A 57671-nucleotide genomic window follows, 5' to 3' on the forward strand; every position below is an offset into this window, starting at 1 on the left:
GCCCCGAACCACCACCCAGGAGATCACTCGGATCAAGTCTCAGGCGCATACTAAGAAGCGAAAGATCAGCTAGGAGTGTCAAGCATCATCCGATGCCAAAGCGTCAAGCATCAAGTGAGACCAGACATCGTCGATCATGCCTTGTCCTGTTCCGGTTGACGCTTGACACCTGAGCTTCGGTTGATGCTTTACACCCCTTCGGCTGACCTGCGTTTCTGGGTGATCGGTGGCGATCATCTGGGAGGTCGGGTTGGCGCTGGTGGAGTTGAGCGTCATGGAGCATCGGTATCGCGCTGTGCTGGAAGTAGAGGCGGGCTGTCCGGTGGTCGAGGTCGCCGAACGGCATGGAGTGTCGTGGCAGTCGGTGCATGCGTGGCTGCGCCGGTATCGGGACGGTGGGCTGGCTGATCGGTCGCATCGGCCGGTGTCGTGTCCGCATCGGACGGCGGCTTCGGTGGAGGCGCTGGTGTGCGAGCTGCGCCGGTCGCATCCGCGGTGGGGGCCGCAGCGGCTGGCTTACGAGCTGGAGCGGCGGGATGTGGTGCCGGTGCCGTCGCTGGTGACCCTGTATCGGATTCTGGTGCGGAACGGGCTGGTCGTGCCCGGGGCGCGACGGCGGCCTCGGTCGTCGTATGTGCGTTGGCAGCGTGAGCGGCCGATGGAGTTATGGCAGCTGGACATCATGGGCGGGGTGATGCTGATCGATGGCCGGGAGCTGAAGCTGATCTCCGGCATCGACGATCATTCCCGGTTCGTGGTGATCGCGCAGTTGGTGACGCGGGCCTCGGCGCGGGCGGTGTGCCGGGCTTTCGCGCAGGCGCTGCGGACGTTCGGGGTGCCGGAGGAGGTGCTCACGGACAACGGCAAGCAGTTCACCGGCAGGTTCACTCAGCCGCGGCCGAGTGAGGTGCTGTTCGAGCGGATCTGCCGGGAGAACGGGATCACCGCGCGCACGACCAAGCCACGCTCACCGACCACGACGGGCAAGGTCGAGCGTTGGCATCGGACCGTGCGGGAGGAGTTCCTGGCCGCCCATGGACCGTTCGACAGTTTGGAGCAGGCGCAGTTGGCGCTGGATGCCTGGGTGGCCGATTACAACACGGTGCGGCCGCATCAGGCGCTGGACATGGCAGTCCCGGCCGGTCTGTTCACCGGCCCGGTGCAGGGCAAGGGCTCCACCGGCGTGGAGCCGCCGTTGCACCTGCCGCCCGGTCTGGAGGCGTTGCCGGCTGCGGGATCGGCAGCCGGTCGCGTCGGCACGGCAGGCGAGGCGGCAGGGCGCGGCGGGCTGGTCGTTGGGGCGGTGCCGGTGGCGGTGGAGTTCGAGCGGAGGGTGCCGCCGAGCGGGAATCTGGGCGCGTGTGGGCGTCAGATCTGGCTGGGTCGGGCGCGGGCGGGGCAGCAGGTGTCCATCTGGGCCAGCAGCACCACCATGCACGTCTTCTGCGGCGAGGAGCTGCTCAAGACCTACCCGGTCACGCTTACCAGCGGCGACCTGGGCCGGTTGATGGCCGGTGGTGGCCGGGCGGGTCGTGCGTTGCCGGCCAACGCGCTGCCTGCGGGCCGTTGCCGGCTGATGCGGTGGTCGAGGTCGACCGGCAGGTGAACAACGCCGGTTGCGTCGGCCTGGCGGGCAAGCTGCTCAGTGTCGGTCTGCCGCTGGCCGGCCGACCTTGCGGATCGACGCGCAGACCGTCCAGGTGATCGCCGATGGGGTGCTGGTGCGCACCAAACCGTCACCGCTGGCCCCGGCGCAGCGCGGACGCCTGCATGGCGTTCGGTTGGCCGGCGCGTCGCCGGTCGCGCCGGATGGGTTCCCGCGGGCGGAGCGGGTGGTGGCCAGCAACGGCAGCTTGAAGGTGGCCGGCTGCAAGGTGCAGGTCGGACAGGTGCACCGGGGCAAGGTCGTCACCGTGGTCCTGGAGGAGACGCAGTTGCGGGTGCTGCTCGAGGGCGAGCTGCTGTCGGTCCACCCGCGCACCATCGTCAAGGAGGTCAACCGGCTGCGAGCCAGCGGCCATATCGACTACGAGATCTAGGCACGGTGTGAAGCATCAACCGATGCCAAACCGTCAAGCATCAACTGAAGGTTGACACTGGCGATCATGCTTGTGACTCGCGACTCTGCCGCGGCACCCTTCGCGATCGACGCCCGTGCCGCTCGTCTCGGCTCTCATCCGATGTACGGGCCGGCTGCCTCGAGGTAGTGGTTGATGCGCATGCGCATTGACCGATCCATCTGGTAGCTCTCGATGTCCTCGCGTGCTACCCATTGGACCTCGCGGGACTCTGAGCTCGGGGTCGGTTCACCGCTGATGGGGCGTGCTGTGAGCACGATGGAGAACTCTTGCCGCGCTTCCCCGTTGCTGGTGTAGAAGATGACGTGCTTGGGGTCGCTGTACGTGCCGACGATCCCGGTGATCTCGCAGGTGATCCCCGTTTCTTCCAGAGTCTCCCGGATGGCCGCAGCGGGGATGGACTCGCCGAGGTCGATGGCGCCGCCGGGCAAGGCCCAGTTGTCGTTGTCGCTGCGGCGGATCAACAGGAGGGCGCCGGCCTCGTTGGTGACGGCCACGTTGACCGAGGGGACGAGGCTGTTCGGCGGCGGCGCGTCTGGGTCGTTGTAGTAGTCGATGCGGCGGCTCACGTGTCGGGAGAGTACTCCGACATGGCCGTGATGCTCAGCTCTTCGCGGGATCACCTTCGCCGGGTGGACTGACAAAGCTGCCCAGGTTCGGCACGGTGTAGATCAGGCCCTCTTCGCGCAGTTGGCGGATCGCCTTGCGGATGGTGTCGCGGGCTACGCCGAACTCCTGGACGAGCCGGACTTCCGAGACGAGGTACTTTGGCGGGTATTCGCCGTTGCTGATGCGCCCGCGGAGGACTTCGGCGACCTGCTGCCAGCGGGGACGGTCCGGCTCGAATTCGATCACAAGCCCAAGGGTAGAAAAGGGACAATCGTAGAACCTCACGCCGCCTGAATCGCGTCAAGACCGTTGACTCCTCTTGAGGAGAGCAGGATGTGATCAGCATGGACGTACGCTCGGTGTTATGACGCGCCATGTCGAAGTTCACGTGACCACTGACAGTCGTGAAGAGGCCGAGCACATCGTCGACGTGGCGGTTGCGAGCCGTGTGGCGGCTGGCGCTCAGATCAGTGGTCCGATCGTCTCTACCTACTGGTGGCAGGGCGAGATCCAGCGGAACAACGAGTACTTGATCCTCATGAAGACCACTACGGACCGACTTGATGACCTCGTCGTGGTTGTGAGGGAAGCCCACTCCTACGAGACGCCGGAGATCGTAGCCGTCCCAATCGAGGGCGGCCTCGCTGACTACCTCAACTGGATCACAGAGGAGACGACTGTGTCCCGGAAGGGCGAGTAGCGGCGTACTCGGTGCGGAACTCCCTCGCGACCTGAGTCCGTGAGGGCTTGAGTTCCGTGGCGACGTTGTCGAGACGTTCCCAACCGAGCGGGAAGCCCATCGCAGTTGTGGCGTCGAGGGCGGAGCGTGCGCAGATGACAGCCTCGGTGACGTCTCCGAGGCGGTACTGCGCGAGTGCCATCTCGGCCTTGACGACGCACAACTTCTTGATCTCGGTCGTCGGTCCGAGATGGAGGGCGATCTCTTCCATGGCGGCGATGGAGTCGTCCTGACGCCTGAGGCGCGAGTAGACGGTTAGGGCCATGGAGGCGAAGCGTCCCGGGTCAAGGAAGCATGTCCATGGACGCGCGTTGAAGTCGGCACCCGCATAGACATCCGCCGCTTCTCGGATCGAGGACAGCGCGGTGCAATGGTCCCCCAGGAGCGCTGTCTCCTCGGCTAGGCGAGCCAGTAGCCATGCCCGCGTTGCGGGATCACCGTCGCCGAGCCTGTCGAGACCTGATCGAATGAGCTGAGTACTCCGAGCTCTGTTCCCGGTCACCATGTAGGAGCGGTATCCGTCCATGCACGCGGCGATGGCGTGATCGCTTGCCTGCTTCGCGGCGAGGTTGGCGAGCTGGGTGTACGAGGCCGTCATTCGCGCGTCTCCCTGTTCCCAGGCGAACCACGCGGCCAGGATGGCGCCTTCGCCGGCCACCACCATCAACCGGTGTCGGCGATCGTCCGCTAGATGGCTTTCCAGCAGGGTGCTGACTTCGTTCAAATGGGTGACCAGCGCTGGGTAGAGGGACTTGCCGGGGATATGCTCTTCGAGCCGGTGGAAGCCCCTGGTCCGGTCTTCGACGTGAGTAATTGTCGGATCGTCTGGCCGGTGGTCTCCGGTGATGGCTCGCATAAGGCGTTGGGCGGGATCGAGCGCCGCACCCGCTGTGGCGGTCGCGGCCAGGCTCAGGACGGTTCGTCGGTCCACGCGGTGGTTGAGCCTCCCTACTGTCCAGGCCAGAGCCAGGTGGTCGGTGGACGGCTCCGCTTGCGCTTCGGCCGTCGGTTCCGGATTCCGTGCCCATACACGTCGGTAGAGCTCGGCGTACAGCGTGCCCGGCTGATGTGTTCCGGCTTCATGAAAGCGGATCTCCCGGATGATCGAGCTTCTACTCGGCAACGTGTGGCGTGTTTCGGGGCCAGCCGCAAGTTCAAGTTGTCGTGCCAATTCGTTTTGTGTCCAGGCTCGGCGGACTCGCTTCGTTCGGATGTCCCGCGCCCCGTCGAGCCTGACATCATTTTCGCTCATTTGAACTCACTTATGCGCCGGTACTGCCGGGGGACCTCCTGAAACCTCCTCCAGTCTCTTCCTGACAAGCCCTGTCACGCAGGTGTTCGCTGTCAGTAGCCAGTTCGCTACTCGAATCGAAGCCGAGGGCGCACTCGTGGAGCCCATCGAGTGGGTGACTTGACCACTGATGTGGAGTCGAGCCCCTATGGGGCCGATCGCGTCTACCTGGATGCGATGTCACCGACGACAGGAGAAACAACCCGAATGATCGAAAAAATGCACCCGCCGAAACGGTGGGAATGGATGCGCGGGACCGATCGGATGGTGTGGCAGTGCGTGTTCCCCGGTGAACATGATCAGGTGGGTCAGGTCCGGCGCATGGTAGAGGCGCTGTTCGCCGGAACAGGGCGCGAGGACGATGCCGGGCTCATCGTGTCCGAACTCGCGACGAACGCTCTGCTACACACCCGGTCCGGCCACGTCGGAGGCTGGTTCGGGGTGGAGGTGTACCTTCCGGAAAACGGCCCCATGGCCTACCTCGGGGTCTGTGACCTCGGCGGAGCAGGACGACCCCGGGTTGATCGTCAACTGGCTAATGGGGAGCTGACCATAGGCGGCTTCGGGCTCGCGATCGTCAGGGATCTCGTCGTGAAGCTCTCTCAGATCGGGAGCCCGGCGACCGGGCACACGGTCTGGGTGCACCTTGACCTCAAGACCAGGGACGCCGAGTGCGCGGAAGCCGCAGCGGGATGAGTGGTCGGCCTGCTGCTATCAGGCCGACCTCCAACGTACGGAGAAGTCTCCACACGAAGAGAGGTGACATGGATTTCGAGACCGTCCTCAAAGAGCTCTACCCGTGGTACGAGGATGACGTGCGGGCGAAACTGTTCGCGCTGATGTGCGACGTGGCCTTCGTCTACGCAAGTACCGACGAGAACGGCGACTTCGACCTCAGCCTCGACTGTGCTCTCGACGCCGTCGCCGAAAACGTCCAGGAAATGCGGGCTGAGTACCGCCTCAACCCGTTGTCTCTTCTCCTGCCCGCCGTCGGTGGACCGGAGGGCGATGCCAACACCGACAGTGCGATGGTGACATCTGAACTCTCAGCGGTGTGATCGGCGGTGCCCATCCGGCCTGCGGATGGGCACCGCTGTGCTGTCATCCCACGCGCAGCGGTTCGGGGTTGTCAACGTCGGCGGCAATCAGGTGAGCGTGGAGGAAGGCGCTGATGGCCTCGTACGCCTTGAGTTCGTTGGCGCGGTTGGTGAAGCCGTGACCCTCGTCGGGATAGATGTCGTAGCGGACTTCGACACCGCGTTCGCGTAGGCGGGTGACGATCTGGTCGGATTCATCCTGTGGGACGCGTGGGTCGTGGGCACCCTGGATGACGAACAGGGGAGCGGTGATGCCGTCGGCGTGGGTGACCGGGCTGCGCTCCAGAAGCTGTTCGGCGCACGTCTCGGGGTCGCCGAGGACGGTGGCGACGAACGTCTTCCAGGTGGGCGGTGACGCCTTCGCCAAGGTGACGAGGTTACTGGGGCCGCAGATGGAGACACCGGCGGCCCATGAGTAGGGAAGACGGGCCAGGCAGGAGAGGGCAGCGAAGCCGCCGTACGAAGCGCCCATCGCGGCGAGGCGGTTGGTGTCGGGCCAACCGAGGGTCTGAAGGAAGAGGATGCCTTGGTTCAGGTCATCGAGATCGATGCCGCCCCAGTCGCGGTAGATGAGCTTTTGATGGGCGGTGCCATAGCCGGTGGATCCGGCGAAGTTGGGAGCCAGGATGGCGATTCCCTGGTGGAGGAGATGCTGGTAGAGGCCGGAGCGGGCGTAGATCGGGCGTTCCTGGGCCTCGGGACCGCCGTGGATGGACAGCAGGACTGGGTGAGGCCCCGGGCCGTCCGGACGGTAGAGCAGGGCGTGGACATCGCGCCCATCGCCGGCTGGGTAAGTGATCAGTTCGGGAACGATGGGGTCGATCACGCGTAGGGCCGCGGGGCGGGTGTCAGTGAGGTAGCGGAAGTCGTGGCGGACCAGGTCCAGGACCGCTAGCTCCGCCGGCCTCGCAGCGGAGTCGATCAGGACGACCGCGAGAGAGGCGTCCGGTGCCAGCGACAGTGCGGAGATGACGCCGGGCGGGATCTCTGGGAGAGGCAGAGGAGAGCCATTGCGCTCGGCGTGCAGCCGGGAGCGGCCGGCCTCGTTGACGGACCAGATACGAACTCCTGCGGCGACGTCGAGCGCTTCCACGTCCCAGCTTGGGTCGGCGATCGCGTGAAGAGACTTGGCCTCAAGGTCGTAGAAGGCGGCGGCGGTGAACTCACTCCAGTGATCGGTGAGCAGATGGAAGCCGCTGGAATCCGCCGCCCAGGCACCGGGTTCGAAGACGCCCTCGCCGAGGGCGGATGTTACGCAGCCCGGCTCGGCGTTCAAATCGTTCAGGTCGGTGAGGTAGACCGCGATGTCGGTGTTGGAACGGAAACCGGTCGACAGGAGCCAGCGGCCGTCGGGGGAGAGGCTGACGGCTTCGAACGCGACGCCTTCGGGGGGCGTGAAGCGGCGGAGCTTGCCGGCCACCAGATCGTGGACGATGAGGTCTTGGTCTGCCGGGTTGCGATCGTTGGCGGTGTAGGCCAGGAAGCGGCCGGTCGGGTCGAATGGCGATTCGGCCAAGATGCGTTGGCAGTCCGGCCCGGAGCTGATCTCGGTCGGTTCTCCACCCTCTAGGGGGACGAGGTAGAGGCGGAACTGCTCGTCCCCGTTCTCATCAGCGCTGAAGACCAACTTGTCACCCGAGGGCGTCCAGGCGAACTGCCGTACCGTTCGGCCGTCGAAGCCTGCCACGCGGCGCGGTTCGCCACCCGTGACGGGCGTCACCCACAGGTCGTAGTGCCCAGAGGCGTGGCTGGAGTAGGCAACCAGCTGGCCGTCAGGGGACAGCGCAAGAGTGCGTTGGAATCGCTGCTGGGGGACGAAGTCCAGGTATCCGGGCAATGTGACAGGCCTCTCGAGTCAGTCGATCCATCCGCGGCGTGCTGCCGCGGCTCCTGCGGCGAAGCGGGTCTCCACACCCAGCTCATCGCGAATGGCGGTCCAGTGTCTGCGCATGGTGTTGACGCTGATGTCCATCCGCCGGGCGATCGCCTCGTCGGACAGTCCTTGGGTGAGCAGTTGCAGCACCTGCGCCTGTGCCGGCGTGAGTGGCCTAGGGGCCTTCGTGCTGCCGAACGGGATCGCCTTCTCCCAGAGCAGTTCGAAATACTCCCGGAGGGCCGCGACGATGACCGGGGAGCGAACGAGCAATGCCCCGCCCATCCCCGTGGGTGTGAGCGGAAGGAGTGCGACCGCTTCGTCCGCGAGCTTCATCTTCATGCCGATGCGAGGCAGCAGCCGCGCTTGCTCACCGGCGGCCACTGCGGCCTCGATCGTCTTCGCGCCGATCGGATGCTCCGCACAGCGGGTCTCGTAGATGGCACGGCACTGCACCTGGCCCTCGAACACGGGTAGCGGCGCATAGCCGGTGGTGTCCTCGACGGGCGCCTCCAGAACGTAATTGTCCAGAGTGAGCCAGTCGTGCCGAGCCGCGTTGATGAGCGCGTACGACAGGCGGCTGATCTCGTCCCGATCGGTGACGATCTGTACGAGCCTGTCCATGCCAGAGCTCGAAGAGGACGCGGCGGCCGTCTGATGGAACTCGCCCAGTCGCTTGTGCCCGGCCAGAAGCCGTTCCTGATCACTGACGAGCCGGCGTGAGAGTTCCGACAGAACGCCCTGCAGTGCGAGTTCGGGCGGCGCGGGCACGAGACGCGGTGGCAGCAGTGGACCGTCCGGCCGCAGATGTGCCATCCCGCGGGCGGTCAGCTCCGCCACCTGCTCATTGCTCCCAAGCAAGGACGCAGCGTCGCTCTCCCGGCAGCCGTCCTCCGCGAGCAGCTTGGAGTACGACGCGAAGATCTCGTCCGGAACGACACCCGCCAGTAGGCGCTGTGCGTTGATCTGATTCTGCCCGTCCACTGACACCCCCAGACAGAGGGTAGTGGGTTCGCTGCTTAACGTGATGACGCTTCGAGGGCCGTGTCGAGGGTGAGTGGTTCCACGCGATGGTGGGTTTTCATCGCCGCGTTCAGTGGCCCCAGAGCCCCGCTGCGCAAGGCGTTCCTGTGACTCTGGACGACCTGCCCCTGGTCAATAGACGCCGTGAGAAGTTTCAGGGTCTCTGCTCCGATGTTGCGCACGATCTGATCAGTGCGAATGCTCAAGAGCGGCAAGGGAGGCAGCATGCGGCGGCAGTTCGTTAGAGAGGCGGCGAAGGCACTGGTCGGGCGATCGAGGGCGATACGTAGCCTGGCCGGGCTCCTGGTGACGTTCAGCCCATTCGGCTCGCGCAACCGAACAGCGCGCCAACCGGCCGGCGTCCGCCTTGATGCAAGGGCGGTTTCCATCCCTGCGGGACCTACCGGCGGCATGAGCCCGGGCCAGGGCGCCCAGTCGATTCCGCCCGCTACGACTCCCGTGGTGGAACAGGCCGCCATGACCAGGTCAACGGCCGTTCTGCACAATGCGACAGTTGACCGGCGGGGTCTGATCCGCCTTGTAGGCCAGTGCGTCATCGAAGGGGGTAACCGTACGGCGGGAGGTTGGGGCGCCGACACCTGGGCCCTCCTCGGTCTGCTCGCTGAGCACCGCTCCTCTCTGCTCACCAAGGCCGCTGCCGGTAACAAGCTCTGGCCCGAAGCAGAGTCCCCGAATGACCGGTTCGCCGGCCTTCTCAAGGCGACGCGCGCCAAGATGTGCGAGGCGCTCGGCATGCCCGGCAACTACGGGCGGATCGTCATCCAGTTCATCGGTGGCACCGGATATCGGATCAACCCGGACCTCTACACCTGCGACGTCTGGCAGATCCGTGACCTTCTCGCCGCCGAGGCTCGGGCTAAGGGTTCGGAGAAGACCGCCGCGCTGATCGCCGCCACCGACCTCTACACCGGCCGGTACCTCCCTGACGTGCCGCATGGTTGGGCGCGGAACGCGGCGGACGCTCTGAGCCGTGCCGTTGTCCAAGCTCTCGCCCAACTCGCCGACTTGGAGGAGCAGCCCGAAGTCGAGATTGGTTATCTCGAACGCGCCACTGAACTCGACGGCACTGCCGAACATCTGTACCGCAGGCGAATGGAGGTCTACGCCCGCGTCGGCAGGCCCCAAGCCATTCATTACTGCTATGACGAGCTGCGCGAGCAGCTGCGCGCCCGAGGCAGAAAGCCGTCCTCTCAAACAGAGCAGCTCTACAGCAGGGTTACTGACTTCACTTGAGAAATCGAACCGCTGCAGGGCTTCTGGTCCACGACTTGACGACGGTCGCTGAGGTGATTCCTTATATAGGCCGTGCGTAGACGCGCACGGCCTACTCTCTGCAGAGTCGAAAGGGGTGCGCTCATCATGCGTTTATTACGGGTTGAGTCGGCGGGATCGCGGAGGTAAGTAACCCAGCCGGCTCTGGCGCCCTCGCTGCACAGCGTCATTGATGGACGCAGGCATCGGAGGGAGGACTCGCGGCCGCGTACTTGCCGCAGTACGCGGCTGCGAGGCCGTTTCCCGGAGTGGCTGCGGTGCACTTCGGCTGAGCCAAGTGGCGTCGACCTCCGCGAAGAGTGGGACCAACCGGCTGCTATCCGGCTGGTCCCACGCCCTCAGACTACGGGCAAGCCCACCATGAGAAGGCTAGCTTCCGGAGGAGGGGGGCCGTCGTTGCGCGAACTTTGCGCTCAGTCGCTCGGGCCCGCTGGTCGGTGTGCCGATCGCCCTACCGTTCGGCCTGCCGCCTTGACCGGCACCCCTGCCTTGGTGCGTGGACGCAGGCGAATGGGGCCGCACGGGCTACCGATGGCTCGCCCGACTCGCCTTACGAGTAGAGAACTCGCCATGGAGCGAACTCGGTGGATCTGATGCTACTTATTCAATCCGGATAATCTCCTGCCGCTCCAATCGCAACATCTGGTCTGGGTGATTCATGTCCGGCCTTGCGGGCTGCCCATTGTGCTGTGTGGTTGAGCTGCAGGAATCGTTAGCGGCCCGTCGCCTAATTGGGTGAACGTGAGTGCACTGTTTTTACTGACGCGCCGCCGATTCGGCTTGCCTTGCGTTCTGGGTCGAGAAATAGTCGTCATGTACGAACGAATTTGACCCCAGGAAATTACGGGGTCACAGTCCAGAGCGAGGGAGAAATAAATGGCGACGAACCCAGGGATCGAGGCGACCGGCACCTCGGCCGAATTTCGTCCTGAAGGCACGGCGGCCAAGGTATGGGCGGCCCTGACCGCCACCCCCACCGCATCCGTCATGATGATCGCCGATGCTGCCGGCGTCTCGCGACCGACCGCGACCAAAGCCCTCTCGGCGTTCGCCGAGGCTGGCCGCGCAATTCGCACCCCAGGTGGGCGTTCCGAGGAAGGCCGTGCCCTACCGGACACATGGGCTCCAGTCATCACCGACGACGTGCGTGATCAGGATGGCATCACCCATCCGATACCCGACATGGCTGCCGACGCCGAGGCCCCGGCAGGTCCAGGTACCACCGACGCAGCCACTCAAGACTCTTCGACCACCGCCATTTCCCTCCCGGATGCCATGCGCATCCTTGAACAGGAGGCCGATCGGCGCGCGGCTGCTGAGGCCGAGTTGGCACGCGCTCAGGCCGAAGAGGAAGCCCGTCGGCAGCAGGCTGCCGAGACCTTGGCCAAGGCCCGCCTGATTGAAGATAGGCGCCGCGCCCTGACCGACCTCCTCAATGCCGTCACCACCACCTACGCAGCCCTCTTGACCGACGACGAGGCGGCGTTCACCACCGGTCTGGAGGCCATCTACAGCGGTGCCGCAGACGTACGAAAGGTCGCCCGCACTGCCCAGGCCAAGGCCAGCGCTGGATGGGGTTCCTCACGGGATGGTGACCGCAGTGCATCCCGGCCACTGCGTCCGGACGTCGCCGCCCACCTGATGAAACACCCCAGCCTGGCGTTCACGGCCAACGAGATCGCGAAGGTGCTCAGCCGTTCCTCGGGGGCGGTCGCGAACGCCCTGGACACCCTCGCCCGCAACGGTGAAGCGGAACTCGTCAGCGAGCGTCCCAATCGCTTCCGTGCGGCCAAGCCTCAAAACGCCTAGTCAGCGGTCCCAGTGGCCCTGACATGAGAGGAGAAACCATGTCCGATGAGATGTTCACCCTCCTGGGGTGGGCATGGGATGTAGACCTCGCCACCCGCCTGGCCCGACGCCACCCAGTACGCCCGGCTGCTATCCGGACGTTGACCGGCGTCAAGGACCTCATCCGCATCGACCCGAACCACGCAACGACGGTGGACCTGACCAAACCCATCCTGGTCGTCCCGCTGCCATGCGCAATGCCTCCGGGCAACCGCCTGGTGATCGACGGCTGGCATCGGATACACCGTGCTCTCGACCTGGGAATGGAGAAGTTGCCCGCGATCCTCCTGGACCCGGCCGACGAACGCACGTGCCGCCTACGCGGCGGCGACATCTGAGGCGCTTGCACGAATGCGGGCGGGGCGGCCATGGTCGCCCCGCCCGCTCGCTCGTCACCTCCAGGGGGCTGCCCGGCACCTCGGCGGCAGTTTGGCTGCCGTTGCGATTCAGCCGACCGGACGGGCGTAGCCGACGAGGTCCCGTCGGATGGTGTAGCGGCTAATGCGGATACGTGTGCCGGTGCGGGGCGCCTCGATCATGCGGTCTGAGTCCAGGACGAGGCCGACATGCCCGGGACGGTTGGGGCCTCCGTCGGAGCCCTGGAAGAACACCAGATCTCCGGGTTGCTGGCGACCAGGGGGAATATGGGGGACGGCGTGCCACTGTTCCACGGTGGTACGAGGCAGGGTGGTTCCGGCCTGGTGCCAGGCATAACGGGCGAGGCCAGAGCAGTCGAAGCCTCTCACCTTCGCGCCTTGCCCAATCCCCAGCGTGGGGCCAGCAAGTCCGCCGCCTCCGTAGGAGTAGGGAGTGCCGAGCCAGTGGGAGGCGGCCGCTGTCGCTGCCGAGCCGCGTCCCGTCCCACTAAGTTGCACTGGCGCGCAGGCAGGGGCGGCGTAAGACTCGGCGATGCGCAAGACCTTGGTGACGTAGGCGGAGTCGTGGTTGTAGCGCAAGAGGGCCTGGTTGAGGTGGGCTGGGGCGCCACCGTGGCGAAGGAAACTGGCTGCGGCAGGGATGGCGTCGGCGGGGTCGTAGATGTCTTTGATGCCATCCGCGTTGCCGTCCACACCGAAGGACTGCCAGGTAGCTGGCATGAACTGCATGGGTCCCGCTGCTCCGGCGTGGTTGCTACCGGTGGTGACGCCAGGTGCGGGACCTCGGCCGTGGTCCGATTCGGCCTTGCCGACGGCAGCCAAGACGGACCAAGGGACGCCGTAGCGAGCGGCGGACTGCTGGTAGAGATCGAGATAGAGGGGCGGGATGTTGGTGGGTGCGGAGGTACCGCAGGGAGCGCTCGGAACGTCGTAGCCCGGTAGCAGGGTCATGATGGCGCTGAGGAGGACGGCGATCAGGACGAGCGCCCCGATCGCCGTGGCCATGACGATCGGCATCATGCAGGGACGCGGTTGGGACCAGCGGTGCCCCACGCGCCCCGTAGGGCGATCAAGCGGTGGCGGGGACCGGTTGATCCCGCTGGTAGCCATACGGGCCCTGCCGGGCCGTCCACGGCCGTTGGCCGCGTGTGTACGGCTGTGGCGACGGGCACGTCGGGGGCGCTCAGGAGCCGACGGAAGTTCGCTTCACGGGTGGGGTTCGGGAGCCAGAAGAGCACGGGTGTCGTGATGCCGGTTGCTTCGGTCAGAGCGGCGTACCCGTCGAGTTTGGCCAGGACGCGGGACAGTGGCTCAGTGCCGGTGTCATGTTCGAGGAAGAAGTCGATTGTGTCCGGCTGGCCGGTTGAAGCGGGCTCGGTCCAGCGGCCGAAGGCGTCGGGGCGGGCGAGATCGCCCCAGAGGGCGGTGCACCGGCGTTCGGGCCACCATTCGGCGACTTCGGATTCGTCAGCTCGGCGACGGGCCGTGGCGTGCAGTTGGGCGAAGAACTCGTTCACGCCTATCTGGTGAGTCAGCCGGGACGAGAAGGCGATCGCGCCGGCCGAATCGGGGCGGTAGCGGAGCTCAGCGGGAGTGATGCCGCGCTGGGCGGCCAGGTGGTGGGCGCCGGTGGTGCCGAGTATCCAGTGCCAGGGGCGGCTTCCGGTCGGGGCCCAGGGGCGGAAGCGGTCCAGGGCACGTAGTTCATAGAGGTCCAAGAGGCGGTGGCGGGCGCGGTGGATGCTGGGGAAGAAGATGGCGGTGAGTTGGTCGGTGGTGAGAACGCGGTGTTCCCAGACGGCGTCGAGGATCTCGGCGTCTCGTGGGGTGAGGCGTTCGGCGAGGTCGGCGACGAGGGCCTGACTGACGCGGGTGCGCTGGTGCCGGGAAGGCTGTAGCCGGCGAGGTGAGTTCGGTCGGGTCATTTAGTGCCCTCCTCGTGGGTTCGGCGTGGGTCGGTCGAGATACGGAGCTTCGGTTTGCTCGCAGCGGTGGTCTCGGGACGGGCGAATGCGGCCCGGGAGGCGGCCCGGACGGCTTCCTGACGGCCGGGGATGAGGTCGGGGAGGGGACGGGTGCGGAAGGTGAAGGCTGGCGACGGGCCTCCTTTGCCGGTGATGACTCGTCCGGCGGCTTGGTACGCGCCCAGGTGGGACAGGTCGTGTGCGGTGAGTACTGGACCGACGTGGCGAGCCAGATCGTGGGCGTCTTCCGGAGAGGCGGTGAAGTAGACCTTGTTGCGCGCGTCGGCGGAGACGGCTTCGCGGAGGTCTCTGGGGAGCTGGGACAGGTGCTGGTGGGCGAGCGTCAGGGAGAAGCGGTACGCGCGTGCCTCGGCCAGGAGGTCGCTCACGGAGATGGGCATGTTGAGGAAGTTCTGGGCCTCGTCGATGTAGGCGGCGGCATCTCGGCGTTCGTGCTCCGGCAGGCGGACCCGGGGAGTGATGGCCTGCCAGGTGTGCGCGAGGAGGAGCGAGCCGAAGAGGCGCGCGGCGTCCTCGCCAAGGACGCCCTTGGGTAGTCGGGCAAGGACCAAGCCGCCGGTGTCCAAGGTGCGGGCCAGGTCAAACGTGGAGGTTCCGCCGGACAGGGCGTCGCGGACGAACGGGCGCAGGAGGACGGCCCGGAGTTTGTTCATGACAGGGCTGATCACCGAGGCGCGGGCGGCGGGTGACAGCTCGTCGTACGCGGACCAGAAGCCTCGTAGCAGTTCGTCGTCGAGCTGACCGACGATCCGGGCGCGGAACGGGGTGTCAGTGAGGAGTTTGGGGACGTCGGTCAGTGTCGCGCGGTTGCGTTGTGTCCGTACGAGAGTGAGACAGGCCGAGCGCATGAGGTCGTCCAGACGTGGACCCCAGGACGAGGCGAAACAGCGATGAAAGATCGTGACGATCGAGTCGACGGCAAACGCCGGGTCCGGTCCGGCGAGGACATTGAAGCAGGGCGGATTGCCAGGTTCAGCGGGGTCGAAGAGGACCGTCCGTTTGATGGCGCGTTCAGGTAGGCGATCGAGTACGTCGTCGATCAGGTCACCTTTGGGATCGATGACGAGGACGCCTCGGCCGGCGTGGGCGTCAGAGAGGATGAGGTTGGCCAGGAAGGTGGACTTGCCGACACCGGTTTGTCCGAGGACATGTAGGTGCTGGCGCGCCGAGGCCACGGTGACCCCCACAGGGCGCGGGTGGCCAGTTTCGGCATCACCCAGGACGCGGACGTCCTGGCCGTACGTGGGGACGTCGGGTGCGGGCGGGATGGGCCGGGCTCCGGCTCGGGCGATGCCGGGGGCGGCCTGGTCGTAGGGCAGGTGGGCGAGCGCGGCCAGCTCGTCGACGCCCAGGAGGTAGCCGGAGTTCATGCGGCGGTTGGACATGCGGCCGGGAAAGTCCAGGCCGCGTAGGCGACGCAAATACTGGTGGCCGGAGGCGTAGAGCGCGAAGGTGGCGGCGATCTCGTGGGCGCGACCGCGGAGGCGGTTCCGGGCCTCGCGTCGATCACTTGTGACCGCATAGGAGACCTGGACGGCGAAGCGCGGCTGATTCGCCTTGGCGAGGATGACGCGGATCTCCTCGGCACGCTCGGGGAATATCCGAGACAGCTCACCAGGCCGGGCACGGTTGAGGCCGCCGGGTGTGATGAGGTCGAACAAGTCGGTGCGGAGGCTGCTCGACCTGCCGTTCCTCAGTGCGGAAGCGGCGCGGTGTGCGGCTGATAGCCGCCGTCCTGTCACTGGGCGGACTAGAACTTGGACGGCGGCATGCTCACCTTGACGTAGCCCCGACAAAGCCCCGAGGAGCGCGCGCAGCGGATCATTGCCATGCGCGGTCGTGAGCGGATAGTGGTCGGGCCGAGCCAGAACCATTCGGCCCCGGGCCGTCGTGGCACCGCGCGGGGTGGGAGGGGCAGCCGGACGGGTGGTCGCAGTCGCGCCAGGCCAGGCCGACCGGACCGCCTTCTCCACCAGTCCAGGCGGTACGAGTCCCGGCACCCACAGCTGCACCCGAACGCTGGCAGCATCGGCCACGTACTCCCAGGCCAGATGAGGCTGGCCGAACAGGAGGCGCTTCCAGCGCGGTGCGGTCAGCCCCATCACCTGTGACCACCAGGCAGCCGCGCTGCCGGACTCGACCTGCGGTGGTACCGCGATCTCGACCGACCGAGCGTTACGGGCGAAGCGCACGTTGCGCCACCGCCAGAGGATGGCTTCGGCCGTGCTCAGAGCGACGGCACCACCGATCACGGTTCCCCAGAGCTCTGGATGAAGGGTCATTCGGCTGGGTCCGTGGTGGCGAGGGCATGCTCAGACGCGCTTGCGACAGCGACGAAGGCGGCACGATCTCCAACGCCTCCGCAGACCAAGCCCTCTCCCTGGCCGGCCGACAGCAGGAAGAGCCGTTCCCCTTCGGTGAGGTCGAAGGCGGCGGTGATCTCGTCGATGGCCTGCGGAGCTTGCCGCAGCAAGACCTGCGTACTTGCGTTGGAAACCACGGCCTTGCCGAGATCGGAGCCGAGTAGATCGGCGGCGTCCTGAGTGACGACGGCGAGGCCGGTCCAGTGCTTGCGGGCGGACTTGGCGAGCCGGTAGAGGAACCTCGCGCCTTCGTTCTCGCGCATGAGCGTCCATGCCTCGTCGACCACGACCAGGCGGCGGCGCCGGTCGGCGGGGTTGGACACGCGCCGCCAGATCGCGTCGAGCGCCAGGAGCATCCCAACCGGCCGGGTTTCCTCGGGCAAGTCCCGCAAGGAGAACACGATCAAGTGGCCGTCCGGGCGAGTTGTGGTCGGACCGGCGAACAAGCTCCGATAGGAACCGGACACGTACGGGGCAAGTCTCGCGGCCAGCTGGGACGCCTCCGGAGCGTCAGTGGCATCCAGCATCGTCACCAGGTCGGCGAGCAGCGGTGCAGGACGCTTCCACGTGCGCTGGTCTGAGGTGATGCCATGTGCCGCGTACGTGGCGATTACCGCCTTGTCCAGTACGGCCTTTGTCGTGGCAGTGAGCGGTTCGCCCAGCATGGTCGCCACAAGGGTTTGGAAGAACATCGCCCGCCGGTCGAGCGCATCGCCTTCTGCAGAGGCAGGCAGGTCGAAGGGGTTGAAGCACACACCTGGTGTGCCAAGACCGAGGACGGTTCCTCCGACGGCGTCCGACAGGCGGCGGTATTCGTCCTCCGGATCGACGACACAGACCTCGACCTGATGGAACAGCAGCCGCAGAACCTCCAGCTTGGTGAAGTACGACTTGCCCGCCCCAGACCGGGCGATCGTCACGGAGTTGTAGTTGTCGTGCGCGAACCGATCCCACAGCACGACTCCAGAGGAGTAGATATTGAGCCCGAACAGCACCGGCGTCTCGCCGAGCCGGGGCCGCAGATCCGGCGAGGCGAACGGGAAGGCCGCCGCGAGCGCTGAGGTGTCGAAGGTTCGGCGCGTCTTGAGCGTGTCGGTGCCGAGTGGAAGCGTGGCGGTCCATCCCTGCATGGCCCGGAACGTCGTCTGGTGTGCGTCGAGCAGCAGTGAGGCCGCCAACGCCTTGACGTGCTGGACCTCCGCATCCAACTCGTCGGCATCCGCGGCGTGAACAGTGAGGTAGAGACCGACACGGAACAGGCGGCCGTGCCCCCTGGCGAGGGACGCGGCCAGCTCAGCGGCGTCGTCGGCAGCGGCCTCGGCTGCGAAGTCCGGCGTCCGGGCGCCTGCGGAGGCGGACTCCAGGCGGGCGAGCTGTCGGCGTAGACGCTGGGCGGCGATCAGCGGAGGGACCGGCTCGATGTGCAGGGACACGTCGAGATGACCTGGATACCCAGTCAGCGGTTCGAGCCAGCCTGCGCCAACTTCTCGCGGGTACCCCGCGATTGCGAACGACGCGCACACCCCGTCCGAGAACTCGACCGAGCGGGCGTTGACCTTCAACGATGATGGGCCGGGCAATGCGGCGGCAGTGCGGGCCAGCTCAGCGGTGTCGCCGGCGAGTCGGGTGATCCTCATCAAGTCTCATCTCCAAGGGTGATCAGCTCATCCGGTCGGGCGATGCCGACCGGTTCCGGACGACGAGGCGACAGCGACCGTACGAGCAGGTCACGGGCGTCTTCGGCACCCACGACCGAGGCATGTACGCCGAGGCCGAGCAGAGAGCGCACGGCCTCCTCGGCACGACGCGTCACGATCGCCGCCGAGCTGCCCCGCCGAGCCGTACGCCGGGACTTTCGCACCCACCCGGAGGGCTGTTCGCCGTCCTGGTGGCGAACGACGATCAGGACATCGCGAGTCAGTAGATCTCGGGTGGTGCTCAGTTCGGTGAGGAACTCGGCGTGCTGGCGGGCTGCCTGTTCAAGCGCGGGATCGGCCAGACGCCCGGCCGTGTGAATGACCATGTCGGCGAGATCGGATAGGTCAACCGGACGCGCCTGCAGGAGGATCTGCACGGGCGCATCCAGCGAGTTCAGCCACCCGGCGAACACCCCGACCAGCGCCGCCTGCTCCTCAGCCGTCCGCAGCCCAAACGCCACGGTCCCGGCTCGGACGACAGCCGCGGTCCCGCCTTCGGCCAGCTCCATGACCCCGTCCTCGCGGATCGCCCGGACCGGGAGCCGCAGCCCACCGGGCAGCCGGCCTCGGACTCGGCACCAGGCCGGAGGCGGGAGGACGCCTTCCTCCGTTGTGACCAGCTTGCGATCCCGCCGCAGGTAAGCGAAGGCGTGAAGGACGAGCCGGTCGAGGCTGAGCCCGTCCCGCCTGCCGAGTGCCAGTGCACACCCGCAGGCGACCACCGGCAGGACGATCGCGACGAGCACCGGGACGGGCAGCCGGTCACCAGCCACGAGGTACACCCAGGCCGCCAGCACACCCGTCCCGGCGAGGATCGCGACTTGTCGAACGGTGAGATTCGCGAAGAGTTTGTCCGGCATTTCCACATCGGTGGGGATCTTCGCGACCAGCCGTTCCTTACTTGTGTGGCGCACAGCGTGCCGCCTTTCGCTGCAGACGAGGCGCTTGGAGCCGCAATACGACTTGTGACAGGCGCTGAGGTGAACGACGAGGTGTCGGTGATGCGGACGGCGCAGTACCATTCGGCGGCCGGTCGCGTCGAACGATGGGTTGGTAACGCCGTCGCGGCTGCCCGGGGTCGTTGGGCATGGGATTCCCGGCTCCCCCATCCGGCCCGTAGGGACGCGCGGGGCGGTCGACAGGGGATGAACGATGGACCCGCGCGTTCCCGCCGCCAGCCCGGCCACCGGCGGCCGTCCCCGGCGGACGACGCGGATGACGTGGCATCCCCGGACGTGGCCCGCCAGCGTTCGGCCCCCGCCTATTGGGACCACCGCCTGGACCTCCACCAGGAGGACCACTGGGCCCGCCGCCTCCGCCTCCGCTGGGTGGGGTGGGCGGTTTTGGCGGCTTGGGACGACGCGCTGCGCGGGCGGCGGCGAACCCCTTACCGAGCAGCATGTTGAGCCCGCGATAGACGATCAGGGACTTCACCAGCCGTGAGAGTGCCCGGGGCTTGCTCGCCTGCCAGATGGTCCGCGCGACCCACCCGGGGATTTTGAGCAGGACGAACAGCAGGCATATGGCCATGAGCAGGTCTGTCATGTCCGCCGTGCTCGGGATCCAGAACGAGTCGTCGTCAGCGGGGTTGGCTGAGAACAACATTTGCAGCGCCGTGACGAGCACAAGCGACTGGCACATTTGAATCGCCAGCAGCCCGGCAAACGCCCGCCACCACAGCCGAGCGATCCCCTCGGTCATCGGCAGCGCATGCAGGATCAGAGCAATGGGCGCCGCCACGATCACAACCATCGTGAGTGCGAGCCGGACGATGTAGGTGAACAGCACACCGACCGCCAGAACGACCACTACGAGTGCCACGATCGCGAAGAACACGCCCTTGAGGACGATCCCTGTAAGGACCGCCTTCTTGATCGCGTCGAACACCAGCTCCGGATCGATTCGGCCGGCTCCGTCGGCCAGAAATGCCTGGCTCAGCCCGTTTGCGAGAGTGATCGCGTACTTGATGGCGATCAGGCTCAGGTTCGCGGCCAGAAACGCCCACACGAGCCGGGGCAGTAGTTGCCGTGCCGAGATCCCGCCAGGCAGTGCCTGTCCGACCATGAGCATCACGCCTGCGACCGTCACGAGCAGTACGAAGCACGTGTTCGCAATCGTCCGCGACACCTCCCACAGCTGCTTGGCCCGCGCCATCTCGGGGGAGTCCAGCTCCGGTGTCGCCAACACTGTCGACCCGAGCATCTCGAAGACCGGCTGGGTCGCAGATTCCACGAGATGCGTGAACCATTCGTCCACCGCCTGCCGGGTCTTGCACGCCACATCGATGAAGCCGCAGTCCGGTGCCGGCGAGGTCTCGGCAGAAGGCGACGGCGCCGGGCCGGGAGTGGAGTAAGGCGTCGAAGTCGGTCCGGGCGTAGAAGGCGCGGCAACCGCAGGTCCACTGAGCAGCGCGGAGACGAGCACCGCACCGATGGCCGGCAGAGCGAACAGCCCGAACACTCTGAGGCGAGTGAGGGCCGCCACGTCAGGCTCCCACGATCCGCTGAAGGATCTCCACCAGGACCGGTGCGAGCATCGCCACCCCGAACCCGAGCGCTCCGTAGCGGAGCGTCTTCTTGGCGGCCTCGACTTCCGCGGGGTCACCGCCGGCCAGGATGTACCGGACTCCGCCGATGGTGAAGAACAACGTGGCCAGGCCGACCAGCAGCCCGATCACCACGTTGCGCAGGTTGGTGATGACCTGGTCGAGCGAGGCGGAGGCCAGCCTGGTCATCGCCTCGGCGACGCCAGGCACGGTCAGCGCGGCCACCACGCAACCGGCGGTCCAGAGCGCTGAAGCGGCAGTACGCCGGGCCCAGCTCGTACCTGCTGGAACACGGACAACGAACAACGGACAAGGCCGAAACGGCTTCATGGCATGGCTCCCGCGACGAGAGGTCCTGAGCTGGCAGCCAGCCGTGATCACAAGCCCGGACCGGGCCGGGATGGGTGTCCTCCTTCTAAGGACGAGGGACGATGAACTCGATGGGAACGGGTAACCGCCCCCCGAGAGCCCACCCTGAGCCGTGATCACGGCTGACATAGATGAACCACCGGATCAGCGCACGGGATTGGAGGGCAGCCCCTCACAGCTGACCGAGACTTGACCCTCCTCGATCGCCCGCGCCAACCGTGCCTCGGCAGCCCGCCGCCGCTTGTAGAGCCGATCCGCAGGTAGTCCCATCCGCCCCGCGTACGCCCGCAGCGCTTGGCCCTCCAAGCGAGTTGCGTTGATCAGCTTCGCCTCGTCTGCGGTGATCACATGGCATCGGACGGCCTCGGCGAGCACCATGAACGGCTCGGCATCCAGGGCCACTGGCTCCGGTACGTCGGCGCAGATCTCGTTGGAGGTGAGCTCACGCGCCCGAGCCTGAAGCGCGCCCTTCCTTGCCCACATCAGCAGCCGAGGCAGGATGTTCGGCTGGTCGAGATCGATCCGACGGAGCTGCGCGACGAAGGTCGTCACCATCTCCGAGACGATGTCGTCGACCGTATGCATGGGGCAGCCGCGCGTGGTGCGTGAAGCGAGATTCTTCAGCCCTGGCATAGCCATCGCCACGCAGGCGATCACCCATGCCGGCCCATCGCATCTTGCGCGGCGTACCAAATGCGCCCAGACGGCGTCCTTCAGTTCGTCTTCGGCCTCTGGCAGGAGCAGCAGCCCCTTCAGCTCATCCAGATCGATCGGGCGCTGAGGCGCACCATGCCCGATGATGTCGCCATCTACAGAGAGTGGGCTCGGACCGTTGATCAGAAGCGTGAACGTCCTGTGTACCGTGCTCAGGGCGTTCTCGTTCATGGTCTTGCAGGTTGTGGTGTCCCGAAAGTCGATGGCCATGGGTTCTCCCCGCACGTTGTGCTGGATTGGTCGATCCAGATCTCGACCATCGAATGGGGGAACCTCGGGACACCAAAGGCAGAGGCGCGGACATCATGAACTAGCGAAGAGACTCCCACAAGCCGTCTGACCTGCGGCGATATCCAGACTCCGAAGCTGTGCTCCAGCTTTACGCCAAGTCCGCCGGCCTGTAGCTGATGTGCTGGCGAGCCCTTCTTGCAGTGAGCTGTTCAAGCTCTGCCCAAGCCAGCGCTTGGAGCACGATCAACGGCTTCGGGCTCGCGATCACCGTGTTGAGACTCTGCAGACGCTTGATTCCTTGGCGAATCGGATTGCTCACCTTGGAGACAGCAATAGGCCTGCAGTGTGCCGATTACTGTTGAAGTAGCCCAGGACAGGGGTCTTCTATGTACTCACAACGCATCGGTTTGCGCGCCTAGCGTGCCGCTCGCTCGTCGCTCTAGGCGCGAACGAGATCGCCTAAAGGACCGTTTGCGATAGAGGATGCCTTGATCACGATCACGCCTGCATGGCAACAAGTAGCTATATGTGCGCTTCTCGTCATACCACTCCTCGTCGTCATCCTTCTGATGGCCCCAGCCCTACTGGTTCTGCCATTCAATGCCGGAGGCCGGGTCTTCCTACTTGACCTGATTGAACGATCACATAACTGGGTGCAGCAAGTAGGGCGACGTCGGTGAGTAGCCCTGAGTGCCACTTGGCACACCAGCCGTAGCAGGGGGACGGCGCCAGAGCTGGCGCCGTCCCCCTGCAAGCAGCAGGCCTGGGTGACTCTGCATCCCGCGCTCTTCACGCGTGTGCGCTCGCCCCTTGGCGGCCAGGGGGTTGTGCAGCGCTCGATGGGTGGCTACGGCCTGCAGTAGCGGATGCGCTGGAGGCCCCACAAATGACGTCGGGGCACGTAAGGGGCGACAAGACCCGCGCTTCATGCGGACCTGAAATGGACACAAGCGATTCCAATCAGAGCCGATTAACTGGTGTTTCAGTACATGGGAACGGGTCGCCGTCAAGGGTCACTGTAGATGAGCAAGAACGAAGGGCCGCGGTCGAGGAGCCCACGTGCTGGCGAGAGGCGGCTGGTGCCGCTCTCGGTGTGGCTGTGTTCTGACACCACGCCTGACACGGCTAAGGCCAAGGACAGTCCGTGTGGTGCTACCGAAGCAGTATGCGGCCGGCATCACCAGGCCGTGGGGCGAGAACTGGCGCGGCATCTGATCGGCGTCTGCACCCATCCGGGTGGAGTCGTCGCGGAGGTCTTCACGGCGAGCGAGACCGTGCTCGTGGCGGCAGCGGAGATGGGGCGGATGGGGATCGGCTGTGTTCCGCGTCTTCCGGTCGCTCAGCATCTTGTCGGCCGTCTCAGGCAGGAACTCGCGGCGGATCAGCGGGCGGCGGTGAGACTGCGTCCGTATGGGCCGCATGAAATTCGGGAGGCGCTGCTCGGTGTCGAGGGGCAGGTCCAACTGCTGATCGCTGCTCTCCCGCCTTATCCGGACGTCGCATGGGCAGCCGGCTCGGCGTCGGCCGCGTGTCCTTCATGTAGGGCGGAGCAGTCGAGCCTTGCGATGCCGCAGCTTGGGCGGTTCCTGGAGAATGCGCGGCATGTTCTCGCGCCAGGCGGTCACTTGGCGGTGATCACGGCGGCGAGACATGAGCGGGGCAGGCTGGTGGATTCGGCGCCGGGGATCATCCGGCGGGCTGATGCGGCCGGGCTGGCCTACGTACAGCACGTTATCGCCGTACGTGTGCCCATTGAGGGCGACGCGCTGGTTGTTCAGGCTGGGCCGGCGGAGCTGGCGCAGCTTCGCCGGGCTCAGTCCGCGGAGCTGCCGCCGGTGGTGTCGGTGCATGCGGATGTCTGCCTGTTCACTCGTCCCATCGGAGGCGCTCGATGAGCGAGGGCGTGCTGCCGTCGGTGCTCGCTACGGGGCAGCTTCAGTCGCGAGTGCAGCGGCGCGACCGGTATGTCCCAGAGTCGATGAGACATCCGGGCAAGATGCTCCCGTCGATCGCCTCACACGTCATCTCCGCATTTACCGAGCCAGGGGACCTGGTGGTGGATCCGATGTGCGGGATCGGAACCACGTTGGTGGAGGCAGTGCATCTGGGGCGACATGCGGCAGGGATGGAGTACGAGGCGGACTTCGCCGGCCTCACCGCTGCCAACGTCCAGCATGCTCGCTGTCAAGGCGCTACGGGGTACGGCCGGGTGGCTTGTGGGGACGCGCGGAACGTCGCGACCGTGTTCGGGGACCTGCAAGGCTTGGCTGCGCTGGTGCTGACCTCTCCGCCGTATGGAGTACGGACACACGGTCACGTCCGCTGCGGTAGCCGTGAAGGCGGCGGGCCGGTGAGGAAGTCGAACCACCGGTACTCCACCGACAAGGGGAATCTTGCTCACCAGCGGCTGCCACAGCTGATGGAGGGCTTCGGGAAGATCCTTGCCGAATGCGGGGGTCTACTGCGGCCCCGTGGGGTTGTCGCGATTACGATCCGACCGATTCGGGTCGGTGGACGGCTCGTTGACCTCCCCGGCCAAGTCATCGAGACCGCAGAAGCCGCTGGCTTCCAACTCACACACCGCATGGCGGCGCTGTTGTGCGGCCTGCGTGATGGCCATCTGATCAACCGGGCGTCGTTCTTCCAGATGCTGGAGGCGTGGAGAGCTCAGGAGAAGGGGCAGCCGGTGTGTGCCGCGGCCCATGAGGATCTCCTGATTCTTCGCGTGCGGGAGGAGTTCTCCAACTCTCGCCCGTAGGCGCCTACGTGGAGCATAAGACGCAAGACGGCGCAACTTGGCGGAGATACGCCAACAGCGTGTTCTCAAGCATCAGGCTGACAAGCTGGGGACGTTCTTTTCCTGAAAAGCAGGTTCGGCCTGATTTCCCTTGCGTGTCCCGTATGTAGTGAGCGAAGGGCGTAACCGCTCAGATGGCTCCCGTGAGATGCGGCAACCATACATATGCCGAGCAGTCTGACTTGACGTCGGGGCCAAAGATGCGGGTTCATGCCACGTGCCCCAACAGTCTGAGACACCCGCTATCCCAGCCGATCGCCACAGGACATTTCCTGAGCGGGAGGAGGGGCATTTGGTCGGCTAGGTCGGTGAAAGGAAGTTCTATGTGTGACGGTTAGTTTCCTTACCAAACACCAAGTCGGTAACAAATTCGCGTGTAGCGACATCAAGCCATACAGCGCCTATATGTAGCGGCCCCGGCCTGGCCACACATCCGCCAAGACGTTCGCCAAGCCGAGGGCCATCCCGCCCCAGTTCAGTGGAGAGGATGGATTCATCTTGCACCACCTTGCCCGCTCCCACGCCGTAATCGCGGCGACCGATCGCCTCGACTGCCCAGTAGACAGCGGTTGCACTGATCAGCAAACCGATGCGACGCCCTCCGCCAGGCCATGCCCGTCAACGGCGGTGTCGGCGACGCCGGCTTCACGACGGACCGACTCTTTCACCGCGACGGGATCAGGCAACTGTGGGGCAGCAGCTTCTCGAGGCGGTAAGGCCTTGCGCCACCCAAGTCTCAACCAGTGTCACCGCACCAATATGCCTCCCTCTTCGAGGGGTGGTAGCCGATGAGCAGGTCCGACGAACTGCTGACCGTCACTCAAGTTCTCAAGGAACTGGGCGGTGTTTCCCGCCGCACCTTCTACCGCTGGCGTCAACTCGGTCGGGCGCCGGTGTGCATCCAACTCCCCAACCTCGAACTCCGCGTTTGGCGGAGCGACCTCAACGCCTGGATCGAGTCACGGCGGGAGGCGGCATGAGGACCACCTACGACGTAAAGCTCGGGGGTATCCAGCAGCGCTCCAACCAGGCTATGCCCATCTACATCGCCCGATGGCGCATCGCCGGGAAGGAGAAGTCGAAGAGCTTCCGGACCAAAGGACTGGCCAGTGCGTTCATGTCGGATCTGCGGCAGGCGACCAAGACGGGGGAGGAATTCGACATCGCTACCGGCCTGCCGGTCTCGATGTTGGCGCCGGAGTCCATCGGTCCTTCCTTCCTGGAGTTCGCCCAGTCCTATGTCCTCCGGCGCTGGAACACCTCGGCCGCTCGAACACGAGAAACGGATGCGTACGCGCTCCTGTCGCTGGTTCCCGCCCTGGTAGTAGACGCCCCTCGTCGTCCTGCAACCGAGGCGCTGCGCGAGGTGCTCCGGAACCACGCACTCCTCCCGCAGGATCGACGGCTGGAATTGACCGCGGCGCAAGCCGCAACCCTGACCTGGCTGGAACGCGCTTCCCTGCCGCTGGCAGCTCTAGGAGAGCCGCACATCCTACGTACAGCCTTGGAAGCCATCTCCGTCACCTTCGCCGGATCCCCAGCGGGAGCGAACACGGTGCGTCGCAAGCGCGCCGTCCTCCATCACCTGCTTGAACACGCCGTAGAGCAGAAGGCGTTCGACAGCAATCCGATGGACGGCATCAAGTGGACCGCACCCAAAGCCGTCACGGTCATCGACCCTCGAACGGTAGTCAACCCCGCCCAAGCCCGACAGCTCCTCGACGCCGTCCCCAAGGTAGGACGCAACCGGGGCGCACGACTCAAGGCGCTCTTCGCCTGCATCTATTACGCCGCACTTCGGCCGGAGGAGGCCGCGGACCTACGACAGAGGAACTGCACGTTGCCCGAATCGGGCTGGGGCCTGATCGTCCTGGAGAAAGCACGGCCTCAAGGTACGAAGCGGTGGACCAACTCGGGGGAGACCCACGAGTCCCGCAACCTGAAGCATCGAGCAGACAAAGAGACTCGAGAGATCCCGATTCCACCCGCCCTCGTCGCGATCCTTCGCGAGCACCTTGCCGAGTACGGCACGGCGAGGGACGGAAGGATCTTCTACACGGGCACGGGCGGCACCTACTCCAGCTCGGCGCACTCCTACGTCTGGCAGGAAGCCCGTAAACTCGTCCTCAGCCCTGAACAGATCACCTCTTCCCTAGCGGCTCGACCATACGATCTCCGCCATGCGGCGGTCTCGCTGTGGCTGAATGCAGGCGTACCTGCTGTCGAAGTCGCCAAGCGCGCCGGCCACAGCGTGGACGTCCTGCTCCGGGTGTACGCGAAGTGCATGGATGGCCAGCAAGAGCACATCAACTCCAAGATCGCCGATGTGCTGACTGATTAGGGCACTGGAGCGATGACGGCCCCGGCCAAGCTGGGGCCGTCTGTCTTCGCGCTCGGCGTTCGTCTGCCGCTGGCGGACCTCTACGGCTCAGGACGGCCGGTCGACCGACTCCGCCGGTGAACCGTCACATCCCTCGAAGAAAATCGGTGTCGATCACCACGTCTTCTACCTGGCGAATCGTGGTGGTGACCCCGATCCCGTACTCCTTGAGCAGGTCACAGAGCTGATCACCGTCAATGAGATCGATGGGTGTGGCTCCATCGCGAGTAGCTTCCCTCTTGGCGGGCTCAGTGAACGTTCCCGTTGTGATCATCAATCCGCGGTCGCCACGTCCGCTCAACGCGCCGCGAAACGCTTGGACCTCGGGTGCGCCAACGGTCCCGCGGTAGCGCTTGCACTGGAAGAAGACCGGAAAGCTGACGAGTGAGATCCGGTACTTCCCCCAGCCGTCGATGCCGCCATCGCCGGAAAGTTTGGTGACGTGGGTGTTGGAGAAGCCAGCCTCGCGAAGGAGCCGCTGCGATAGACGCTCGAAAGCATCCGGAGGCATCGCCAGCAGTGCCTCACGCAGAACCTCCCGCCAGGCTTCCTGCTCGGGCTCCGCCTCGCTGCTGTCTGGAAGCGGCAGCTCTTTCTCCGGAGGAGTGACGATCTTCCCTGTTGGCTCGGTAGCCTGATCGCTCTCCTGCCGCGGCTTCTTCCGGACGGCCAGCTGGTAGTCCCTGTGGAGCTTGTCGATCTCATCGAGTCGTACCGTTCGGCCGTACTCGGTGAGGGACCACACCCGCTTGCTGTTGGTGAGGAGCCCCATGCCCTTGAGGTAGCTTCTCGCCCACCCGATCCGTTCCTCCAAGAGGCTCTTCGAGCCTCTGTTATTGAGGACGGCCTGTTGTTCTTCCGAGATCCGCTCAGTCTCGATGACCTTGGAGCTGATCTCAGTGATCGATCCTGAGCCGTCGAGGTCCCGGACGGCCGCGAGAGTGGGCCATAAAAGGTCCTTGTACGTGGGCACTGTGGGGTCCGTCACAGAGGGATCATGACAGAGGGGTACGGCGAGTTTCATCGCAGTCTGAGCTCTCGTCATCAACAGCGCTACGGATCAGTACAGATTGCGGTGGTACGTCAGATGCTGCCGATCGATGTCGTGACCGGGAACGGTCCGCAAGGCGCCCCTCGACTCGCCGGTGAGCCGATTGATCACCATGAGGTCGTCTGTGACGATGATGGCGCCCTGGTCGAAGAGCACATGGTCATTGGGGCATAGGCAGAGGAGATTGCCTGCCACGTCGTAGCCATCGTGCGGGCTGCCGAGCGGGCGGATATGTGCTCCCTCGGCGTACGGGCCGCTAGGGAGAAGCAGTCGGACTCCGCACATCTGGCAGGTGTGATCGTGCAGGGCCTTGATCAGCTGCGAGAGTGCGTTGTCGCGAACGATGCGCTTGATCGTGGTGGGGCGGCGTTCCGGTGCATGAAGGTCGTCGGGCGGTGGGGGCGGCTCTTCATCGATGTCGCCCAGGCCGACGCGGATGAGCAGCGCGTTCTGATCCTCGCCCGGGAAGTACTTCTCCAAGAGGTACGCGCTGGCTTGAGACCGTACCGTCTGATCTTCCGCCACCAGGTCGTACACCCACTCACGGAGACCGGAGACCGGCTGGTTTCGGCTCATCCATGCCAAAGGCGGGCTGCCGCTGGGGCGAGGCGGTTCCGGATGGTCGGGTAGCGTCCATAACCCGAAGTGTGTGAGCTTCAAGATCGGATATTCGGGGGTTGGCCGGTCGCCCGGCAGGCCGAACTCGCTGATGAGCGCACTGATCTCGGCCCGTACGACAGCCCAGGGGACAAGGCGTTCTGCTCGGTGTGCCGCTTGGCCGAGGGCCCAAAGCAGGGTGAGCGGCTGGTGACGCTTGGGGCGTCCGTTCGAGACTGCGGTGTCGAGGTTTCTGATCTTGTCCAGGAACGTGGCGGCAGGCGATGCGTCTTGGCCCGGACCGAGGAGAAAACCGAGGTGTCCAAGGACCCTGCCCACCGTTGCGGCCCCACCGGAGAACTCCGACGCGCGCAGCGAGCGCCCGTCGACACCTCGGTGTGCCACCCCGACGATCGCCTTGGAGTCGTACCGGCGTCCGTTGTGGATGATGAAGTAGTCGCGTGCTTCGCGGTAGCCGTACCGCTCAAGGAAGGCATCGCGGCCCAGCTGGTCGTACTCTTCGATGGCCATGAGGACCATCTCGCGTTTGAGATCAGATAACGCCATTGGATCACGATATGTCCGGAGATCGACAGTCCAGCACCTCGCGGCAATCGAACCGACGACAGTCGGATTAGAAGAGACTCGTGACGACTTACAAGGGGCGCGTCTTCTGGACTTGGGTTTCGACGTAAGCGGTGCTGACAGGGGCGCTCCACTTCCAGATCATTCCTGCGGTGTTGAGCTTGCGGGTCAGCTTGCCGATCAGTTGATCTTTCTCGGCCGAGCTGAGCTGCCCGCCTGAGATGAGCTGGGTGTACCGCACGGTATCGACGATGGCCGACTTCACCCGCTCGTGGGCCAGATAGATGTCGAGATCGTGGTCCCACCCCTGAGTGCACTGGGCCGGCATGTTGCTCACCCAGCCGTCAAGTACGGACTGGCGCTCGTCGTCGTAGTAGCTCATCTTGTGGAAGTGGACGGCAAGTTCGTAGACAGGGTCGCCCCACAGAGCGAGTTCCCAGTCGAGGAACATGACGTGTCCGTCACGGAAGATCATGTTCTTTCGGTGGACGTCCGCGTGGACGAGCGTGAAGGGCCGTGGCGCGAGTTCGGGCCAGCGGGCGAGTACCGGCGCCAGCGGGTCGTCAGGGATGCCGAGCGCGGTGAACAGCGACTGATAGGAGTCGTGGAAGGTGTCGTAGACCTGTGCGGTCACGTCGGACAGTCGCGCGGCGAAGGCGGGCGGGTCGGCTATAACCGGCCATGACGGCGGTAGCTCCGGCAGACGGTCCAGCGGAACCCTGGCGAGCTGTACGAACAGCTCGACGACGTCGCCCAGTACGGCAGGCGGCACCCGGCTGCCTCGCGGGGCGATGCTGTCGAGGACGTCTCCGGCAATGAACTCGTGAACCTGGAAAGGGGGCTCTTGCGACACGTGCAGCAGCTTCGGGACATGGGCGACACACGGTGCAAGGGCGGCGAGGACGTCCTGCTCAGGCCAGATCCGAAGATCCATGGTGTCGGCTCCGGCGATCGGGATGCGGACGATGACCGGTCCACTCGGGGTGTCGACTCGGACGTTGTCGTTGTAGAAGCCGCTGGCGCCGTTTCTGGCCTGAACAGCGGTGTTGTAGAGATCGAGCATCACGTAAGCAGCCCCCGCAGGTGATCGTTCATCCGCGCCTCCAAGGCCTCCAGCGAGTCCAACGGCTCGATGTCGCTCCGGGCCCGCCGGGCGGCCGCGCTGATCGTGTCGTCGGTGCGCTGGAGCATTCCGAGCAGGTATTCGGCCGTCATAAGCAGTGTCGGATAAACCTCGACTGCCACCAACTCGTCCACCGCCCACCGGAGCGAAGCCATGGCCTGATCTGCCTGTCCAAGACGGATGTGAAGGCTGGCGCGGACGAGCTCCGCCCTGGCGCGACCGGACCGGTAGCCGGCCTTCTCCAAGGTGCGGCAAGCGTGATCCAGAGATGTACGGGCGTCGTCGAAGTGCCCGATGGTCAGCTGGGCGTGGCCCAGAGCGGTGAATGCCTTGCCTGCCTCGTGCAGAGCGCCAAGGTCGCTGTTGGTCTCGACCGCTTCACCTGCGACCGCGATCGCCGAGACGGGATCCGTCCAGGCGAGCAGTTCGGCGCGGTTGGTCTTGATCAGCGCTGCCCCGATGACTGTTCCCGCTTGGCGGTAGCGCATCTCTGCATCGCGAAGATGCCGTTCCGCCCTCTCGAAGTCGTAGCTGAAGCGAGACGCCAGATGCAGCAGCCGAGCTAGGTCGCCCTGGAGGACGTGGGCGTCCGCAGGACTGCTGGCGGTCACCTCGTCAGCCAGGAGGAAGGCCCGGCGGAATCTGCCCTGGGCCATGTGGAGATCCGCGCTCCACAGACCCGCAGGGTGGCGTTCTGGCCCCTCGCGTCCCTCCCAGACGCTTGAGTAGATATGCAATGCTTCGGCTGTCTGCCCACCGATGCGCCGCCCGTGCCCTGCGGCGACAGCGAGACGCGCACCTGCCCGGCTCGGCAGAGACCACGATCGTTCTGGCGTCAGCTTGTTGATCTTCTCCGCATCCCCCAGCAGGACTGCCGCCTCAGCCGCCAGACACCGCGCGGTCTGGTCCAGAGCCTCGTCTGGTTCGCTCTGCTCGAGATGATCCCTCAGATCGGCGACCAGGCCGGATACCCCTTGAGCCCCGCCCAGGGCGGCGATCCGGTCGGCGTAGTCCAGCAGCCGATCGCTGGACAGGATCGCGCCACCGAGGCCGTGGTAGGCCGCTTCTCGGACCGCCGTTGGGGCATCGGTGACGTCAGCGCGCTCGTTCCACAGGCTGTGCAGCACCTTGTGGGCCTCCTGACTGATCGCAGCCGACAGCCGCCCCCGCAGGACACTGGTGATGAGCTGATGCAGCTGGAAGCGTGACTCCGGTGCGGGATACACGAAGGAGTACGACGTCAGTTTCTCCCACGCGATCTGCCCGGCGGGGAGATGGAAGGCCTGGGCCAGCCGGGTGAACAGTTCGAAGTCGAAGGTGCGCGCGACGCTCAACAGCTCCAGGTATCGGCGCTCGTCGGGATCTACGTGCTGAAGGAAGCGCTGCATGATCTCGTCCTGGGAGACCACCTGCCGTCTGCTTTCGCTGTCGACGGCGAGGTGCAGGTAGAACGGCACGCCGACGCTCGCCTTCGCGATCACCTGTTGCATGCGAGGATCGGTGACGCCGCCGTCGGTCAGCAACTCCATCCGCGCATCCATTGGGAGCCCCTCCAGCGGGAGCTGGCGAATGATTCGTTCCCATTCCGGAGCGTATTGACGCCAGGGCAGCGATTCCCTGCTCGCGATGACAACGAGGCCGTGGTCAAGCTGGGCTACGAGGTCTCGCAGCCACACATCCGAGGCGGCTTGCCCGAGCGCGTCGTAGGCATCGATGACGACGAGGTACGGCCTGTCCTTGCGGCCGAGGCGCAAGTCCTCGGCGAACAGATAGGTGACCGCGTCGACCAGATCTGCGCCGGGAAGCTGGTCGAGCTGACCGAGCGTCTCGTCGGTTCGCAGGTGGCGCCGGCGCTTGCGGGCGTCAGCTCCCCGATCCAGCAGCTTGATCAGCCCTACCGCGGTGGCGAACACCGGAACACCGGAGGTGGCGTCCAGCACCTCTGTGAGGACCTCGCTGGACTGGACGAAGGGGAGCTCCCGGCGGCTCAGCCCGAGATGCGGATGCAGCCGCTGCCACAGCACCGCATAGGCGATGTCGTACCGGTCGAACCGTACTCCCTGGCGGCCGAACTGCATGCGCAGCACGGCTAGGGCGTCCTCTTGCTGGCGGTGCGCAGGAACCTGGAGATCCAAGGTAGCCACCATGCAACTGCTCTGGGCTCGCTGCTCGAACTCTCGCAGGAGGCGGGACTTTCCGATCCCGCCGACGCCGGTGACGTTCAAGACGCGCGGGCCGTCGCCGACCTTTTCGAGCTCCTCGTCGAAGATCGCTCGTTGGTCTTCCCGGTTGACGAAACGGCGATGCAGCGCCGCGACGCGACGGAATCGAGGCTCGAGAGCCATTCCGACCTCTTCCTGTGAGCAACGATCGGTTTGTGGCACACTCCAGGCTCGTGTGCCGTGATTGTGGTGGCATATACAGCTTCGCCACTTCAGCCAGCGTCGCCGTAGAAACACAGACGACCATCAAAGATCGACGCATCGCCCGACGTCAACGAGATCGTGAATTAGGGTGCCCGAAAGAGGCTCGGACGGAACCCGGCATGCGGACGACGCCTTCAGTAATTGTCCTATTTCATCCTTCGTGCCGTATGTGGCAAGTAAGTACGTATGAACCTTCTTGGTGAAGGGTGGGACAGTGGCCAGGGTCTCTGCCGTATTGGGCGGGGTTATCGCCACCGAACTGGCATCGACCGAGAGTCAGGAACGACGCGTGGACGAGGATCGGTGCCGGAAAAACGGTACGGAGAGTTCGAGGTAGCCGGGGCTGGAAACGGAGGGAGGAACCTGCTCATGGCCACTGGGGCGGCACGCCGGATTGGGAGACCGGCGGCCACGAAAGCCTCAGGCCCTGCTGGCAGGACAGGCCGCCGCGCCAGCCCCCGACCGTGGACAACTTCCGGGGGACTCAGCCGCTGATTTCTGCACGGATGGCCCTCTGTTGTAAGGGCAGAGGCTCTCGGCTGCGGTGACGCGCTGCAAGCGTGGTCATTGTGGTGGAGCGTTGCCGACGTCAGGGGGTAGAGGAGGGCTCGGGGGTTCCGTTGGGCCACAGGCAGGTGGAGTTGGCGCCAAGGGTGAGCACGTTACCGGCTGCCCAGCCGATGCTCATAAGGAAGTCATCGGGGCGGGAGTGCGCGTAAAGCTGTAGACCGTTCTCGTTCTCGCCCGAGATGTCGTGGCCCTGGCTCTGCCAGTACGCCTTCACCTCGGCGATCACCTCCTTGAGTGCATCCTCGGTTGTGGGCAGCCCTCTCAGGTGATACTCGCGACTGACCACGATCCGGTCTTCGGAGCCGCCGTCCTGCGGGTCGAGGCAGAGGCCGTCGTTGAGGCTGGGCTGATACAGGTCCAGTTGGGGCTTGGGACGGATAGCGCTGGCGGTTCCGTCGATGAGCTGCTCGATCCGGGTGAGCGCCTGTGCTTTGGTGATGGTCGGCTTGTCGGCCGCTGGATTCATGGCTCCTCCCACGGTTCCGCCAGGCGCGCACCCGGCGACGAGAACCACAGCTGCGATGATCAACCTGACGGCGCGGAACATCTAGTCTCCCGTCGGCGTGGGCGAAGGCTGTGGAACGGGCGGCGGCGGGGACGCCGGTTCTGACGAAGGGACTGGCTGAGGCGGTGGCGTCAGATGAGGCGTCGGAGGCGGCGCCTGCTTCGGCGTCGGCAGCTTCGATACTTGATCGTACTGGCCGTTGATTATGAATCCCATGTTTTTCAGAGACTCGGACTGGCTGTCCCAGTAGCCGGAGTGTGCACCAATGTCGTACCCGGTGAAAGCCAGGGGACCCGACGCAGGTTTGGGGTCGACAACAAAGCGGTTGGCGCCGAAGGCGATGTTGCTGGGGTCGGTACCGAAGGGGCCCGCGCCATTCGGCAGCCAGGGGGTGAGTACGCCCGAGACGGGATTCCGGCCGCCGCTGAGTGGAAGATGCCCGAGATCGGCGATGGGGTCTTGGGGTGATTCGCCAACCCAGACCTGTTTGACTCCGAGATCGCTTGCTCGCGCCGCCATCGTCCCGGGACTACCCACAAGAATGAGCTGATCGGCGAACGTCCCTTTCCGCGTCAGCGCGGCCATGCCGGTCACCACACTGCCGTAGCTGTGGCCCAGTACGGTGAATCGCGGTGTACCGGTCGGCTGATGAGTGGCGTGGAGACCGTCGAGGAAGCTGGCCAGTGAGCCTGCCCCGGCCTGAGCGAGGTTGGGCGATGCCACGGAGGTGTCGGCCCGGAGGATTCCCGCGTCGAGTTGTGGTGCCTCGTAGCCGAGCCAGATGATCGATGCGGTCTTGGTGTGGGAGGGGGCAGTAGAGCTGGCCCGGTCCCACAAGGTGGCGGCTCGGGACGCGTCACCACCGATCCCCTCCAGCTTGCTGCCCGTACCCGGTACAGATGTGACCACCGAGTCGGCCTTGTCAGGGTCGCCGAAGGAGATGGCGGCCTTGCCGAGTCCGCCCAGTTCGAAGTTGAGCAGGAACGCCGGCGGGCGACCGTTGACTCCGCCCAGCGCCAGGCTCTTCTCGATGGCGCCGATCTGCCGCTGTTCCGCTTCCAGCGCATCGATCTCCATGCGTATATAGGACTGCCGCGCCCCTTGTTTCATACGTGCCTCCTGCTCCCGCAGCTCCGCCAGCCGTTTGCCGACAGCGCTCTTGCGTAAGCCCAGGTAGGCCCGGTTCGCACTGTCACGGGTGGCGGCCGGTACGCCGTTGAGCGAGCCGATCAGATGCGGTGCAGCGTCGATGATGCGCTTGCGGGTGGCCGGGTCGAGTAGCTGCCACCAGGCGCTGACCCGGGCGGCGAGCGTCGGGTCCTTGCCGGTGTTCTGCGCTGCCACCACTTTCTCCAGCGCTGAGGGGTCGCCGGCCGCGGCGGCGGTCAGAGTGTTGCCGAGGCCGTTCGGGTCAGGGGCGGAGCCGCCGAAGAGCCCAAAGCCGAGCACGGCTGCGTTGGTCATGTCTCCGTCGGGACGCTGCTGGAGTACGGTCAGCCGCCTGCGCAGGTCGGTGGCCTGTTCGGTGGCCCAGGTACCCACTCCCGTGACCTGTTGGGCGGGCGCGGCGCTGACGCATGCGGAGGCCAGCGCTGCGGAAAGCTGGCTTCCCGCAGCGGGGAGGTCATGTCCGGCACGCTCCAGGTCGGCCACCATACGGGTCATCGCTTCCACGTTCATCCCGGCATAGCCGCCGCCCATGGATGTGGCGACGGGGAGTGGGGTCGAGAGCGACGGTGCGGTGGCTTGGCCGCCAAGGGCACGGATGCGCTCGGCGATCTGCGATGCTGCAGTTTCAAAGGCCTGCTGGAGCCGGGTGCGCTGGTCGCGGGTGGCTTGCGTGAAGGGGCCTGCGCCACCGCCGACCCAGGCATGGGCCGTCATCTGGCGCATGCTGGAGTCGAGCGCGCTGATGTGGTCGCCCGCCAGCCGCACCACGCGGCTGAGGGCCTCTTCTAAACCGGCCGTCTCGCCCGCCACAAATCCGACGATGTCACGCTTTGCCGCTGCTCGTCCGCGCAACATGCGGACTCGCTATGGGATGCGCACGCTGCAGATCCTCGTGGAGGGTACGTGGCCGATTCAGGCGTCCCTGGAACGGCACGCACGCAGCGCACGATGGCAGCTTCTGGCACGCAGGATTCGTGGCATATCGGTGTGTACGGGGGCAACGTGATTGCCTTGTGAGTCGATCGCGATTGACAGCGAAGATCGCTGTGCAAGGGTAGACCGCATGAGCATGAAACCGCACAGCTTGATCGGCATGGGGTACGAGGGTGTTGAAGATATCGCATCGTTCCTGCGACGTGTCCAGGCGTACAACGTCTCAACCATCGTTGATGTGCGCCTCAATCCCATCTCGCGGAAGCGAGGCTTCAGCAAGACCGCGTTGGGCAATGCGCTAGCCGACGCGGGAGTGGCTTACGTCCACGCACGTGAACTCGGCAACCCTAAGTGGAATCGGCCCGGGTTTGCCGGGCCTCACGATGAGCTGGTGGCGGCTCGCGCGATGTATGAGAAAGCCATCGATAGCGCTGATGCCGACGCGCGGCTCGATGAGATCGCCGCTACAGCCAGCGATGGCATCGTGGCTTTGTTGTGCTTCGAGGCCGACGAGTTCCGCTGCCATCGGTACGTTCTCCTGGACCGGCTCAGGTCCGGCAGAGGCATGCCAGCTGGCATCGCCTAACGGCGGGGATAGAAGACGCCAAGCACGCTGAAGACGTGCTCACGCTTGGCCTGGTTTCCGACGTAGAACACGACGTCATTGCTCGGCGCGCATATTTCGCTGAGCCACCGTTGCCGAAGGGCTTCCATGGCCTCGCGGTCGTCGAGTCCGGTCAGGTTGCGCTGCAACGCCACCAGTTCCCAGTCCAGAAGTCCCTGGCGGTGGCCCGAGCAACGCGCCTCGTGGCATCGATACCGGTACCACGCCTTGAACCGCGGAGCCTGAAGCGCCGTGCGCGGAGCCGACTCGAACAGGTCCAGCTGGCTGACGTATCTGTCGATCTTCGCTCGTTCATCGGAAGTCCATCCCGGATGCGGTTCGATGTCGAAACCGGTGACTTCGCGCGGACGGATTGCCGCCAGTGATCGGCCTGGAGGCCTCGTACGGACTGCCTCCAAGAGTCCGCACATTGTCCCTCGAACATGCTCCCGCACGTAGGGCAACCGCCTATTCCACGTCGGCAGGTGGCCCTGCTTGGTGACCGTCGCGACCACAGGCCGCCAGCTTTCCGGACGTCGATCGCTGCGGTTCGGTCGTGCGTCGAGGGTGATTATGTCGTATTTTTTGAACTTGTTCGGCTGATCGAGCTCGCGATAGTTAATCGGGTAAAGCCGCACCCATCCTTCCTTCCCGATGTCAAGCCGTAGAGCAGCGACGCATACGGTCTCCCCATACGTCGCGGATGGATTCGGCGCTGCTTTCACTGTGATGAGCAACCGCATCTGCTCGACGCCTGGATGAACAGGTTTCACGGGGGCCTGATCCGGATCCGGAGCGAACAACGAGGGCTGCGTCATCGTAAGTCCTCTCCCAGTGGGCGATCCCGACCCTTCATAACTAGCCCGAAAATGCTAGGCCAGCAATAGCCTGAGACCCCCGCCGCGCAGACTTCGAGTTAAAGGGGCTCTCGTTTATTCGTTAACGGGCATCATCTCGGCAATTAATGAACACCCGAATCGCTGGCGCCGATGAAGCCAGGCAACAGCATTCGAACACTTTTTTGAAGGCTTGCCTACCTGTGCGGTGCGCAATTGCTGGTTACTGCTCGACCTAGGTGTTGCTTCTTGATCTGCTGACTATTCGTGGCTGTGCCCTAACCATTGGCGCATGGGGCGAGGTGACATAACCAACGCGGAGTGGGAGCGGCTCAAGCCGCTGCTGCCCGCAGGTGGTCAGTAGGGCGGCCGGTGGAACGACCATCAAAAGACGATCAACGGCGTGTTGTACCGGCCCATACCGGGTTGCCCTGGCGGAACCTGCCCGACCGTTTCGAGCCCTGGATCACGGTCTACAAGCGGCATCGACGCTGGTCGGCCGATGGCGCCTGACAGCGCTTGCTCACCGCAATCCAGACCGAGCAGGACGCCCAGGGCGAGGTGGACTGTGACATCTCCGTTGGCTCAACCACCGTCCGGGCGCACCAGCACGCCGCCGCCTGTCCCCGCACTGCCCAGCCGGCAAAAGGGGGATGCCCCCGGGGCACCTCGGGGCGATCCGGTACTGGCCGCGCTGGCCGCTCGGCTGGCGGAGGTGGTCAGGCTGGAGAATGCCAAGGCCGTTCCCGGGCGGGCTCACCACCAAGATCTACCTGTCGGTGGACGACCGGTGTCAGGCGCTGTCACCGGTGCTGACGCCGGCCAGTACGGCGACAGCCCGCAGTTCCGACGGGTGCTGCGGGCCGTGCGGGTTCCTCGGCAGGGGCCCGGACGCCCGCGCACCCGACCCGAAAGCGTGGCCGCGGACAAGGCATACTCCTCCCGCGCCAACCGCGTCTACCTACGCCGCCGCAAGATCCGTCACACCATCCCTGAACCGCGCGACCAGCGTGCCAACCGCCGCAGGCGTGGCCCTGCGGGAGGCAGGCCCACCGCTTGGATGCCGAGCGCTACAAGGCGCGCAACGTCGTCGAACGGTCGATCAACCGGCTGAAGAAGTTCCAGGCCGTGTCCACGCGCTATGCAAACGCGCCTACATCTTCCTCGGCACCGTCACCTTGACCGCTCTCGGCATCTGGCTTCGAGCCTGATCCAAGAAACAGCCCCTAGCGGGAGTGTGGCATGTCAACGACCTGCGGTGGAAATCGGTCACACTGACTAAATGACTAACCCCGAAGGCCTGATGAGTTTCGGCGAGGCACCTCTATTCGGCATCCGCTGGCGCGGATGAGGGCCGCCGTGCGTGCTGGACCAGGGGCATACCGGGTTGTAACTAACCCACGCGGGATAGCGTCGATGAAGAGCGGTCGCACCCACTGGCCCACAGGACGTGGTCTACCGTCCGGTCTGGCCAGCCTTTCGGGGAGGGCAGTATTCGGATCCTCCAAGCACGTGAGGAGATGTTCGGGTGTCGGCGGTGCGATCACGACGGTGCACCTGCTCGCCGTCGATGGGTGTATCACGCCGGCGCGAGACTGATGGCCGCGTCCTCGATGCGCAGCCGGGCGCATTCGTCAGCGGCCTCGACACCAAGCAGGGTGTAGATGACGGCGGTGTTGCCGTGCGGTGGGCGTCAGTGGCTCCGGCTCAGGCAGCGCCAACGCAAGCCCTGTGGGTCCTGTTGGCTGACTGCCGGCACTTGTGAGCAAGCATGTGCAGACACCCACATCCCCACGGCCTCCGCTACAGACCACGTTGATTAGTGACTGACTTACTGGCCAAGGCCTTGTCTCGTGCCCGAACGCTGTGACCCGGGTGAAGTTCAAAACGTAGCTCGCAGATTGACGACTTCCAAAAATGACGTCACTCCCAAACGGACTGCTGTTGCCTCCCAAACCGACTGCTGCTACCGTCGTCGTGCGGAGGTCGACCGATGGCTCGCCCTTCGCGCTGTCTCGGCAAGCGTCGCGGAGAGGGGGTGGGTTTGATGGGGATGCGCATCGCGATGGTTCTGCTCGCGTTAGCAGTGGCGATGATCTTTGGGCTGTTCGGGGGCATCTGGTGTCTGGTGCGCGGGGAAGGGGTGAATCGGGCGATGAAGGCTGGCGCGGCCGTCTTTGTCGCCATGGCCACGCTTGGCGTCGCGATCATCGCGGTTCTGGCTTCCGGTTGAGGGTGGCCAGACATGATGGGGCAGGCCGAAGGCCGGTAGGGTCCACAAGAGATGCATGAGGAGATGGATCGGCAGGAGTGAGAGTGGAGAGAGCGTCGAAGGAGTTGCCCCTGGAACGCGCGCTGGAGGCACTGCGCGGGGCGCTGACGGCCGAGGACGCTCTCCTCTTCGCTACGACGCTGATTCTTCTGCGTCATGAGGCAGAAGCCGAACGCGCTTACGAACGAGGTGAACAACAGCCTGCCCTCGATGCTTGGCATACGCTCACGACCCAGGACTTCGGGAGGCGCCGCGGGCAAGAGATGTCAGAGGTCATCCGAAGTGGTTTGGGCAAGTGGGAATCGGACCACGGGAAGCTGAGTAGACTGCCGAACCTCGCAGAAATTCGTGGCTCTCAGCTCGCTCCTTTGATCGAATGTGTAGCTGCAGCGCAAGACCTTGCAGCCCTGTTCGATCGCTGTCTAGCGGAGCAGACGCTAGCGATGGGGAAAGGCGGCTACTACAACACGCCGGCGGACATAGCCCGCCTGCTGATCGGTTTGATGGAGCCCCGAGCGGGTGAGACTATCTATGATCCCGCCTGTGGCTCTGGCGGGTTTCTCCTACGAGCTAGCGAGTATGTCGAATCGCCCCAGGGAGGGATCGGCCCGCTGGCGTTGTATGGACAGGATGTCAGCCGAACGGCGTTGCAGACCGCCGCGATCAATTTTGCCGTTCACGACCTAACAGCAGGCCTGAAAGGGCCGGCGTCGAGTCTGACGCAAGACCTCTTCCCGGATGAGATCTTCGACGTGGCCGTCGCCAACCCTCCGTTCAATCTGTCCAGATGGGACGAAGATGGGCGAGCCCGTTACGACCACCGTTGGGTCTATGGTGTACCACCAGCTGGCAACGCCAATTTCGCCTGGGTCCAGCATGTACTCAGCAAGATCTCTCCTAAAGGGCGTGCAGGACTTCTGCTGCCAACAGGCGCTGCTTTTGGAGCGAAATCGGCCGAACGTCACATACGTGCTGGGCTGGTAGAGAGTGACGTTCTTAGCTGTGTGGTTGAGTTGCCAGCTGGGCTCATTCCGCATGTGCGCAACCCCGTGAGTCTGTGGCTCTTCAGCAAGAGCAAGAAGTCTCACGGGCGCTGGGGCAACAACGATCGATCGAGACAGTATTTGCTGATCGACGCACGTGACACCGCCTTGCCCTTGGGGCGAGGCCGCCGGACCATACCGGATGAGGTGCGGGGACGTATCACCGAGACTTTCGCAGCGTGGCGGGGCGTACAAGGAACAGTTCCGTATGAGGACGTACCCGGCTGGTGTCGGTCAGTCTCCACCAAAGACATTGTGGATCAGGGTTACGACGTGCTGCCGTCGCACTATATGGGGAGGGTCGCAGCCGAGGTGGCGCAAATCGATAGGGTGGAGCTCGTAACTCACTTGACCGATGAGTTGTACAAACTGTTCAGCAAAGCCCACCGCCTCGAAGGCGAGTTGCGCGATCTTCTGGATAGATTGTGATGCTGGACGATCTGCCGGAGCGTCTGCAACGGCTTGCCAAGGGCTGGGTCGTGCAACGGCTGGACGAACTCCAATCGGTACAAATGATCGGCTACGGCATCACGCGCCCTGGAGATCATGTCGGCAACGGAGTAGGCATGATCCGCGCTGCCGATATCCGTGACGGGCGCGTGGACAGTGGTCATCCGAGGCGGATCGCTCATCAGGTACACGAGGCTAACCTTCGTAGTCAGGTGCAGGATGGCGATATTGTCATGATTCTGGTGGGTAGAGTGGGTGATGTTGCGGTCGTCACTGACGAATTTCACCACTGGAACACCTCCAGGACCGTGGGGATCATCCGCGCGACAGACCCAGAGGAAAGAGCGTGGCTGAGCCTTTGGTTGGGGTCGCTGGAAATACGCCGATGGTGTGAGCGGCAGGCCACCGGTTCGACACTGCACCGCACACTCAGCCTGGCGGCGCTGCGCAATCTGCCCGTTCCGATGCCCCCTGTTGGCCCGAGAAGTGCTTTCCTGCGAATCATGAAGGTCCTAGATGAGAAAAGCGCGACGAATGTACGCATCGCCGATTGTGCGACAGAGCTAAGCGACGCGCGATTCGCTTTGAGAGCACAAGATAGCAAAGAATGGCCCGAACAACCCATCGGTGCGCTAGTTGAACTACAAGCTGGGACCGCGCTGGGTACCCGACCGGCCAAGAACGAAACTAGGAACGAGAACGTCGTTGCCTTCGCGGCGCCCGCGGACGTCCTGCAGAGCGACCTACCGCACCTGTACTGGACCGAGCGGTCGGTCGCCGCGGGAGATGGCGTCGCCTTGTGTGACCCTGGCTCGCTCTTGGTCGCTTCTAGGGATGACGGAGTTCGAGTCGTGCGAACTGAGGTGCCCGTTGCTGCCGGTCGTGGAGTTCTGGTCCTGAGGCCAAATTCGGCTGCTGACTCCTGCTGGTTGCTACATGAGATCCGCTGTCGAAGCACTGAACTAGTGGCCAATGCGCAGGGCTCCGCTGGACGTGAACTCAGTCTGCGCGCATTCGCATCCACAAAGGTCCGGTGGCCTCCCCATGAAGTGCGTATGCAGTTCGCTCGGCTTGCTGATCTCCTTCATGCGCGGGTACGAATCTCCCAGGTCGAAAACGAGACCCTTCACAACCTGCGATCTCGGATCTTTGATGACTTCCTAAACGGTGCTATCGCTTTGTAGCAGATCCTGTACCCCTCGGAGTGGCCTCGATGACTCACGGTACTACCTTGGTAAATCCTGATCCATTTTGGACGCCACAGGACGTGCGTGGTGCTGGGACAGCCTGAACGTGCAGCTGGACGCGCAACTGAGGTGATCTCAAGGAATTGCGAGCAGGTAGTCGTGCTCGCAATGGGTGAGGACAAGTGCCGCGCGGGCGATGTCGCCGATTCGGCTGGGACTGACGGTGACGTGCTGGAGGGTCCGCCAGCGGCCTTTGAGCAGGGCGAAGCCGCGTTCGCCGAGACAGCGCAGGGCGCGTAGAAGGCGGTTGTAGGTGCGGTTGTCCGGGCTGAGTACTTGGTTGCCTTCAGGCTGCCAGGCTGCCTGATCGGTGTGTGAATGCCGATTCCGGCGCCGTCGTAGCCGCTGTCGGCGAGGGTAGGCAGGCCGCGTGCGGCCGCGGCGTACAACGCGCCCAGTACCCGTGCGCGGGCGACGGTCAAGTCGTGGACGGAGCCGGGTTCGACCTCGGCGATCCACAACGGCAGCCCACCTGGTGCCGACAGTGCTTGAAGGTTGCCGGCGTGCTGGCGGGCCTTGCCGGAGTACCACGCGTCGATGGATTCGCCCTTGACGCTGATCGTCTGCTCGGCACAGCGATCGATGCCGATCAGGGTGACGTCGAGGATCACGTACGCCAGTTTCTCGGCGTGGGCGTGGGCGTGGGCGCGGTCGAGGGCTTGATGCAGATCTGGTGCTTGAGCTGCGAGGACATCGGTGCCTTCGTGGATGTAGCGGTAGGCGGTGGCCCGGGAGACGCGGTGGTCGCGGCCGAGCTTGGGGATGTCGTGCTCGCCGCGGAACCAGCGCACCACCATGACTGCCTGCCGGAAGGAGGTCAGGGTTCGGCTTCCGTGTGGGGTGCCACGCCGTCGGCGTTCGTCGTGCAGGAGTCGTGCGACGTACTGAACGAGTGCGCGGGAGACGTCGAGCGTGGCACGATGAGCAATCACGTGGAGCTTTTCGGCCTTGAGCGTTCTTGTGGTGAGAGCTCTTCTACCGGGGGCTCCACGTCTGTTTCCGGCTTCGGTGACTCCTCCCGAAAGGTCCGGAAAGCCATCTGCGGCGTCCAGATAATCCCCAATTGCCCGAACTGTTTCGCTGAGATCACCTCAGCGAACGCCGAGATGCCCGCGACGAGGATTGCCTCCACCCATCAGATAGTGAACCAACGCCGGAATGAGGGAAACCCCACTGTCAATTTCCGTAGCTGGACACTCAGGTGGGCTGAACACCATGGTTGGGGGGTTGCGTCCACGGGACTGGTGTACGAGCCCGCCCTGCCGGCGGCATCGCCCGGTTGGCTGAGCCCCGGCCCTCCAGTGGGAAGGGGCTGGCATGGTGGCTGCCAGATCGCGATGGTCCGCGGCCAGGGGGTAGCTCGGAAGAGTGACGACGCCCTCAATGGCGATGACCGGTTGCCGTTCCGGGTTGTACGCACGTATTTGGCACGATCGACGGCTGCGTCGCCCGCGGGCGGAGATGGTCGTAGCGGGTTGTCGCTGCGTGGATGACCTGGAATCAGGGGTTGACTTGGGGGAATGCCTCCGAGATCATCCCTTGTATGTCCCCTGGTCATGGTCGTACGGCTGCGTACGGGCACTGTCCGCTGCCTACCGAGGGTGGTTAACAAAGGCCCGCGGCGGTGAAGCCTCAGGTCAGGCGATATGCGGTTGCTGCCCGACGTGCATTGACACCTCGACAGAGACCTCTCATTTGTTCATCGCTCAACAGGTGTTTCCCAAGTCAGAGCGATACTCGCGGCCGGAACCTCGTAAAGCGTTCCCGCTCTTCAGACGCGGGGATCTACGCGAGAGTAGTACTGCCGCAGCCGATGAAGGCCTTGACGCGCGAAATATGTCAATCGGAGGCGACAGCTCTAAACGCCGGACGGTGCGATGGACCGCTCGTCCGCCTATACGGCGCCGCCTCCGAACGCGTGGTTTCGGCCGCGGCTATTTGAACCACCGGTCGTGCTGATACTTGGAGGCCTCGGGCCCGTCGAGCTCATGCGTCGTATTGTTGAGCCGGACGAGGAAGACCGCTCCCTTCGCCCCCGTCTTCGTCCGGGTCGTATACACCGGCGCTGAGGCCGGCGCGACGTTGACGCGGGCAACCGTCCGTTCGTCGATGGTGCCGAACGCGACGGTCACGTTGGCCGTCACCGCCTTCCCGAATGTCTTGATCAGCAGATCGGTCAGCCACAGCTCCCAGCCGTCGACGTTCTTCTTGGAGAAGACGGCCAGCTCCTCTTCCAGACCCAGCACCGACCCATCGTCTTGCACGCCGACGAGCAGCGTCCCTCCGTGACCGTTCATGAAGCCGGCGATCGTCTTGATGACCGCCCACTCCATCGCCGGATCCTTCAGCCCGGTGTCCAGACTCATACGGCCGGTCGACTTGAACTCGACGACCTTGCTCTCCCCGGCCTTGATCAGTGCCTCGATACCGCGTGCCAGCGCGGCGGCGCCGCGATGCCCGGAGAAGGGGCTGTCCTGGCCGTCGCCCCGGTTCACCGGCCGACCGGTCGCATCCTCGATCTGACGGATCAGCCGTTCGAAGCGGGCGTCGAAGACGGCGCCGAAGTCGTCCTGACGGAGCGCTACCGGGTCGATGTCGTGGCTGTTGCAGATGGCGTCCAGGTCCTGCGGGCTTACCGGCACACCGGATTCGATCGCGGCCAGGTACTTGCTCGGCGCGCTCGCGCCCATGTATCCCCAGGTCTGCCCGTCGATGGCGGTCTTGTTGACGATGCAGTTGGCGTACGCGCTGTCGATGCCGTTCGCCGCGCACCATTTCTGCGGGAAGATGTGGCGGATGTCGATCGAGTCAGCTGCGTATGCCTTCGCGTCGATCGTCTCGCCGGTGCGGAAATCGCGACCGCCCCGCTTCATCACGAGCGCGTAGAGACCTTTGTAAGCAGCACTGTTGCGGGTGCTCAACCCCAGCAGCCGTTCAGCCTGGAACTGCGACTCGCGCACCGTGCGCGGTTCCTCGCCGTCGTCCTGAACCCACGCGAGCACATCCTGTACGTCGTTGCCGAAGCGGGTTTCCGTGGTGCCGCCGTACAGCTCACCGAACACCCCGCACCAGTACCACTGACGCAACTTCGAGATCGGCTCCGGCGTGAACGCGACCTCGCCGAGCAACGTGAGAATCGCCGTCAAGGGAACGAGTTGGGTGCTGTACGGCAGGTCACGGGCACGGAAGATGCGCTCACGCTGCAGGAAACGCACCACCCCCTGCAAGGCCTCGGTGACGGCATCGGCCCAGCGCCGGTACTCGCTCAGCGGCAGTGACAGCATGTCGCGACGTTTGGCTGACACCGCCGGGATGCGGTCACTGCGGACACGGTCCCGGGTGCGCTCCTCCCAGCGGCCACGGGTCCAGAGCAGCGTGACGATCTGCAAGAAGGTCGTGGCGTCCAGATTTGCCAGCAGCGGCTCGTCCGCCCAGGTCGCCTGCCGGTTCTTCCAATCCTCACGCAACCGGAAGGTCTCCGCGGCGTACGTCGCCGTCAACAGCTCGAAGACCGTCAGTTCGACGCCGCCGGTGTTCACCTTTTCGAAGACCTGGCAGACGGCCTCCTTAGTTGTCTTCTGATCAAGTGCGATCCGCGGAACGCTGTAATGCAGGAACGGCAGGATCAGAGCCTCCTGGAAACGCTTCCAGATCTTCACCTGCTCCTCTGGAGGTCCCGCCATTAAGAAGGCGACCTGCCAATCGGTGATGGCAGCCGGGTTGAGCACGATGTCGAGTGGGAAGAGGCCCGCCTTGCCAGCTCTCACCTGCATCTCGGTCGTGGAGGCGTCAAGCACGACGTCGCCGCGAGCACTTACCCGTCGCTTGTCTGCTGGTAGGGAAAGGATTGCGTCATTTCGGTCGGCGTCTGGGTCGATGCACGCATCGATGTCGGCGAAGTACCAACGCTCAACATCCTTCTTCCGCGTGTCCCGGGTCGGGACCGGTGCTCCGGACCGGAGCGCCAGGTAGAGCGAGGTCGTACGCTGCTGCCCGTCGAGCAGCAGATACTTTGGTTCGTCCGCCGTTGGGGAACGCGGGACACCCTCGAGACGCCGGGGTTGGAAGCGCACGTCAGCGTTTCCGGTCTCCAGCGTCATCACGGCGCCGATAGGGAACGAGCGAGAGACCGAGGCCAACAGACTCACGATGTGGTCGTCGTCCCAGACCCACCCACGCTGGAAATCGGGCAGTTGCAGTATTCCTTGGTGTGCCTGGTTGAGTAGATCCGCCAGCGGAATGTCGCCGCTCTCGAACGTTTTCGCCACTCCGGTTCCTTTCCCTATACGTGCTCTCGCGGCAGGGCGGACGAAAGCTCCTGGCGGCCGTCACGATTAACACCACCTGAGATTTAACCAGTGAGGCGGTCTTGCGCGCCAGACCGGCGAAATAGCTCTCGCTGCCAGCGCACCGATCAGTTGAGATGATAAATCGCGAATATCCTTAAATGTCACGGTTGCTTTCCACGTGGCAGGATACGGGCGGGAATGTTGTGTTCGTGACAGAGGGCCAGCAATCCGGCGCTGTCGATCAGTTCAAGGGGTTTACCGCTGGCAAACTTGTAACTGTCAGGTCCGTATCCGGAAGTCGTGATCATGATGCCGTTGGTGGCGCCCTCATGCTGCATGGTTCCGTACAGATCGCGCACATGCGTGGGTTGTACGGTCTTGGTATAGAGCTTCGCTTGGACAATGATCTTCGAGCTGGCCACGGAGCGGGCAGCGTAGGCTACGCAATCGACGCCGCCGTCGCCGCTGGCTTGGTACAGCTTGGTGTCGAAGCCCATCTTGGTGAACAGGTTCTGGACGAACGCCTCGAACTCCTTCGGCGTAAGCTCCAGCAGGTTCGGACGCTTGTCGATATCGGAGATGATGTCGACGGGATCGACGATGCGAGGGTCAGCCATGCTGAACGGCATGACAGGCTTGACCGGCTCCAACTCGTCAGGGTGTGGAGAGACATCAGCGTGGAAGTGCCGGCGTACGCACTCGACAGGCTTGAGGCGGGGCTCGTTCAGAATCAAGGCCGAGAACTGCTCCCTGGTGGCACGCAGGGTGATGAGATGGGGCTCGATCTGCTGGCCTGTCACCGAATCGATGGTGCGGACCAGGCCGTTGAACACGATCGTGGTGATCAGTTGGTTGGGATCGGCGTCGAAGACCTCGCGCAGGGTGCGGAGCGCTATCTGCGCGATCATGCGCTGATAGAGCTGCCGGGTTTCGGTGGTGGACCGAGCGGCGGGTTCGACGGTCTTGCGACTCTTGATGTGCTTGTAGAGCTTGTGCTCGGGGATGACCTCCGGTGGAGGCAGGTACCACTCGACGGCGAGCAGTGAGGACTCGGGTACGTAGCCGGCTCTGCGTTCGGTGGGAAAGTCTTCAGGGTACGGGGACGCCTGCAGTACAAGCTCCATGTAGCTGCTGACCGCGTGCCGTTCCCCAGAGCGAAGCCCGACCTGCATGGCATCAATACGAGCGTTGTTCTCGGCGGCGGCGCGCTCGGCCGCTTCCACTCGCTGCTGGTGGGCGCGCCTACGAGTGATCACCTCCTGCTGTCGCTGCGTTTCGCGTTGCTGGTGTTCGGCTTGTGCCCGGGCAAAGTCGGCTTCGGCCTGGCGTAGGGCGTTTTCGTACCGCTGGGCGCCACCGAATACACGCTGCAACCGCCCGGGAGGCGCCGGAGGCTCCCACACGGGGGCGGGCTGCGGCGCGGCGTATGGACCGAGGTCCGGCGGAGGAACCTCCGCGCGCTGACGCAGGGAGGTGAGCTGGACGCCCGGGTCGCGGTCCAGCGAGGAGCGCAGCAGCGTCTCCAGCATCTCCACACGCACTTCGATCTGGTGTGTACGTTCGGCGGCTTCGGCGTCTCGAGCAGATACTTCTGCGTGGAGACGTCGTTGCTCCTCGGCCTTGCGCTTTCGTTCGCGTTTCTGCCGCGCCTGCTCTGCAACGCGTTCCTGTCTGCGGCGTTCGGCTTCCCAATCCCGATACGACTTCGACGAACCAGAACCTCGTGCCACAGCGCACCTCGCCGATTCTGTCAAAACGTACAGGTCAACGGCTCGAAGGTAACCCGGTCACCGTACGCAGGCAATGTAGATGTGCAACTTGGCTCCACTCCTGGCGGATTTATATGGACATGTTCACGCGAGAAGGAAGTTATGGGGTGAAAGTAGGGTGTCGAGCGTCTAGGAGGTTCGCCATGACGCGACTCTCAGCGCCACCCGCAGGTTGGTCCGCTTGTGGTGACGCACAGCCTCTCGCCGCGCTGGTAGTGGAACGGTTCGTCGGACGGGCTCTCAACTGGGAGCCCGGCGCGCATGCCGTGTTTGGGGTGTGGGCGGAGGTCTGGTGAGGAAATCCATCCAGAGGTTAGAGTCGGTAAGGGCTAAAGGGTCTCATCTCTAGCCAGTCCAGGCTGACGTAGATCTCCTGCTCCATGAGCAAGAATGGATGCATTGGCATGTAACGGGGGAAGAGTTCGCGTCGGGCCTGAGCGCCAGCGTTGGCTTTAGTCGCTTGTCACAAGCTGCAAAGGGCATCTCATGGACATCGAGGACATCAAGCCCTGGGACCCGAATGACTTCCCTCCGGGTCGGGCCAGCCGAGACCGGTGCACATGGGGAGGGAACGGGCCCAGCGGTCCTTGTATCGAGGACATCAAGTACACCGTGGTCGACAGCATCGGCCGACGCTGGTCCAGCTGCGAGTTGCATCTGAACGCCTATCGGAGGTCTCGACAGGCGGACGATCTCTAGCGCGATCTGCAGTCGGGCGCGGTGTTTTCCGGCTTGGGTTGCCAAGGTTGCCAGGGTTGCCGTTACCTGGGGCCCACGGCATATGTTCCTGGCTGCAGCAGGTCACGGCCGTACTTCTGGCTGGAGTGGTCGAGGAGTGCCACCCGCGTCACCTTCGCGGTCATCACGGCGCCGCATGCTGTACCGGCGAAGACGACCAAGCAGTTTCCTGTGTCGGATCGATGCGCGGGCTGTAGACGGGCGGGCGCGGCGGCGGAGGGTGAACCTTCGTGGATGGGTGGCGTCTCGAGGGTGGGGAACTGGCTGGCATAGCGGTGGTAGCGCGACGATGAACGGCACCTCCAGTGGGGGTTTGCGCACGTAGCTGGCACGATTCCCCGTGGCGGTCGTTCAATATTTGGTGCGGCCGTAGTGGTTGCCGGAGGCCGGGATGGCGAGGATGTAGGGCCTGAGCTGGGGAAACGCTATCAAGATCATCCCGTGCATATCCCCTGATCATGGTCGTCCGGCTGCATGCTGGCACCGTCGGTTGCCTATCAAGGGCGAAAAATAAGAGACCTGCGGCTATGAAACCGCAGGTCAGGGGCCTGAAATGCCGATCTAGGTGGGTGTCCCCGGCAGGATTCGAACCTGCGGCGCCCGCTTTAGGAGAGCTCGAGTCGAACGGCGTCCGGTTTCTCCGGTGACGGGTCATATGTGAATGTTGCTCGGCCTGCCTCGGCTCCTCAGCAAGGACCTCCTCGCTGTCCATCGCTGGACGGGTGTTTACGCTGGTGAAAGCGATAATTCCGGGCGGGAGCCTTGCAAGGCGGCCCCGCTCTTTAGAAGTGGGTGTCGGGTGAGGAGCCCGGTGTCATTGCCGCTGTCCATAGGAGACTGGAGGTCACTCCGTCTGATCAAGCAAGTTGGCCTGCGCAATTAGCATGCATGGAGTGCGGGTAAGGGAAAATCATCCCGCAATGTCCTGTCCCCTGGCGCAAGAGCAACTACGCCATCCTACGATGGCTGATATCGCAAATTGCGACAAAATTTGATCCTGTTCCGCAGTGTGGTGTAGAAGGGCTCTCGCGTAAGGCTCCGCAAGCCGCCCACGTTCACACATGGTTACGTCACTGCCGCCTTGCTGGATTCGTAGACTCCTGAGCGACCTTGCGAAGCAACGACCTCGGCTTCAGCTTGCCGATGTGTAGCAGATAGCTTGCGGACAAGGGTACTTGCTTCTCGGCTCGGGCCTTTCTTGAAGCCCGCGCGGCACCAAGGAGTCCAAAGGCCATGCCAACACCTGTAAGGGCAAAATTCTCCGCAGCGATGCCTCCACTTGTTGCGGCGAGAGCGATAAGAGATGGAGCCTCGAACTTGACATTCAGTACTCCGAAAACCGAGTCGATTCGTTCACTTCTCATAGCCTTCCGAAGATCATCCAGAGGTCGCTTGAAACGTCGCTCGACTTCTTGCTGGATATAGGTATCGAGAACTTTGAGGTTTTCGACATCTGCGAGAGTATCGGCCAAATCGGTGACTGTGGCAGTTACTTGAGCGCCGAACGCATCGAAGTCGGCCCCGTACTTCTTCCGAAGTCGGATGATCTTCTTGGCGGGGATGTCATCAAGATTGGACGGCAGGGCGACATGAAGCGCCAGAGAGGCAACTTTGTGGCTTAGCTCCGGAGCGTGCTGAGACGCGCCCTGCTTCCGGACAGGCGGAAGGAGGGCTTCAAGTATCTGCTCGGCTGTCCATTCCTGATCTGCGGATTGCGTTGCGACCTGGTCGGTGGTGGGTTGCAAGAGACTCTGCCGCGCAACCTCTTTGGTCAGGGCACACTTGTAAACCCATGCCAGTTGAGGGTGTACCACAACCCAACGTTCTGAACCACCCTGTATTCGTGTTCCTGAATAGGCCAGACCCGCTTCAAACAGTGACTCCTGGAGCGTGTGATCCATCTCGCCTGTGATGATGCCCGTTGGTAGCAGAGAACCCTCGGTATCAACCTCGACTGCGTCGAGCGGCCCGGTACGGTGCCACGTCACGAGGTCGTGAGTCCCTAGCCCAAGCGCGGAGAGGTGGCGGGCGCTGAGGGGATGTAGGTGCTGCAGTTGGGAGGCGTGCTGCGCTACCACAGAAGCGAAGGTCGGGGATACAGTGGATGCTGCTGTACCTGGATTCACGTCAGTGATGAAGGCAAGCTCGTCTGCCAGTGCTCGCGCTACGGCTGAGTCCTTCGGCTGATACCCGGCGGGCACCACGCGTGCCATGGCAGGCCAGTACAGCGCTGCTGCCTTGAGCCACTTGTCGTCTCGGAAATGGATGTAGGGATAGTACAGGCCGATTCGTCGCACATCTTATCATCTCTCGGCTGCATGTTTTTCCCTAGGGCATCTTCGAAATTCAGCCTTTTTGTAGGCATCGGTGCTTTTGAGAGGATCGTCACGTTCGGCATGGTGATGTGACGATCGACGTCTACGTCGGCCGTAGAGATCGCGGGCGTGTGAAGGCGCCGGGGGTTGTAGAAGCCTTCGATGTAGCGGATGGCCTGCCGTCGTGGCTTGGTGCGGGTGGTGAAGTCGAAGCGGTGCAGGCATTCGTTCTTGAGCGCGGAGAAGAACGATTCGGCCGTCGCGTTATGCCGAGTCGTCAACTCCTCAGGTTCACGACTCTGAAGATGGTTTGGTGAGGGTCACCCATCCATTCCATCCGCTGGCCGGGCAAGCGCTGCAGTTCGTACCCAGGTCACGGTGCTGGAGCGGCGACGTGGTGTTCTATCTCGACGAGCAGGGGCGGCGGCGGCCTATTCCTGCTGCGTGGACGGACGTGGTGGCTGATGACCCGTTTCGGGTCATGGCCGCGGGTCGGTGTCCGTTCCGGACCGTGGACCTGATGGCGCTGGCGGATCTGATCGATCGCCGCACCTCGTAACGCTCGCAGGCGCGGATTCTGAGGTTACCCGGGCGTTTTACGAGGCATGCCCTGCCGGCTCAGGCTGAGCATGGCGAAGGACGAGCACGTCTCGGCCACGAGATGGTCAGGCTGAGGCGCTGCGCCATGGCGCGGAGGGGTCCGCGAGTGTCTCCAGCATCACCTCGCACCACGTGCTCGCCGCGTTGACAGCCAGGCGAGCATGGCGGGGGGAGAGCCCCGTAGGTGCGCTCAGCCTGCCATGCCCGGCGCCGTATTGGTTCCGCAGTTCGGTGACACCGAGGGCGATGGAGGACAGTCCACCCAGGACCCTCTTTACCGCACCCGCGGCGTCGGGGCCACTCAAGGGCGGGGACTGCCGCGGATGGAGCAGGAGTGATTGCTGAGACCGCTTCACCAGGTCCGCGAGATCATCATGGTCACTCAACGGCTCGCCGCGCTCCTTGAGAACGATCTTGGCGGTCGCCTCGATCAGCTGCTTGGCCGCACCGATCGCGTCGTCCGGGTGTTCGGCGACTGATCGGCGGATCCGTTCGAGCTCGGCTTGAATGCCTGAAGGGTCTGACAGGTCCTTCAGATGCAGCTGTAGGTGGCCGAGGTGGCGGGCACGGATGCGCAGATCCGGACCGAGTTCGTACCCGTCCCGGACAAGGGCGTCGCTGACCTCGTCGAACGATAGAGTCGAATCGTCGCCACTATCCCGGTTGATGCGCCGCAAGAGGGCTTCGAAGACCCGTAGCGCTCGTTCGACATGTCGATGATCGGTCCAATCGACCGCTGCGGCGTAGGAGTCGAAGGTGCCGCGGCGAACGCTCGTGTCCCGCGCAGGGAGATCGGGCACAGCGGCGAAGCCTTCGTTCTCCCAATACTCGCGGATTGCGCCGACCGCCAGACCGGTGACGTGATACCGGACGGCGTTTCTCGCCGTACGGCTCACAAGCTCCTGCATGTCCATACCTCGTGAAGTTAGAGGGCCGATGGTGCCGTACGGCACTCATTTTCGACCCGCGCCAGGCCGTTCCAAGCCCATGCTCCCCGGTGACAGGCTGATGGAGAAGGTTATCGGTGACGGGACGGGCTCCCGGGCGCGGGACAAGGCCATGTCCTACCTGCTGCAGGAGCTGGGCAAGGGATATCCGGTCGCGAAGCTTGCCCGGCTCCTGACCAGCGCGAACCCGGACGCGGTGCGGGCAGGCGCCTGCCCTGCTCGCCGAGCAGGGCAGGGCCGGGATCGCGCTGCGGGACCTCGTCGTCGTACTGCTCGACCACCCGGTGGACGACGTGCGGTTCTGGACGTCGACTCGCTGACCGCCTGGGCCACCGTTGAAGACGGCGCCGCTGTCGCGCGAGCAATCGGCAAGGTGGCCGACGCGTCCCCGGCCGTACGCGCACAGGCGCTGCACTTTCGCGCTGCGGCCGATCCTTCTGAGCTGGAGGCCGGCGCGGCGGCTCTGACAGGACAGGTTCCGGGCGCCGACCATGTGGCTGGCCGGGCAGCGGTGGGGCTCTTTCGACCGGCGACATCCTGGCCAGGCTCGGCAACGAGGATCGGTTCGTGGCTTTCGCCGCGGCCGCTGCCAAGCGGGTGCACTTTATGGATCGCTCGCTGCTGGAACACGCGGCACGAGTCACCGACGAAGAGATCGCCGTCTACGCTCAGAGAGAGCTCGAGTACTAGTTCGGCTGCGTGCACCGACCCAGCCGGTGTCGCACGAAATCCGGATGGGCTTCGCTGACCTCGATGCTGTTCTCATCCAGAGCGTTGGCGATGTGGAAACGACCGGTATCGAAGACGAACTCCACGGCGAGGGTGCCGTCCGCCAGGTCATGGCGTGATGATGGCCGCCGCTCAAGCAGGGCAACCTCGCGGAGTTCTTGGCCGACGAACGGCTCAAGGCGCTCGTCGGCGTCGGACCACGTCGGCGTCTGCTCTTTGTACTCCCAGCCGCTGATTGCGGCCGTCGTGTCGATGGTGTCCCAGCCGATCGACAGCTCATCGAACTTCCAGTGGCAGATTTCTGCCTGGATGCCGTCGAAGTGCAAGACGACGGGGCAGTCAGCGAACCAGTCCCAGTCCTCGACAAAACGCACGAGCGCGAACCCCGTCAGCCGCCGGCCACCAAGCGCGGCCAGGCCCGGTCCGTGTTCCTCGCGGACAGCTTCAAGCCCGACGAGAAAGGTCGGCTCGAAGCCGGAGATCCCCATCACGATAGGCGATTGTCCAGGTTCATCACGGAACCAGCCAGCCGATATCTACCGACGGGCCGCATGGCCCCGCCTGTCATTGGCTTCCAGATGAATGACGCGGTTGACGTGCCCCTCGGCTGAGCCGGAAGTGAAGGGAGAACCAGACCTGCCAGGCCGGCGTCGAGATCGCGGTGAAGTCCCTCCGGTGATGAAGGGGCGTTGGTGGTCACCCCGGTGGAGTGACGCAGTGGGGAACGCACGTATTTGGCACGATCACCCGTGGCGTTCGTCCAATGTCCGGGCGGTCGTACCGGGTACCGGAGGCCGGGATGGGCGGGGAATTAGGGCCTGAGCTGGGGAAACGCGATCAAGATCATCCCTCGTATGTCCCCTGATCATGGTCTTATGGCTGCACGCGGGCGCCGTCTGCTGCCTATCAAGGTCACAAAAACAAAAGACCTGCGGCTGTAAAGCCGCAGGTCAGGGGCCGGAAATGCCGATCTAGGTGAGTGCCCCCGGCAGGATTCGAACCTGCGGCACCCGCTTTAGGAGAGCTCGAGTCGAACGGGGTCGAATATGTCTATCAATGAGCGATATGTGGCCGGTCGGTTGAAGTGCGCCAGTTCCTGAGCAACGACTTCCTGTCACCCATCGCCTGGCTACTGTTTGGCCTGGTCAAGGTGCATCCGCGTAGGACCTTCGCAAGGCGTTCCCGCTCATCAGATGCGGGTGCTCCGACCATGATCGGTGTGCTACTTCACCCACAGCACGACATGGCGCGCCGCGCACGCTCACCGACGCGCAAGTGGAGGAGGTTGTGGTCCGCACGCTGGAAGAGGTGTCCGAAGGTGCCACCCACTGGTCGCGGCGGGAGTTGGACGCCCGGGTGGAGGAGTTCAAGATCTCCACCGATCCGCTGCTGATCGACAAGATCCGCGACGTGGTCGGCCTGTACCTGCTCCGAGCATGCGGTGGTCTTCTCCGCCGATGAGAGGCCGCACATCCAGGCGATCGGGCAGTCCTCGCCGGTGCTGCCGATGGTGCCTGGCACTCCGAGCGGCGCAGCCACGACTACCACCGGCAGAACACTGTGACCAGCGGAAACCCGGGATGCATCCGGATACACCCCCTTATGTTCCAGTATGGGGTGCGCTGACGGCGCTGCCGCTCAGGCGTTGTAGCCGCCGTGGGCGTCCAGCACGGCGCCCGTGACGTACGACGCAGTGGGGCTCGCCAGGAAGGCGATCGCCGCGGCGATCTCGTCGGGGTGTCCCATGCGCTGCAGGGACAGCGAGCTGAGCAGGGCCTTGAGGGCCTCGGGGTTCGGCGTCTCCATGCCGCCCTCCATCAGCCCGGCTTCCACGACGTTGGCGGTGATGGCCCGGGAGCCGAGGTCGCGGGCGACGCCCATGGTGTACCGCTCGACCCCCGCCTTGGTCGCCGCGTAGTCGGCCACGCCCGGTACGCCGGCTCGAGTGCCCAACCCGGAACTCACCGTGATGACGCGGCCGCCCTCGCGCAGCACTCGGGAGGCGGCCCGGATAACGGCGATCACCCCGAGGTAGTTGGTGGCGTGCATCCGGTCCAGCGCGGCGGTGTCGGCATCTGGGTCGTCCACCGTCCCGCTCACCGAGATGGCTGCGTTGTTGACGAGGATGTCCAGGCCACCGAAGTGCGCGACCACGTCGTCGATCAGCGCCGGAGCCTGGCTCACGTCCGCCTGGTCGGACTTGAACGCCGCGACCTTCGCTCTCTTGCCGCGCACCTCGTCGACGACGTCCTGCGCATGCATGTCGGAGCTGACGTAGGTGAACGCGACGTCGGCGCCCTGGTCGGCAAGCAGTCGTACGGTCGCGGCTCCCAGCCCGCGGGACCCTCCAGTGACCAAAGCGACCTTGCCCGTCAGCGGCTTGTTCATTCTTCTCACCTCACTGGTTGACCATCTTCGGGTTGGTGTAACAGTAGTGGTTACGACAACATGTCGCAACCTTAGCTATTACGACTAGGACTGTCGTAACATCGGGAGTTGCGATCGAGAGGAACGAGTTCATGAGCGCCAACAGCAGGTTGACCATCGCCGCCCACGCGCTGGCCTGGATCGGCCTCTACCAGCGCCAGGGCCATGAGGTCGCCACCTCCGAGCAGATCGCGACCAGCGCGAGCACCAATCCCGTGGTGATTAGGCGGCTGCTCGGCGACCTGCGCAGGGCGGGGCTCGTGGAGTCCAGGCGCGGGGTGGGTGCGGGCTGGTCGCTGGCGCGCGACCTGGAGTCGATCACGCTGCTCGATGTGTACGAGGCGGTGGAACCCGGCCCGCTGTTCGCGCTGCACCGCGCTGCCCCGGACCCGGGATGCGTGGTGGGTTACGGCATCCAGCCGGCGATGCAGCGCGTCTACGACGGCATCGAGGAGACCCTCCGGCGCGAGCTGGCCCGCGTCACGCTGGAGGATGTACTCCGGGACGTCCTCGCAGCACCTCGCTAAGTGGTCCTGCCCCTGAGTCCTTCGGGGTCAGTGACTGAGGTGGAGATCGCAGGCGCAATCGAGGGCTTCTTGAGGCGTGCCGGCAGACATGCCAGAGACTCCATCAATTCCCAGGGCGCATCATCCAGGCCGGTTGCAGCTCTCCAACGGATTCGGCCTGGAGGTGTTCAGCGACTATCCCTCTGATACTTGGGTGTGGAAGGTCCGAAACCGCGACCTTGTTTACGTTGGCCCATTGCTGCTGATGTAGCCTGGAGAATCCCCCTCGAAAACCGTTGTGAGGGATTTCCCAGGCACTGTTGGACCGAAATGCAGATGGGATGAGCTAGACCTGGCGGGTATCAGAACGGGTCCATGTACGGACGTTCTTTGACCTGGTCATAGATGCGGCGCAGCCACGGTTGCCGAATCGGCGCCAGTCGCTCCAGCGTGCGGAGGAACACCTGTCCATCGGGGCGGAAGAGACTGTGCGGCAGCGGCGGGGGTGAATCGTCACGGCGGACGTCGGCGGGTATGGAGCGCGCCGCCGGCACGAGCCGCCGGCCGTCGTGGAAGGCCAGGTATGTCCACACGTTCGCGGCCAGCGGCACCACCGCACCCGCCTCGCAC

48 protein-coding genes, 1 tRNA gene and 3 pseudogenes (1 of these 52 running past the window's edge) are annotated in these 57671 nt (G+C 64.5%); 21 read left to right on the forward strand and 31 right to left on the reverse strand.

The window, feature by feature from the left end:
- Positions 1 to 256: 256 nt before the first annotated feature.
- Entirely contained in the window at positions 257 to 1606 is a 1350-nt protein-coding gene (locus tag DMB42_RS19800; RefSeq protein ID WP_396983086.1) for an IS481 family transposase, read from the forward strand.
- 67 nt (positions 1607 to 1673) lie between these two features.
- Positions 1674 to 2039 carry a hypothetical protein gene (locus tag DMB42_RS56375; protein WP_396982854.1) on the forward strand — a complete coding sequence of 122 codons (366 nt, stop codon included), beginning with the start codon at positions 1674 to 1676 and terminating at the stop codon, positions 2037 to 2039.
- A gap of 134 nt (positions 2040 to 2173) precedes the next feature.
- Here the strand turns inward: DMB42_RS56375 and DMB42_RS19805 are convergent, their stop codons facing one another.
- Together DMB42_RS19805 and DMB42_RS19810 are read right to left on the reverse strand one after the other, a co-directional pair.
- Complete coding sequence (locus DMB42_RS19805; RefSeq protein WP_125636475.1) at positions 2174 to 2647, reverse strand: NUDIX hydrolase; 474 nt, start codon at positions 2645 to 2647, stop codon at positions 2174 to 2176.
- A gap of 34 nt (positions 2648 to 2681) precedes the next feature.
- A complete protein-coding gene (locus DMB42_RS19810; RefSeq protein WP_125636476.1) occupies positions 2682 to 2933 on the reverse strand; it encodes a winged helix-turn-helix domain-containing protein in 252 nt (83 codons plus the stop codon).
- A 118-nt stretch (positions 2934 to 3051) separates the two neighbouring features.
- Here DMB42_RS19810 and cutA point away from each other — a divergent pair, with 118 nt between their 5' ends.
- Complete coding sequence (gene cutA, locus DMB42_RS19815) at positions 3052 to 3387, forward strand: divalent-cation tolerance protein CutA (protein WP_125636477.1); 336 nt, start codon at positions 3052 to 3054, stop codon at positions 3385 to 3387.
- Here the strand turns inward: cutA and DMB42_RS19820 are convergent.
- Positions 3350 to 4678, reverse strand: coding sequence for an XRE family transcriptional regulator (locus DMB42_RS19820; RefSeq protein ID WP_125636478.1), 1329 nt, complete (start codon positions 4676 to 4678; stop codon positions 3350 to 3352). The two genes, cutA and DMB42_RS19820, sit on opposite strands and share 38 nt — an antisense overlap.
- A gap of 159 nt (positions 4679 to 4837) precedes the next feature.
- Between DMB42_RS19820 and DMB42_RS53275 the strand changes: the two genes are divergently transcribed.
- Both DMB42_RS53275 and DMB42_RS19830 read left to right on the forward strand, forming a co-directional pair.
- Positions 4838 to 5413: an ATP-binding protein gene (locus DMB42_RS53275; protein ID WP_185844751.1), complete on the forward strand. Its 576-nt coding sequence runs from the start codon at positions 4838 to 4840 to the stop codon at positions 5411 to 5413.
- A 68-nt stretch (positions 5414 to 5481) separates the two neighbouring features.
- Positions 5482 to 5775 carry a hypothetical protein gene (locus DMB42_RS19830; RefSeq protein WP_125636479.1) on the forward strand — a complete coding sequence of 98 codons (294 nt, stop codon included), beginning with the start codon at positions 5482 to 5484 and terminating at the stop codon, positions 5773 to 5775.
- A 43-nt stretch (positions 5776 to 5818) separates the two neighbouring features.
- Here the strand turns inward: DMB42_RS19830 and DMB42_RS19835 are convergent, their stop codons facing one another.
- Together DMB42_RS19835 and DMB42_RS19840 are read right to left on the reverse strand one after the other, a co-directional pair.
- Complete coding sequence (locus tag DMB42_RS19835; protein ID WP_185844752.1) at positions 5819 to 7534, reverse strand: S9 family peptidase; 1716 nt, start codon at positions 7532 to 7534, stop codon at positions 5819 to 5821.
- A gap of 135 nt (positions 7535 to 7669) precedes the next feature.
- Entirely contained in the window at positions 7670 to 8677 is a 1008-nt protein-coding gene (locus DMB42_RS19840) for a helix-turn-helix transcriptional regulator (RefSeq protein ID WP_125636481.1), read from the reverse strand.
- Between the two features lie 258 nt (positions 8678 to 8935).
- Between DMB42_RS19840 and DMB42_RS19845 the strand changes: the two genes are divergently transcribed.
- The 3 genes from DMB42_RS19845 (at position 8936) to DMB42_RS19855 (ending at position 12189) form a co-directional block, all read left to right on the forward strand.
- On the forward strand, positions 8936 to 9964 hold the full coding sequence (locus tag DMB42_RS19845; protein WP_185844753.1) for a bacterial transcriptional activator domain-containing protein: 1029 nt from the start codon (positions 8936 to 8938) through the stop codon (positions 9962 to 9964).
- 915 nt (positions 9965 to 10879) lie between these two features.
- Positions 10880 to 11812, forward strand: a complete 933-nt coding sequence (locus tag DMB42_RS19850; RefSeq protein WP_125636483.1) for a hypothetical protein — start codon at positions 10880 to 10882, stop codon at positions 11810 to 11812.
- Between the two features lie 38 nt (positions 11813 to 11850).
- On the forward strand, positions 11851 to 12189 hold the full coding sequence (locus tag DMB42_RS19855; protein ID WP_125636484.1) for a hypothetical protein: 339 nt from the start codon (positions 11851 to 11853) through the stop codon (positions 12187 to 12189).
- A gap of 108 nt (positions 12190 to 12297) precedes the next feature.
- Here the strand turns inward: DMB42_RS19855 and DMB42_RS19860 are convergent, their stop codons facing one another.
- From DMB42_RS19860 to DMB42_RS19900, 8 genes are all read right to left on the reverse strand, one after another.
- Positions 12298 to 13248: a bifunctional lytic transglycosylase/C40 family peptidase gene (locus DMB42_RS19860; RefSeq protein WP_185844754.1), complete on the reverse strand. Its 951-nt coding sequence runs from the start codon at positions 13246 to 13248 to the stop codon at positions 12298 to 12300.
- A complete protein-coding gene (locus DMB42_RS19865) occupies positions 13245 to 14153 on the reverse strand; it encodes a replication-relaxation family protein (RefSeq protein ID WP_125636486.1) in 909 nt (302 codons plus the stop codon). The genes DMB42_RS19860 and DMB42_RS19865 overlap by 4 nt, the downstream gene beginning before the upstream one ends.
- Positions 14150 to 16495: a type IV secretory system conjugative DNA transfer family protein gene (locus tag DMB42_RS19870; RefSeq protein WP_125636487.1), complete on the reverse strand. Its 2346-nt coding sequence runs from the start codon at positions 16493 to 16495 to the stop codon at positions 14150 to 14152. Before DMB42_RS19870 ends, DMB42_RS19865 begins: the two co-directional genes overlap by 4 nt.
- Positions 16492 to 18213: a VirB4 family type IV secretion system protein gene (locus DMB42_RS19875; protein WP_125636488.1), complete on the reverse strand. Its 1722-nt coding sequence runs from the start codon at positions 18211 to 18213 to the stop codon at positions 16492 to 16494. Before DMB42_RS19875 ends, DMB42_RS19870 begins: the two co-directional genes overlap by 4 nt.
- Entirely contained in the window at positions 18213 to 19187 is a 975-nt protein-coding gene (locus tag DMB42_RS19880; protein WP_185844755.1) for a PrgI family mobile element protein, read from the reverse strand. The genes DMB42_RS19875 and DMB42_RS19880 overlap by 1 nt, the downstream gene beginning before the upstream one ends.
- The gene (locus tag DMB42_RS53280) at positions 19171 to 20757 is read right to left on the reverse strand and encodes a hypothetical protein (RefSeq protein ID WP_185844756.1); all 1587 of its coding nucleotides are present in this window, start codon (positions 20755 to 20757) and stop codon (positions 19171 to 19173) included. The genes DMB42_RS19880 and DMB42_RS53280 overlap by 17 nt, the downstream gene beginning before the upstream one ends.
- Position 20758: 1 nt before the next feature.
- The gene (locus tag DMB42_RS19895) at positions 20759 to 21046 is read right to left on the reverse strand and encodes a pilin (RefSeq protein WP_125636491.1); all 288 of its coding nucleotides are present in this window, start codon (positions 21044 to 21046) and stop codon (positions 20759 to 20761) included.
- Positions 21047 to 21331: 285 nt separating this feature from the next.
- Complete coding sequence (locus DMB42_RS19900) at positions 21332 to 22111, reverse strand: hypothetical protein (RefSeq protein WP_125636492.1); 780 nt, start codon at positions 22109 to 22111, stop codon at positions 21332 to 21334.
- A gap of 1043 nt (positions 22112 to 23154) precedes the next feature.
- Between DMB42_RS19900 and DMB42_RS19905 the strand changes: the two genes are divergently transcribed.
- The 4 genes from DMB42_RS19905 to DMB42_RS19920 all read left to right on the forward strand — a co-directional run bounded on the left by DMB42_RS19905 (position 23155) and on the right by DMB42_RS19920 (position 27270).
- Positions 23155 to 24027 (forward strand): DNA methyltransferase, encoded by an 873-nt coding sequence (locus tag DMB42_RS19905; RefSeq protein WP_125636493.1) that lies wholly within the window; start codon positions 23155 to 23157, stop codon positions 24025 to 24027.
- On the forward strand, positions 24024 to 24890 hold the full coding sequence (locus DMB42_RS19910) for a TRM11 family methyltransferase (RefSeq protein WP_125636494.1): 867 nt from the start codon (positions 24024 to 24026) through the stop codon (positions 24888 to 24890). Before DMB42_RS19905 ends, DMB42_RS19910 begins: the two co-directional genes overlap by 4 nt.
- An 827-nt stretch (positions 24891 to 25717) precedes the next feature.
- Positions 25718 to 25909, forward strand: coding sequence for an AlpA family transcriptional regulator (locus tag DMB42_RS19915; RefSeq protein ID WP_125636495.1), 192 nt, complete (start codon positions 25718 to 25720; stop codon positions 25907 to 25909).
- Positions 25906 to 27270, forward strand: coding sequence for a tyrosine-type recombinase/integrase (locus tag DMB42_RS19920; RefSeq protein WP_125636496.1), 1365 nt, complete (start codon positions 25906 to 25908; stop codon positions 27268 to 27270). The genes DMB42_RS19915 and DMB42_RS19920 overlap by 4 nt, the downstream gene beginning before the upstream one ends.
- Before the next feature lie 124 nt (positions 27271 to 27394).
- On the opposite strand, the gene DMB42_RS19925 is transcribed toward DMB42_RS19920, so the two are convergent.
- The 6 genes from DMB42_RS19925 to DMB42_RS55045 all read right to left on the reverse strand — a co-directional run bounded on the left by DMB42_RS19925 (position 27395) and on the right by DMB42_RS55045 (position 36191).
- On the reverse strand, positions 27395 to 28297 hold the full coding sequence (locus tag DMB42_RS19925) for a restriction endonuclease (protein ID WP_221762246.1): 903 nt from the start codon (positions 28295 to 28297) through the stop codon (positions 27395 to 27397).
- Between the two features lie 72 nt (positions 28298 to 28369).
- Positions 28370 to 29488, reverse strand: coding sequence for an HNH endonuclease (locus tag DMB42_RS54300; RefSeq protein ID WP_221762247.1), 1119 nt, complete (start codon positions 29486 to 29488; stop codon positions 28370 to 28372).
- A gap of 124 nt (positions 29489 to 29612) precedes the next feature.
- A complete protein-coding gene (locus tag DMB42_RS19935; protein ID WP_125636498.1) occupies positions 29613 to 30605 on the reverse strand; it encodes an aminoglycoside phosphotransferase family protein in 993 nt (330 codons plus the stop codon).
- Entirely contained in the window at positions 30605 to 33010 is a 2406-nt protein-coding gene (locus DMB42_RS19940) for an AAA family ATPase (protein ID WP_125636499.1), read from the reverse strand. The genes DMB42_RS19935 and DMB42_RS19940 overlap by 1 nt, the downstream gene beginning before the upstream one ends.
- Positions 33011 to 33680: 670 nt before the next feature.
- Positions 33681 to 34208: a hypothetical protein gene (locus DMB42_RS19945; RefSeq protein WP_125636500.1), complete on the reverse strand. Its 528-nt coding sequence runs from the start codon at positions 34206 to 34208 to the stop codon at positions 33681 to 33683.
- The gene (locus DMB42_RS55045) at positions 34209 to 36191 is read right to left on the reverse strand and encodes an alpha/beta hydrolase (protein WP_185844758.1); all 1983 of its coding nucleotides are present in this window, start codon (positions 36189 to 36191) and stop codon (positions 34209 to 34211) included.
- 208 nt (positions 36192 to 36399) lie between these two features.
- Between DMB42_RS55045 and DMB42_RS19955 the strand changes: the two genes are divergently transcribed.
- Entirely contained in the window at positions 36400 to 36855 is a 456-nt protein-coding gene (locus tag DMB42_RS19955) for a DUF488 domain-containing protein (RefSeq protein WP_221762248.1), read from the forward strand.
- Here DMB42_RS19955 and DMB42_RS19960 read toward each other — a convergent pair.
- Positions 36852 to 37691, reverse strand: coding sequence for a hypothetical protein (locus tag DMB42_RS19960; RefSeq protein ID WP_221762249.1), 840 nt, complete (start codon positions 37689 to 37691; stop codon positions 36852 to 36854). The two genes, DMB42_RS19955 and DMB42_RS19960, sit on opposite strands and share 4 nt — an antisense overlap.
- Before the next feature lie 310 nt (positions 37692 to 38001).
- Between DMB42_RS19960 and DMB42_RS19965 the strand changes: the two are divergent.
- The 4 genes and pseudogenes from DMB42_RS19965 (at position 38002) to DMB42_RS19980 (ending at position 42658) form a co-directional block, all read left to right on the forward strand.
- Positions 38002 to 38920, forward strand: a pseudogene (locus tag DMB42_RS19965) (IS5 family transposase).
- Positions 38921 to 39756: 836 nt separating this feature from the next.
- Complete coding sequence (locus DMB42_RS19970; protein WP_125636501.1) at positions 39757 to 39942, forward strand: hypothetical protein; 186 nt, start codon at positions 39757 to 39759, stop codon at positions 39940 to 39942.
- A gap of 83 nt (positions 39943 to 40025) precedes the next feature.
- Positions 40026 to 41453 carry an N-6 DNA methylase gene (locus DMB42_RS19975; protein WP_125636502.1) on the forward strand — a complete coding sequence of 476 codons (1428 nt, stop codon included), beginning with the start codon at positions 40026 to 40028 and terminating at the stop codon, positions 41451 to 41453.
- Positions 41453 to 42658, forward strand: coding sequence for a hypothetical protein (locus tag DMB42_RS19980; RefSeq protein WP_125636503.1), 1206 nt, complete (start codon positions 41453 to 41455; stop codon positions 42656 to 42658). The genes DMB42_RS19975 and DMB42_RS19980 overlap by 1 nt, the downstream gene beginning before the upstream one ends.
- A 138-nt stretch (positions 42659 to 42796) precedes the next feature.
- On the opposite strand, the pseudogene DMB42_RS19985 reads toward DMB42_RS19980, so the two are convergent.
- From DMB42_RS19985 to DMB42_RS56380, 7 genes and pseudogenes are all read right to left on the reverse strand, one after another.
- Positions 42797 to 43650 (reverse strand): annotated as a pseudogene (locus DMB42_RS19985) (transposase family protein).
- Positions 43650 to 43853, reverse strand: a complete 204-nt coding sequence (locus tag DMB42_RS19990; protein WP_125636504.1) for a hypothetical protein — start codon at positions 43851 to 43853, stop codon at positions 43650 to 43652. The pseudogene DMB42_RS19985 and the gene DMB42_RS19990 overlap by 1 nt, the downstream one beginning before the upstream one ends.
- Positions 43854 to 44655: 802 nt before the next feature.
- Positions 44656 to 46989 carry a DUF262 domain-containing protein gene (locus tag DMB42_RS19995; RefSeq protein WP_125636505.1) on the reverse strand — a complete coding sequence of 778 codons (2334 nt, stop codon included), beginning with the start codon at positions 46987 to 46989 and terminating at the stop codon, positions 44656 to 44658.
- 182 nt (positions 46990 to 47171) lie between these two features.
- Positions 47172 to 48740 (reverse strand): restriction endonuclease, encoded by a 1569-nt coding sequence (locus DMB42_RS20000; protein ID WP_125636506.1) that lies wholly within the window; start codon positions 48738 to 48740, stop codon positions 47172 to 47174.
- 1343 nt (positions 48741 to 50083) lie between these two features.
- Positions 50084 to 50166: transfer RNA gene (locus DMB42_RS53285), tRNA-Ser, on the reverse strand.
- Positions 50167 to 50587: 421 nt separating this feature from the next.
- Positions 50588 to 51814 (reverse strand): DUF6236 family protein, encoded by a 1227-nt coding sequence (locus DMB42_RS20005; protein WP_260477801.1) that lies wholly within the window; start codon positions 51812 to 51814, stop codon positions 50588 to 50590.
- 206 nt (positions 51815 to 52020) lie between these two features.
- A pseudogene (locus tag DMB42_RS56380) lies at positions 52021 to 52113 on the reverse strand (hypothetical protein); the annotation flags it as partial.
- A 32-nt stretch (positions 52114 to 52145) separates the two neighbouring features.
- Between DMB42_RS56380 and DMB42_RS20015 the strand changes: the two are divergent.
- On the forward strand, positions 52146 to 52391 hold the full coding sequence (locus tag DMB42_RS20015; RefSeq protein ID WP_125636509.1) for a DUF5372 family protein: 246 nt from the start codon (positions 52146 to 52148) through the stop codon (positions 52389 to 52391).
- Positions 52392 to 52497: 106 nt separating this feature from the next.
- On the opposite strand, the gene DMB42_RS20020 is transcribed toward DMB42_RS20015, so the two are convergent.
- Entirely contained in the window at positions 52498 to 53346 is an 849-nt protein-coding gene (locus DMB42_RS20020) for an abortive infection family protein (RefSeq protein ID WP_221762251.1), read from the reverse strand.
- A gap of 600 nt (positions 53347 to 53946) precedes the next feature.
- On the opposite strand from DMB42_RS20020, the gene DMB42_RS55055 reads away from it, so the two are divergent.
- The gene (locus DMB42_RS55055; RefSeq protein ID WP_260477803.1) at positions 53947 to 54069 is read left to right on the forward strand and encodes a hypothetical protein; all 123 of its coding nucleotides are present in this window, start codon (positions 53947 to 53949) and stop codon (positions 54067 to 54069) included.
- Here the strand turns inward: DMB42_RS55055 and DMB42_RS20025 are convergent.
- Positions 54066 to 54599, reverse strand: coding sequence for a hypothetical protein (locus tag DMB42_RS20025; protein WP_221762252.1), 534 nt, complete (start codon positions 54597 to 54599; stop codon positions 54066 to 54068). The genes DMB42_RS55055 and DMB42_RS20025 overlap by 4 nt on opposite strands.
- 796 nt (positions 54600 to 55395) lie before the next feature.
- Here DMB42_RS20025 and DMB42_RS53290 point away from each other — a divergent pair.
- Positions 55396 to 55569, forward strand: a complete 174-nt coding sequence (locus tag DMB42_RS53290) for a hypothetical protein (protein WP_185844759.1) — start codon at positions 55396 to 55398, stop codon at positions 55567 to 55569.
- A 177-nt stretch (positions 55570 to 55746) separates the two neighbouring features.
- Here DMB42_RS53290 and DMB42_RS20030 read toward each other — a convergent pair whose 3' ends face one another.
- Positions 55747 to 56496, reverse strand: a complete 750-nt coding sequence (locus DMB42_RS20030; protein ID WP_125636510.1) for an SDR family NAD(P)-dependent oxidoreductase — start codon at positions 56494 to 56496, stop codon at positions 55747 to 55749.
- Positions 56497 to 56627: 131 nt separating this feature from the next.
- On the opposite strand from DMB42_RS20030, the gene DMB42_RS20035 reads away from it, so the two are divergent.
- Positions 56628 to 57062, forward strand: coding sequence for an Rrf2 family transcriptional regulator (locus DMB42_RS20035; RefSeq protein ID WP_125636511.1), 435 nt, complete (start codon positions 56628 to 56630; stop codon positions 57060 to 57062).
- A 341-nt stretch (positions 57063 to 57403) separates the two neighbouring features.
- Here the strand turns inward: DMB42_RS20035 and DMB42_RS20040 are convergent, their stop codons facing one another.
- On the reverse strand, positions 57404 to 57671 hold the 3' portion of the coding sequence (locus DMB42_RS20040; RefSeq protein WP_260477804.1) for a hypothetical protein. Its footprint extends 545 nt past the window's final position; the window shows 268 of its 813 coding nt (coding positions 546–813); its start codon lies off the right edge, out of view; it ends in the stop codon at positions 57404 to 57406.

Source organism: Nonomuraea sp. WAC 01424 (assembly GCF_003947315.1).
In the GTDB taxonomy this organism is placed as follows: domain Bacteria; phylum Actinomycetota; class Actinomycetes; order Streptosporangiales; family Streptosporangiaceae; genus Nonomuraea; species Nonomuraea spiralis.

What these genes read in the sequence shown, in the direction of transcription:
- DMB42_RS19980 (WP_125636503.1), top strand. Translation starts at nt 41,453, where the DNA reads ATGCTGGACGATCTGCCGGAGCGTCTGCAACGGCTTGCCAAGGGCTGG.
- DMB42_RS19845 (WP_185844753.1), top strand. Translation starts at nt 8,936, where the DNA reads ATGCGGCGGCAGTTCGTTAGAGAGGCGGCGAAGGCACTGGTCGGGCGA.
- DMB42_RS19940 (WP_125636499.1), bottom strand. Translation starts at nt 33,010, where the DNA reads ATGGCTCTCGAGCCTCGATTCCGTCGCGTCGCGGCGCTGCATCGCCGT.
- DMB42_RS19970 (WP_125636501.1), top strand. Translation starts at nt 39,757, where the DNA reads ATGGGGATGCGCATCGCGATGGTTCTGCTCGCGTTAGCAGTGGCGATG.
- DMB42_RS54300 (WP_221762247.1), bottom strand. Translation starts at nt 29,488, where the DNA reads ATGGCCATCGAAGAGTACGACCAGCTGGGCCGCGATGCCTTCCTTGAG.
- DMB42_RS19850 (WP_125636483.1), top strand. Translation starts at nt 10,880, where the DNA reads ATGGCGACGAACCCAGGGATCGAGGCGACCGGCACCTCGGCCGAATTT.
- DMB42_RS19860 (WP_185844754.1), bottom strand. Translation starts at nt 13,248, where the DNA reads ATGATGCCGATCGTCATGGCCACGGCGATCGGGGCGCTCGTCCTGATC.
- DMB42_RS19855 (WP_125636484.1), top strand. Translation starts at nt 11,851, where the DNA reads ATGTCCGATGAGATGTTCACCCTCCTGGGGTGGGCATGGGATGTAGAC.
- DMB42_RS55045 (WP_185844758.1), bottom strand. Translation starts at nt 36,191, where the DNA reads ATGTTGCGCGGACGAGCAGCGGCAAAGCGTGACATCGTCGGATTTGTG.
- DMB42_RS19945 (WP_125636500.1), bottom strand. Translation starts at nt 34,208, where the DNA reads ATGTTCCGCGCCGTCAGGTTGATCATCGCAGCTGTGGTTCTCGTCGCC.
- DMB42_RS19865 (WP_125636486.1), bottom strand. Translation starts at nt 14,153, where the DNA reads ATGACCCGACCGAACTCACCTCGCCGGCTACAGCCTTCCCGGCACCAG.
- DMB42_RS20035 (WP_125636511.1), top strand. Translation starts at nt 56,628, where the DNA reads ATGAGCGCCAACAGCAGGTTGACCATCGCCGCCCACGCGCTGGCCTGG.
- DMB42_RS19820 (WP_125636478.1), bottom strand. Translation starts at nt 4,678, where the DNA reads ATGAGCGAAAATGATGTCAGGCTCGACGGGGCGCGGGACATCCGAACG.
- DMB42_RS19830 (WP_125636479.1), top strand. Translation starts at nt 5,482, where the DNA reads ATGGATTTCGAGACCGTCCTCAAAGAGCTCTACCCGTGGTACGAGGAT.
- DMB42_RS19920 (WP_125636496.1), top strand. Translation starts at nt 25,906, where the DNA reads ATGAGGACCACCTACGACGTAAAGCTCGGGGGTATCCAGCAGCGCTCC.
- DMB42_RS19910 (WP_125636494.1), top strand. Translation starts at nt 24,024, where the DNA reads ATGAGCGAGGGCGTGCTGCCGTCGGTGCTCGCTACGGGGCAGCTTCAG.
- DMB42_RS19960 (WP_221762249.1), bottom strand. Translation starts at nt 37,691, where the DNA reads ATGACGCAGCCCTCGTTGTTCGCTCCGGATCCGGATCAGGCCCCCGTG.
- DMB42_RS20030 (WP_125636510.1), bottom strand. Translation starts at nt 56,496, where the DNA reads ATGAACAAGCCGCTGACGGGCAAGGTCGCTTTGGTCACTGGAGGGTCC.
- DMB42_RS20020 (WP_221762251.1), bottom strand. Translation starts at nt 53,346, where the DNA reads ATGGACATGCAGGAGCTTGTGAGCCGTACGGCGAGAAACGCCGTCCGG.
- DMB42_RS19870 (WP_125636487.1), bottom strand. Translation starts at nt 16,495, where the DNA reads ATGACCCTTCATCCAGAGCTCTGGGGAACCGTGATCGGTGGTGCCGTC.
- DMB42_RS19935 (WP_125636498.1), bottom strand. Translation starts at nt 30,605, where the DNA reads ATGCTCGATCTCTACAACACCGCTGTTCAGGCCAGAAACGGCGCCAGC.
- DMB42_RS19905 (WP_125636493.1), top strand. Translation starts at nt 23,155, where the DNA reads ATGAGCAAGAACGAAGGGCCGCGGTCGAGGAGCCCACGTGCTGGCGAG.
- DMB42_RS19900 (WP_125636492.1), bottom strand. Translation starts at nt 22,111, where the DNA reads ATGGCCATCGACTTTCGGGACACCACAACCTGCAAGACCATGAACGAG.
- DMB42_RS19875 (WP_125636488.1), bottom strand. Translation starts at nt 18,213, where the DNA reads ATGAGGATCACCCGACTCGCCGGCGACACCGCTGAGCTGGCCCGCACT.
- DMB42_RS19915 (WP_125636495.1), top strand. Translation starts at nt 25,718, where the DNA reads ATGAGCAGGTCCGACGAACTGCTGACCGTCACTCAAGTTCTCAAGGAA.
- cutA (WP_125636477.1), top strand. Translation starts at nt 3,052, where the DNA reads ATGACGCGCCATGTCGAAGTTCACGTGACCACTGACAGTCGTGAAGAG.
- DMB42_RS19955 (WP_221762248.1), top strand. Translation starts at nt 36,400, where the DNA reads ATGAGCATGAAACCGCACAGCTTGATCGGCATGGGGTACGAGGGTGTT.